Source organism: Streptomyces panacea (assembly GCF_040560175.1).
Lineage (GTDB): Bacteria > Actinomycetota > Actinomycetes > Streptomycetales > Streptomycetaceae > Streptomyces > Streptomyces panacea.
Genome location: NZ_JARJHW010000024.1, coordinates 1 through 56,946, shown reverse-complemented (window position 1 = coordinate 56,946; position 56,946 = coordinate 1). Strand labels below are relative to the sequence as shown.

The window sequence follows — 56,946 nt, the reverse complement described above, 5'->3', positions numbered from 1 at the left end:
ACGGCGGCGATGCAGATTACATCCGCAGCCTGGTGCCACTTGGAAGGTCTGGCACGACCGACGAGGTGGCGGCCCTCGTGGCCTTCCTGGCAAGCCCGGCCTCCTCATACGTGACCGGCTCAGTCATCACCATCGACGGAGGGATGAACGCCTGACAGGTCCACTACGCCGACTTGTATCTCTACGCGAGCCGCTTGATTACACTCCTGTGATGTTGACAGTGGCGCTATGTGCGGTGGCGTAGAGAGGAGGCAGGTGAGGTTGCTCAGGTGTGCCCGTACTGGTGCATCAGCTGTCTGACTTCGACGGTGATATCGCGGATGGCGTCCTTGCTGACGGTGAGCAGATCACGCGCGGCGGGGCGTGAAAAGCATGATCCAATGGTCGCTCTCGGGGTCGTGCAACACCTCGCTGTCGAACGCAAGTAGACCTCTGGTCGGATGGTTGACGCGCTTCATCGCGGACCTCCATGTTCCGATCTCTCCTCGCTCCCAGTGGCGGCTGAACTCGGGACTGCTCGTCGACAGCTCGCCAAACAGAGAACGAAGTTGCTCATCTTCCGGGTAGAGACTGAGTGCTTTGCGAAGTTCGGCTGCGGCCACTCGGGCTAGTTGCTCCGCTCCCTCGTTCCCGAGCACCTCGCGGAGTCCCGCCGACGTGAAGGCTTGGTAGACGATGTTGTGGCCGTAAGGTCCGTCGTCGAAGACGGGCCCGAACAGATCCGCCGCGGCAACGTTGAACGCCAGCATGTCGAGCCGGCCGTCGTGAATGGTGACCGGCATGGTGTCGTCCAGGCTGTCGAGCAGTCGCTGGAGCCCCGGTCGGATTTCCGCAGCTGGTGCTCGCGGCTGTGGAGGTCGCTCGTCGGCGAGTCGGAACAAGTGATCTTGTTCGGCGTTCGAGAGCCGGAAGGCCCGCGCCAGTGCGGTGAGGATCTCCCGCGAGGGGCGGGACGCGCGCCCCTGTTCGAGACGGGTGTAGTACTCGACCGAGATGCCCGCGACGTCGGCGAGCTCCTGGCGTCGCAGGCCCGGCACACGCCTATGAGACAGAGGGGACGCCCCGGGTCGATCTCGGGGTGTCATTTCCGAGCGATGGTGGCGTAGATACTCGCCCAGACCTGACCGCTCATCTCCCACCATGACTTCATTGTCCCGCATCAGTGGTAAGCGGCGGGCCGGGTGCGTGGCCCTGCGGATACCAGGCTCGACGAAGGCTCCCTGATCATCGAACACTCCGTCAGTGTCGATGGCGGCGGAGAACGCATACGTCGACGCACACCAGTACTCGCACGATCTCACGCAGGAGGCGCACATATGACCGCAGCGAACCAGACCTTGATCATGACCGGAGCCACCCGGGGGATCGGCCTGGAAGCCGCGCGAGACATCCTCAAGCGCAGCCCCGACACCCACCTTGTGGTTCTCGGGCGGCGCTCCTCCGCCGCCGAGGTGCTCCCGAGCCTGCGGGGAATCTCTCCGCACGTCTCGACTGTCGACATCGATCTGTCGAGCAAGGCGAGTGTCGCCGCTGCCGGCGCACGGCTGGAAGACCTTCTTGATTCCGGCGAGTTGCCTCCGCTGCGGGGACTTGTCTTCAACGCGGGTGTCCACCTCTCCAACGCGTTGCAGACCACGGTCGACGGATACGAGAGGACCTTCGCCGTAAACGTCATGTCCACCCACCAGCTTCTCAGGCAGCTACACCCCCACGTTCAGGCGCCGGCACGCATCGTCGTCACGGTCAGCGACGCCCACTTCGGTGATTTCCGGCACACCGGGGGGACCATGCCCGCACCCCGGTGGGCCATCCCCGAGATCTCCCGCCCCGGAGCATTCGACCGTTCCGGAAATGTCCGGGCCGGCCGTCGTGCTTACGTGACGAGCAAACTCGGCGGCGTGCACCTGGTCCACGAATGGGCCCGCCGATTGCCCGATGGCATCGACATCGTCTCTTACAACCCCAGCCTCGTGGTCGGAACCGGGCTCGCGCGCGAAACCGGTGGAGCCTTTCCCTTCCTGATGAGTAAAGTCATCCCGCTGCTCACGGTCACACCGCTCGTGGATACCCCGGTCCCCGCGGGCAAGAAACTCGCCGACGCCATCCTCGGCGTCACCCCCGCCGCGACCGGTGCCTACATCCACCGGAAGAAGGCCATGGCGTCATCCACCGAGTCCTACGACACAGACCGCGAACGCGCCCTCTGGAACTGGCTGGAACAGGTCCCGCCGACAACCAACTGAGGGCGCCATGAGCGCCTACATCCGGAACGGCCTCATCAAGGTCAACCCCGCCCGCGTCACCGGCCAGCAGAAGCTCTGCAAGCAAGCAAGCAGAAGACGAACTCCTCGACCCGCGCGCGGGTTCTCCGACTGGGAAACCCTCGTGCGCCTGGACGAGGCGCTCGTCGCCGCGCCCCACGGCCGGTACCGCGACCGGGGAGAGGCCGTCCACTTCGTGGCACGCACCGCCGCCAGGATCAGGAGGTCTCCGGCCTACACCGCCACCAGCGGCGAGGCTTGCCCGTGGTGCGCACCGCGCGCATCGGGTGCGCACCATCGCAGGCTGGTGCGCCGCGCCGCGCATCACGATGCGTGCCACCGCACCGAGTGCGCGCCGCGCGGCGGCTCACAGGAAGCCGCAGGGGGCTGAGCAGTCAGACACACGGCCGTCGGGGCCGTTCCGGCTGTACCGGCACCACCCGGATCAAGGTGCCCTCAGCCCCACTGCCGCGCTGCGACAGGGGCGTCGTCAGGTCAGGGGCGTGAGCGCGGGCCTGCCGTTCGGGGCAATACTGATGCGGTGGGCGGTCCAGGCGCCGTCCTTCGACTGTCCGACGGCGACGGCACCACCGGACGGGATCTGCGCGATCTCGGGCTCCGCGGCGGGAAGCAGGGTGTGCGACTTGCCGCCGTTGAGCGGGGTGGCCTGGAGCGGGCCGCCGGGTCCCGCGGACGTGCCGTACGGCGGCCGGTAGCTGGTGAGCAGCCACTCGCCGGCCAGGCCGACGAAGGCGGTGCCGCTCGCGTACTGCGGTACAGGGACCACGGTCTGCGCGCCTGTCGGGTCGTCGCGGCGTACGACACGGGCCTGGTTCGCGCCCTCGTGGTACACGGCGATGTGCGTCGGGGAGAGCGCCGCCTGGAGGTAGAGCGAGTCGTCGTCGGTTGCGTGCGTGCTGATGGTGGTCATCGTGCCGGTGGCGAGGTCAAGCAGGCCGATGTCGAGTGCGTGGCGGAACCGGATGAGCGCGGATCTGCCGTCACCGGCCAGCACGGGCTGGTCCCCGGGGAAGAACTGGTTCTCCGGTGGGTCGACCGGAATATCGCTCTGGATCGCCCCGTCCTCCGCCACGTGCAGGACGTGCAGGCGTGCGACCTGCCATACGTCGTTGAGTTCCTGAGTGATCAGAGTGGAGCCGAAGACGGCGGCGACGTACTGTCCGGCGGGGAGGGTGACGTCGGTGGTCGCGCCGGTGGCCATGTCCTGCGTCTGGATCTGCCCGCTGGAGTAGAGCGGAGAGGTGAGGACCGTGTCGCTTCCGGCGGCGTAGTACCCGTATTGTCCCTGCGGAGCTCCGCCGTAGGTGTCCAGTGACCGTTCGCTGCCGTCGTAACCGCGCCAGGTGTAGACGCCTTCCGACCCGTCGGCATTCGCGCGGCGGTGCAGGTAGCCGGTGTTGCCCGCGGCGAGGAGGGAGTCCTGTACGTACTGGACCTGATTGGAGCTGCCGCTTGCGGCTGCTGACGGGGCTCCGTCTCGGCCGGCGAGGGTGACACCGGACGTGCTGACGGCGCGCGCGTCGGGCGCGGCCTCGGCTGTCGCCCCGGCGGCGAGCGTGAGCGCCGCCAGTGCGGCCAGCGTCGTGGTGCCGCGGCGCAGGGCCGGGCGGTTGGGCGTGACGGGAGAGAACAGGTGCTTTCGCAAGTTCTTGAGCCTCCAAATGCATTGCGGTGAAACGACGTTGAAGCAGTCGACAGCAGGCGACTGCTTCCGTGGCGTGTGAAGCTAACACGTCAACAGTCGAACGTCTATTCGAATCTCGTTTCCCAAGAAAAGGGACTTTCCTGGACACGCTGCTGCATGGGAGACGGACAGACGGAACCCTCTCCGAGGTGGCGCCGGGGGCTGACTGCTCCTACGAGCCTTTGCCGTACACCCCGAAGCTGGACGCCGTCCGGTGCGAGCGGCCGGGTCCGGACTACGGGGCAGCCGGAAGGGGTTCGGTGAGGCGGTCCAGCCGCGTGTAGAGGGCCCGCACGAGCCGGGCGCGGTTCTGGGCGCAGCGGGCGGTGCCCTCCAGCGGTGCGGAGAGACGGCTGCGGGCTTCGCGCAGGACGACTTCGGCGAGGGCGCCGCAGCCGTCGCTCTTGGGCAGGGCGGCGGCATAGCGGCGGACGTCGGAGGCTACGGCGCGGGCGTGCCCGGTGAGTTGGAGGGCGATCTGTTCGTAGTCGCGGGGTTCGAGGTCTGGGTTCTTCCACGCAAGGACGGCGGTGACGAGTGCTCGTACAGGGCGCGGTGCGGTGACGCGGCAGGACTCGCAGCGGTGGGTGGAGGGAAGGGTGAGTCAATCGCTGGGTGCGATGGGCCAGATCTGCAGGAGCCACTCTTCGACACCCTCATAAAACAAGTCTTGTGCAGAGCGTGCGGTGGCCTCAGCACGTCCGCGGCAATGGGCCCGCAGTCGGTAGTCTCCTGTCGATCCGAGTTGCAGCAGTTCCCCCGCGGGGCTGCGGTCCCACTCGCGCAGCCTGATCCGCCCGGTTCGACTGACGATGGCGGCTTCCTCGATCACATCCCACAATTGATCTTGCGGAAGGTGGGGTTCGCTCGACCACACTTCGATGCGGACGTCGGGAAAGAAGTCATTGCCCGCGGTTCGGAACAGGACTCCTCGATCGCCCTCAACCAGGACGCGAGAAGACCCTTTCCATCCGGGGAACTCGGGAAGAGACTCGTCGTCGGCGAGTAGGAACTGGCTGTACTCGACGCGTGGTTGAGCGTCGGTACGAAGGATTGGGCTCGTGGGACCAGCCATGAGATTCGCTTCTTCTCGTGATCGTGGTGCCCCGGTCCTGTGGCCGACGGGCTGCCTGGCCACAGGACCGGGGCGGTGGTTTCGCCAGGCCCGTAGAAGACCCCCAGCATCGAGCCGGCCTTATCGAGCCGGCCTTCTGGTTGTCGAATTTGTCGAGCGCGCGGGCGGAGTAGCGGTCATCTCCGGCCGCAGCGCCCTCCAAGGTCGTTGCCAACGGATACTCGTCGCAGTCCAGCCCCAGATCTGAGTAGGTGCCCCAGTACTGCCTGCACGTGGCCACGGCCTTGGCCCGGTTCGCAGCCCGCAGGCTCGTGTCGTAGTAGACGCGCGTGAGAGGCTGCCCGCTGAAGATCGAGCCGGGCACCGTCTTGCCTGCCCACGGCGGCAGAGTGAGGTCGGGGCGCCCCTGGGCGTCGAGGATGTGCTGGGCGCTCTCATTCACCTCGGGGTTGCTGGTGCTCAGGTCGTACCAGAGCTCTTGGGCCCAGGTCGAAGGCGCAACCCCGAGGGTAGTTCAGGTAGCTCGCGGAGTCGCAGCGGAAGCCGTTGCTGCCGGTCGAGACGGTCTCGTCGGACGCGTTGACGGACCCCTCGAAGTCGTACCAGCTCAGCAGGTCGCTGCCAGTGGCGCCGACGGTGGGCGAGGTGAATTTGAAGAAGGCGCTCGGGCTGGCCGCCCATGCGGTCATGGTCTGCGTCTGGCCGGCGTTCAGCGGGTCGGCGGTACACGCGGACCCGTTGAAGACAACACACTCCATGTCGAGCGTGACCGGTTCGACCGCGGCTTCGCCGGAGACGTTGATCTGGTCCATGAAGGTCGTGAAGGAGACCTCGCGCGAACTATTGCTGCCCTGCCCGAGAGTGCTGAGGCGGAAGGTGGCCCGCCCAGTCTCACGGTAGACGCTGAAGAGGCACTCCTTGACCGTCAGCGTGTGATTCCCCACCTTGCACCAGGAGAAGTGGTCCAGGACCACTCCCGATCTCGCGCTGCGCGGAACTCAGCCCCTGACAGTCCGCAGCAGTCAAGGGGGCACGTTTGGCGGATGCGTTCTGCAGCGCATCGAGCCGTTCTTCCTGCACGGCAGGGGAGTCTTTGGGAATCCGCTTCTTACGGTCTCCGACTGATCTCGATCCCGATGCCGCATCCTCAGAGAAGGTCGCCTCCCCGGCGTCGAGCCTGCGGGGTGTGTCCGTCTCCAGCGTGACCGTCCGTACCGGCTTGTCGTCGGTGTTCTCCGCGTTTGCGGGAGCGGCGGATCCAGCCGTTATCACCAGAGCGGCAAGCGACGCCCAGCATGCCGCTCTTATTCGTCTGCGCACGTGGTTCCTTTCGGTAAGCCCAACACACAAGAGGACGATGCAGCCTGCTCGCTCAGTTCAGCCGAGGTGCACCAACTCCCGCTGAAACCAAGCTGGTTGAAATGGTCCTCGCATTGGTACGGGCAGACGGCTGACTTGATCAAGATCGGAAATTGGATCAATGCGGGCAGGCAGGAGACGTTGCCCGTGACATGACTCACCGTTGTGCGGGCCGGTGCGGGGAGCCTGTGACGTTCTGGCTGGACGGGGTCAGGGGCGCAGCCTCGGGGCCCGGCAGTCCTGTGTGGGCGCCGTGGGGCCGAAGAGGAGTGGGTCGGCCCGTGGCCAGTCGATACGGCGCGCCTCAGCCAGGCACAGAGCCGCACGGACGACCATCGCGGCGAAGCACCACCAGGGCCGGGTCTTTGCGCCGCCGCCAGGCGTTTCGGGACCACGGCCGCTGCTCCTCCTCCATCCTGGCGACTGGAGTTCGCCCAATTACCTGACTAGGGCGTTTCTTTCGGATCAGCTGATCATTCGTCTGGGTGTGTCGCTGACCGACGCGCAGTGGGCGCGGATCGAGCCGTTACTGCCGGACCGGATGCCAAAGCGGGGCGGGCGGTGGCGTGACCATCGCGAGGTGATCGACGCAATCGCGTGGAAGTTTCAGACCGGTTCGCAGTGCATCCATCTCCCCGAGAAGTACGGCTCCTGGAAGGGTGCCTACACGCGGCTGCGGAACTGGGCGATCGACGGGACGTGGGAGCGCGTGTTCACCGCGCTGCTGGCCCAGGCCGACGCCGAAGAGGACCTGGACTGGGTGGTTGCGGTGGGCTCCACCATCGTCCGCGCGCATCAGCACGCCGCCGGAGCCCGCAAAAAGGGTCCTGGCCGGCGAGCCGACGACCATGCCATCGGACGCTCCCGCGGCGGACTGACCACCAGAATCCACCTCGCTGCCGACAGCGAGTGCCGGCCGTTGGCCTTCGTGCTGCCCCCGGGACAGGCCGGGGACGCACCCGCCTTCGAGACCGTGATGAGAGCACTTCGAGTGCCCCGGCCCAAGGGGCGTCCCCGCATCCGGCCAGTGACAGTCCTCGCAGACAAGGCGTATTCCTCCCGCGCCATCCGCGACCACTTGAGACGACGAGGGATCAAGGCAGTCATCCCGAGCCCCGCCGACCAGCGAGCCCACCGCAAACGACGCGGCAGCCACGGCGGCAGACCGCCCGCCTTCGACCGCGAGGCATACAGGCAGCGCAACACAGTCGAACGGTGCATCAACCGCCTGAAACAATGGCGAGGCATCGCCACCCGCTACGAGAAAACCGCCACGGTCAACCGGCCGGACTCCACCTCGCAGCCATCTTCCTTTGGTCCGCACGCTGATCAGAGCGCCACCTCACATCATCTGCCATGAACACTCTGATCGTGACCGTCGGGCTGGCACTCCTCGGCTACTTGGCGACTTACCTCAACGGTGTGCGACTGGCACAGCGGCAAGCTCGTGACCTCAGTCCACTACCTGCACCTTGCCCGCGTGCAGCCCCTGGGGTGACCTGAGCGGCGGCGCGCCCCTCTACCGGTTGAGGATCTGCTCGACCTTGTCGGCGACCTGCTTGGCCTGGATGTCGCGGCCCTTCCCATTGGGGTGCAAGTACCACGGGAGCCCCTGCTCGCCGAACTTGATCTGGGAGGGCTCCAGCAGGCCGCCGATGCCCCGGTCGGTGCCGTCGCACGCCGTGTTGCCGCCGGTGTGGGCGTAGAGGTCGACGAAGTCGGCGCCGCCGTCAATGTCCGCGACGGCCTTCTTCATGACGTCGTCCAGCCGCTTCTGGACCTGGTTCAGGACCGGCAGCGCGTCCTTGGGGATGTCGGCGAGCGGCAGCTCCGTCTGGCCGGGCGCCGGGGTCAGGCACTTGTTCGTGTCCGCGGGCACCAGCCTGGGGTAGCCGACCAGGACGCGCTTCGCGTCGGGGGAGAAGTACGCGAGGCGTTCGAGCAGTTCCTCCAGGTCCCATCCGACCCGCTCGAACCGGTCGTCCAGCCACTCCTTTCCGTCGCCGGATCCGAAGAACTCGCTGCACTTGGCGGCTGGCACGTCCTCGTCCACCGGTGTTCCCGGCAGCAGGGCCCCCTCGTCGCTGCGGAGCTTGTCGGAGCACTGCTTCAGGATGCGGTTGAAGCCCACCGTGTTGCCGCCCATGCTGCCCACGGCCAGCTGGGTGTCGTACTTGAGCGCGTCCTGCTGCGGCGGGAGCTCACCGAGACCGAAGGGCAGCTGCTGCTTCTCCCAGAAGTGATGGGCGAGCGCGCCTCCGCAGGAGACGTCCGACTGGACGTCGAGCGTGACGCCCTTGTCGGCGAGGCGCCGGGTGGCGGCGGTGGGGTAGTTCTCCTTCGCCTGGAAGCAGAGGAACCTTTCGCTGCCTTCGTGGTTCACGGGAGCGATGCCGTAGTTGGCGGTGTAGGAGTCGCCGAAGAAGACCGTCGGTACGGGGTCGGTGGGCGCCGCGCCGGCGCTGGTCGCAGGGCCGGCGAGCGCCAGGCAGCTGCCCAGTGCGACAGCCGCGGCGGCCAGCCTCCGTGCCACCGGAGTTTTCGTCGTCTTACACATGGCCGAAGACATGGCTGTGCCCCTCATCGAGGCCCACGAGGGAAGAGGGAACACCTCAGAACGCTTCGTATTCACTCACATACGGAAAGCAACATTCCAGTCGACGTTCACCCGCCCCCGACCCATCACTCTGTCGCGCCGGGCTCCCCCCAGGGCCATGCGGCACGGCCCTCACCAAAGAGACACGCCCTAGTCCACGACGGCGACTGGCAGACGACGCAGCAATGATCATCATCGAACGGGACGCAAGCCACGGGTCTGCACAGGCCGCCTCTTGACCAAATGCGGGGCACTCCGAAGGACAACGAGAAGTCGCTGCAGCGGTTCGACGATGTGTGCGGCCCGGGGCACGATCCACCACGTCCAGACCCGCCTCTGCCGCCCGTGGCCAAGGCCAGCCGTGGCCCGGCCGCCGCTTCTCTCGATCAGGGCATCGCCGACCGGCGGGCTTCGAGAGGGACAGGAAGTAGTACTGCGGTACTAACGGGCTCCGCCGGATTCGGTTCCGCGGTACGGGATGGCTGCCCGGTACCGCTCCTAGGTTTGAGATCGCGGGTCAGTCAGGCCCAGCTCACCCAATGATCTCTTCTCCTGGTGGGAGTAATCCGTGGCCACCTTTCTCTATCGACTCGGTCGACTGACGTTCCGACGGCGGCGCCTTGTCGTAATGCTGTGGATCGCCGTCCTGGCCGCCATCGGCATCGGCGCCATGAGTGCGCCCGGCACCTCCTCGGGGAGCTTGAGCGTTCCGGGTACGCAGTCGCAGCAGGCCATCGACCTGCTGCGGAAGGAGTTCCCGCAGGCGTCCGCCGACGGCGCCACCGCGCGCGTGGTCTTCGAGGCGCCCGGCGGGCAGAAGCTCACCTCCGGCGTCAACAAGGCCGAGGTCGAGTCTCTGGTGGCGAAGCTGGAGAAGTCGCCGCAGGTCTCGGGCGTCTCCGACCCCTTCACCAGCGGCATGGCCAGCAAGTCCGGCACCATCGCCTACGCCCAGGTGTCCTACAAGGTTGCCCAAACCGACGTCAGCGGCGCGGCCCACGCCGTCCAGTCCGACGTCGTCGCGCAGGGCGAGAAGGCCGGTCTGAAGGTGAGCCTGGGCGGCAACGCCGTCGAGGGCAAGTCTGCGAGCAAGGTGGCCGAGCTGATCGGCGTGGGGGTGGCCGCCGTTGTTCTGGTGATCACCTTCGGCTCGATGATCTCGGCCGGGCTGCCCCTGCTCACCGCGATCCTCGGGGTGGCCGCAGCAGTCCTGTCGGTCACGCTCGCCACGCACTTCTTCGACCTGGCCTCGTCCTCCACGACCCTGGCACTGATGCTGGGCCTGGCCGTCGCCATTGACTACGCCCTGTTCATCGTCTCCCGCTACCGCAACGAGATCCGTGACGGACACGAACCCGAGGAAGCGTGCGGACGGGCCCTCGGCACCGCTGGCTCCGCGGTCGTCTTCGCGGGCCTGACCGTGATCGTCGCGCTGAGCGGCCTGAGCGTCATCGGCATCGCCATGCTCACCTCGATGGGCCTGGCCTCCGCCTTCGCCGTCGCCGTCGCCGTGGTCATCGCACTGACCCTGCTGCCCGCCATGCTCGGCTTCGCCGGGATGCGGATCATGAAGGGGAAGCTGCTCACCCGACGTAAGAAGGCGCTGGAGCGCGGTGAGGGCGAGTCGCTGGGCGTGCGCTGGGCTGAGTTCGTCACCCGCAACCCGGTCAAGGTGCTCGCGGTCTCGGTGGCCGGCCTGGCCCTGCTGGCCATCCCCGCAATGTCCCTGCAGATGGCCCTGAACGACGACTCCGGAAAGCCCCCTGGCAGCACTCAACGCATCGCCTACGACACGCTCAGTAAGGGTTTCGGGCCGGGCTTCAACGGCCCGCTCACCGTAGTCGTCGACGCCCGGGACAGTGACAGTCCCAATGCCGCCGCCCAGGACGCGTACGCCATGCTGGGCAAGCTGGATGACGCCGCCGCCGTTCGTCCCCCTTCCTTCAACCAGGCCGGCGACGTGGCTCTGCTCGGTGTCGTCCCCAAGAGCGCCCCCACCAGTGAAGCCACCAAGGACCTCGTCAACGAGATCCGTAACGAGAGCGCAGCCCTGCACCAGGACAGCGGCGCCGACCTGATGGTCACCGGCCTGACCGCCGTCAACATCGACGTCAGCACCAAGCTCTCCGACGCGCTCGTGCCCTACCTGGCCATTGTCGTGGGCCTGGCCCTGGTCCTGCTCCTGTTGGTCTTCCGATCGATCGTGATTCCTCTCAAGGCCGCCCTCGGCTTCCTGCTCAGCGTGTTCTCCACCCTCGGAGTCGTGGTCGCGGTCTTCCAGTGGGGCTGGCTGAAGGACCTCTTCGGTGTCGACCAGACCGGCCCCATCGTCAGCCTGCTGCCCATCGTGCTGATCGGCGTGGTGTTCGGCTTGGCCATGGACTACGAGGTCTTCCTCGTCTCCCGCATGCGTGAGGAGTACGTGCACGGTGCCGGACCCACGAAGGCCATCGTGCAGGGTTTCCGGCACAGCGGCCGGGTGGTGACCGCAGCCGCGGTCATCATGGTCTCCGTCTTCTCCGGATTCCTCCTCGACATCGAGGTGCTGATCAAGTCCATCGGCCTGGGGCTCGCCGTCGCCGTGTTCCTGGACGCCTTCGTCGTCCGGATGACCATCGTCCCGGCGGTGATGGCCCTGCTCGGCCACCGCTCCTGGACCCTGCCGCGGTGGCTGGACCGGGTCTTGCCGAACGTGGACGTCGAGGGCGAGAAACTGCGCCACGCGCTCGAAACCGAGCAGCCGGACTCCGCGCCCGTACCCGTGCTCGCCGGTGTCACCGCAGGGGGCCAGGCGGGCTCGGACAGCCACACGGACGTACCGGCGCCTGCCCAGCAGGTGCGGGGGAAGGCACGAGGACTGTCCAGGCTCAAGCAGCGCCTCGCACGGGGTGGCGACGCCACCGTCCCCGCCGACACTTCGGAGCCGAAGGCTCCGGCACGCAGAAAGTTGCTGAAGAACCCGATCCGCAGGCGTTGAAGAGAGCGAGCACTGGCTTCCGCACGGCTCCTGACATGGCGGCCGAGTCTCACCGGCTGTCTCTCCCGCCCCGCCCGCCGGCCCGATCCCCCCGGGCCGGCGGGCGGTCTCGACACCGCGAAGGGCCTACCCGTGACCGCACCGAGCGCCCCCGCCCAGCGCCCCGACGAGCACCAGTTACTTCAGGCCCTGACGAACGATCCAGAGAAGCGCGTGAACGCCTCGGTCATCTCCCGGCTCGCCTCGTGGCGGCGGGCCGACCGGGCCCGTCCCTGGGTCCGGCGGTGGGGTGTCCCGGTCTTGTGCTTCGCGGGCGGCAGCGACGCCTACCTCAACCCTTACAACGTCAGCGACCCCCAGCTGCCGATCATCCTTGCCTTCTGCGTCCCGCTGCTGTGGCGGGAACGACGCCCCATGCTCGTCTTCGCCCTCACCACGGCCGTTTCCATCGTCTCTCTCCCCCTGGGCGTGCTGACCGGCGCCGAATTCGCCCGGATGGTCGCCCTGTTCAATGTCGGCCGTCACTGCCCCCCGCGCCTGCTGGCCGCCGCCACCGGCGTCACCCTCGTCCAACTCGTCGCATGGGCCTACTTCTTCTGGCGCGGACAGCAGCTGGAGTACGTCACGCGTCCGGAGCCCGTGACGTTGATGGCGATGATCGCCGTGACGGCGATCGCGGCACTCGGCCTGCTCCTGCGGCTGGCCTACGCCTACATCGACGCACTGAAGAAACAGCGCGACCAGCAGGCCCGTCTCGCCACGGCGCAGGAACGCGCCCGCGTCTCCCGCGAGATGCATGACATCCTCGGCCACACCCTCGCCGTCATCGTCGGCCTCGCCGACGGCGCCGCCGGCCTCGTTGAGACGAAACCCCAGCGCGGCGCCCAGACCCTTCGCATCATCAGCGCCAGCGGCCGCGACGCCCTGGCCGAACTGCGCCGCCTGCTCGCCGTCATCGACGAAGACCGTGACGGCCAGGACCGCTCACACGTCGTCCCTCTCACCCCGCAGCCCGGCCTCGCCGACCTGGACGCGCTGTTCGACCGGGTCCGCGCCGCCGGCCCCACCGTCGCCCTGCACGCGCACGGCAACCTCACCGACCTGGCCCCGGGGCTCCAGCTGTCCGCCTACCGCATCGTCCAGGAGGCTCTGACCAACACCGTCAAGTACGCCGCCTCCGACACCTCGGTCCATGTCTCCCTCGCCGCCGATCCCGACACCGTGCGTCTTACGGTCGAGGACACCGGACCGCCCAGTACCTCTGGTGCGGGCCGTGGCCGGGCGGGTAGCGGGCGGGGTTTGGTCGGTATGCGTGAGCGCGCCACCCTGTACCGGGGTGAGGTCACCGCCGGACCCAACCCTCACGGCGGCTGGACCGTCCACGCCATCCTCATCCCCAACCCGCCGGCCAACTCCACGGAGCAGCACCCCGCGTGACCACCGGCCTCGTGGTCGACAACCCCTGCGCCCCGCGTCCACCCGCCCTCGGTGACCGGCCCGTCCGATCCCCCGCACCGCACCGCGCTCGTCTCCGGCACGGTTTCCCACAGAAAGAACACCGGCCGCATGCCCACCGTTCTCATCGTCGGCGACCACGAGCTGCAACGCCTCGGATGCCGCCTCCTGCTGGATTCCGAGCCGGACCTGAGCCCGGTCGGCGAGGCGGCCGGCGGTGCCGAGGCGGTTCACATGACCACCGCGCTCCGCCCGGACGTCGTCCTCATTCACATCCTCAAGCCCAACACGGACGCGATCGACACCGTCCGCCGCATCGCACGCGGCGACAGCCCGCCCCTGCCCCGCGTACTGGTGCTCGCTCCCGCCGGGCTCGACGGGTACGCGTGGGCCGTTCTGGCGGCAGGCGCTGACGCACTGCTCCCGGAAACCACCGCCCCGCACGAGCTGACCGGGGCCATCCGCGCGGTGGTGGCCGGAGGCGCCGTCATCCCGCCCGATCTCACCCGTCGGCTCATCGACACCGTCCGACGACGGGCGCCCGCCCCTGCGGCTCTCCCGACGGAACGGCTCGGCGCACTGTCCGAGCGTGAACGACAGGTGCTGGCCGCCATTGCCTCCGGCTGGAGCACGACCGAGACCGCCGACCACCTGTTCATCGCCCCGGCCACCGTCAAGTCGAACGTCAGCCGTATTCTCACCAAGATCGGCGCCCGTAGTCGCGTCCAGGCTGTCGCCCTCGCCTACGAGTCGGGCCTGACCGCGCCGCACACCACTCGCTCGCCGTTCCTTTCGCCCGGCCGTACTCACCCGGCTACACAAGGCAGTCCGTGGACCGCCCGTCGCTGCCGCGAGGAGGATGAACCCTAGTACTCCGGTACTGGTCGGCGTCGCCGCATTCCCGCCCGCAGTGCCGTAGCGCCAGTCGATACCGCTTCTAGGCTGGGTAGCATCCGACTCCGTCTCGCCTCCCGTACTCGAAGCAGCCGCGCCGCCCACTTGAGGGCTCAGCAGACCGCCCACCCCACGGCCGCCTTCTCTCCGCTTCCGGTACCCGGCTCCGACGAAACGTGCGCCGACGAAGCCAGGACTGTCGCCGACCCCGAGCCGTCGTCAGCCGTACGATCGCGGAAGAGCGGTCGCCCCCGGTCGGCGCTCTCCCCAGCCGCCGGACGTCTGTCCATTCCCCCGAGACAGGCGAACGGCTCGCCTGCACCGCGAAGGGCACAGACCTTGACCCCTCCGCCCCCGAAGGATTCCCGGCCCGAGCTGCCTGAGGCGCTGACGAACGACGCTGAGCAACGGGTGATCGTTTCGATCATCGCGCGGCTGTCCGCCTGGCGGTGGGCGGACCGGGCCCACCCTCGCGTCCGGCGGTGGGGCGTCCCGCTGTTCTGCGCCGCCGTGGGCCTGCCTTCCGTACTCAATCCCGCCGGCGATTCAGGAATCGCCGAGGTGCTGGTCCTCACCGTGGCTCTGACCGTTCCCCTGCTGTGGCGGGAGCGTCGGCCCATGCTGGTCTTCGCACTCACGACTGCCACCGCCGTGCTGACGGCCTATGCGGGGTCCCTCCACGGCGCCGACGCCAGTGCCGACGTCGCCCGCGTCGTGGCCCTGTTCAACGTGGGCCGTTTCGGCACCCCCCGCCAACTGCTCATCGCCGTCGCCGTCGCTCTGGCACAGCTGATCGCCTGGGCCGCCACGTTCCGGAGCGACGGGCAGCTGGGATACGCCGGACGCCCGGAACCGGTCTTGCTCCTGGGGATCGTGACGGTGACGGCCATCGCCGGCCTCGGCCTGGCCACCCGCCTGGTCAACGTCGTCATCGCCGCCATGCAGAAGGAGAAGGACCAGCAGGCCCGCCTCGCGGTCGCTCAGGAACGCGCCCGCGTCTCGAAGGAGATGCACGACATTCTCGGCCACACCCTCGCCGTGATCGTCGGCCTCGCCGACGGCGCCGCGGGCCTGACCGAGAAGAAGCCCCAGCGCGGTGCCGAGACCTTGCGGATCATCGCCGACAGCGGCCGCGGCGCGCTTACCGAACTGCGCCGGCTCCTCGCTGTCGTCGGCGATGACAACGACCGGCCGCACGATGCCCCGCTCGCTCCACAGCCCAGCCTGGGCGACCTCGATCCTCTGATCGACCGAGTCCGCGCCGCCGGACCGAGCGTCACCCTCAGCACCGACGGCGACCTCACCGCGCTGGCCCCCGGCCTCCAGCTCGCCGTCTACCGCATCGTCCAGGAAGCCCTCACCAACACCCTCAAATACGCCGCCCCAGACACTTCACTCACCGTGCTGGTAGCCATCGGGTCCGGCACGGTCCGTATCGATGTCGAGGACACCGGCCCCTTCCGTGCACCCCGCTCGCGACGACGGAGCGCCGGAAAGGGCCGCGGCTTGGTCGGCATGCGCGAACGCGCGGCCATCTACCAGGGCAGAGTCACCGCCGGCCCCAACCGCCAAGGCGGCTGGAGCGTCCACGCCCGTCTCCTGACCACCCCGCCCGCCACGACCACAACGGAGAACCCCCGCGCATGACGACCGTGCTCATCGTCGACGACCAGGCCCTGCAACGCCTCGGCTTCAGCATGCTTCTGGAACAGCACCCGGACCTCACCGTCATCGGTGAAGCCACCCACGGCGCCGAGGCCGTCCGCAAGGCCGCCGAACTCAAGCCCGACGTCGTCCTCATGGACGTCCGCATGCCCGGCATGGACGGTATCGAGGCCACCAGACGCATCATCGAGTCCGGCGGACGCTCCCGCATCCTGGTCCTGACCACCTTCGACCTCGACGAATACGCCTACGACGCCCTGCGCGCCGGAGCGTCCGGGTTCCTGCTGAAAGACGCCCTGCCCGACGAACTCATCGCCGGCATCCGCGCTGTGGCCGCCGGAGACTCCGTCATCGCTCCCGGCCTGACCCGCAAGCTCATCGATGCCTTCACCAGCCACCTGCCCGGCCACACGGCCGAACAGCAACGGCAGCTCGCCCGCCTCACCAACCGTGAACGCGAAGTACTCACCGCCATCGCGACAGGCTTGACCAACACCCAGATCGCCGAACAGCTCTCCCTTGCCGAGTCCACCGTCAAGTCCCACGTGAGCAGCATCCTCACCAAGATCGGAGTCCGGGACCGGGTCCAGGCCGTGATCTTCGCCTACGACACCGGCCTCGTCAGACCCGCCTGAAACGGCCGGAGGTCCGCGTCGTGCGCTCGACTGCCGGTTCCCGGGTCTCAGGAAGCTGGCGTCGCCTCCTTCGCCACAGCAGCGCGCCCCCCGCCCCCATCAGAGCGACCACGGCGACCGCGGGGCCGCCCAGCGTGAGGGCGCGCTGGAGGGAGGTCGCGGCGGCGTATCCGACACCTGCCTCGGCCGTGGCCCACACACAGGCGGCGACGGCGCTGTACGGCGCGATGCACCGGTAGGCCAGGCGAGTGGCACCCGCGGTGTGCGGGGCGAGGGTGCGTACCACCGGCAGGAAGCGGGCCAGGAAGATCGCCCGCCCGCCGTGACGGGCCATGAGCGCCTCGGCGTGCAGGCACGCGGGATCGGGGATGCGTTGTGCCAGTCGGCCCGCCCGCAACTGGTCGCCCAGGAGCCTGCCGGTCCGGTGTGCGAGGAAGTCCCCGGTGATCGCGGCCGCGGCTGCGGCCGCGATCACGAGCAGGAGATTGATGTGACCGGTCTGGGCCATGCTGCCGGCGGTGACCATCAGAGTGAGGGTGGGGATGAAAGCACCGACCAGCAGAATTGATTCAGCCAGGATGGCCAGGGCGATCACGGCGTAGGCGGCGGCCGGGGGAACGCTGCCGAGCGCGTCGGTCAGGATACTCATCGTGCGCTCTGGCCCTGCGAGGACTGGTCGTTCGGATCGTCGGCTCGGGGACGCCGCAGCTGCCAGACATGGGCGGGAGGCAGATTGGCCCACACGGCCCACCGGCCTGTCGCGTACCTGCTCTGGTAGGCGGCCATGACCTCGTCGACCGCCGCGTGGCGGCGCGCTTCTGCGCGTGAGGCGGTCAGTGACCTGGCCGCCCTGGTGCCCTGGTAGGCGAAATAGGTCAGGGTCCCGCCGGGGTGAAGCAGGTCGATGTAGCGCGCCATGATCCGCTCGACTTCGGCAGGGGGCAAATTGGTGAGGGGCAGGCCGGAGACGATCACGTCGTAGCGCTCATCGGTGTCCAGGTCCTGGACGTAGCTCCGGTGGACCTTCGCCTCTACGGACCGGTTGACGCGAGCCGTGAAGGTGAGGACACCGGCGCCGGCGCCCAGGGCAAGGACTGCCCGCAGGCCGTTCTCCGTCGGGATGTGTACGCCGCGGAAGTCGGTGGTCGTGTGGGCCAGGATCAGGCCGGCGACGGCGCTGGAGACGGTCGTGCCGATGGAGCGCATGAGCGCGTTGAGGCCGTTGGCGGCGGCGGTCTCGGACACCGGCACGGCTTCCATGATCAGCGCGGGCAGCGCGCCGTACGCGAAGCCCACTCCGGCCGCCACGACGCAGGAGGCCACGATGACCTGCCAGACCCCGGACATCATCATGGTGATGAGGTGGCCCACCGCCACGATCGCGGACCCGATCATGAGGGTCACCTTCGGCCCCTTGCTCTTGGTGATGCGCGCTCCGTACGGAGAGACCGCCATCATCACCAGGCCCTGCGGAGCCATGACCAGGCCGGTGACGATCAGGGACTTGCCCAGACCGTATAGCCGGTGGCCTCAGGTATCTGGAGCAGTTGCGGCAGCGCCATGTTCATCGAGAAATGGATCCGTGGACGGCCCTCCTGGATCTCGATCCACGTCAAGCCCGCTGATCCCGGCAAGTAGCGGCCGAAGCCCTGCATGGTGAGGTGCAGCAGCAGGCAGGCGATTCCGCCTCCATGCCCGACGAGGACCGTCGTGCGGTGCGGGCCGGAGCAAACGTCGTTCAGTAGGAGTACATAGCGGTCTGGACGTCCTCGAACGATTCGCCTCCAGGCGAGCGGAGTTGGTGGATCGGCACTCCTTGACGGGTGACTTCCACGGCCGCCAAGTCCCCTGGCTTCCCGCCGAGGTGGCCGCTGTTCTTCGCGACCAGACGCTCATCCACCCGCACGTCGTCCGGTGCGAGCGCGGCGGCCAGCAGCTCAGCGGAGCCGCGAGCGCGTGACATCGGACTGCCGAGCATCTGGTCGACTGCGATTTCGGAGGCGGCGAGGCCGTCGCCGACGGCACGTATGTCGTCGCGTCCGCGTTCGCTGAGACGACCGCCGACGGCCTGGCCTTGATGGATGCCGCGGAGGTTCTCCTCCGTTAAACCTCAGTCGCCCGCGATCGTCGAAGCGGCCCAGCAGGTCCACGTCCGGCGAAACACCCGGACGCGGGACCCTGTTCGAGACACCGTTCGACCCTGCTGGATAAAGCACAAGCTCAGGACAGCCGGACCGCCATCGAGTACACCCGAGTGATCTGCTCATCGCTGCCGTTGTCGTCCGAGATCAGATACAACGGGCGCCACCCTTTGTAGCGACCGTCGGTCCACGCGCCTCCGAGGGCCATGCCTTCGACGTTGGCGAGCAGTGGGTTGAGCATTCGCCCATCCACTCTCGCCACTCTTCCGGGGCCCCCAGCCGGGCATTTGGCAAGGTCGAAAACCGGCTCGCTTTTGGCGAAGACATCAGCTGGCAGTTTGTACAGGGACTTCTCGTCGGTCACGTCGCGAGCGTTCGTCAGTGACAGTTCGACGACCCGGATCGCGTTGCCGAGTCCCGCTGTGTACTGGCGCTCCAGCGCCAGCAGACGTCCGCTGTCGACCGCGGCCAGCTCCACGAGATACATCCCGTCTCCGGAGAGATACGCGTACTGCCTGTCCGGGACGTACGTGCCACCGTGCGTTCCCTTGTAGCGCTGTATGCGCAGGATATGGCGGCCGCGCACATCGCCGTCCTGGGCCAGCGGCGCCTCCCATCCCGCGTACAGATAGCGGCCATCGGACGAGACAGTGAGCGATTCGATACCACGCCCCAACAGGGCACCACCCACCGGCGCGTACTGGAGTTCCTTCGGCACGGGGATGGACCGGCCGATCTGCTTACCGCCGGCGATGTCGAAGCGGCGGATGGCGGGACCTGTCTCGGAACCGACCAGCATCGTCTTGCCGCCCTTCTCCACGACGAGCGCCTCCCCGTCATACCAGTCGGGGAGTGTGTCGCCGTCCGCGGGCCGCAGAGTGTTGGCCGTGGTCGCCACAGGCTTCAGGTCGAACGGGGAGCCGAGCCGCACGGGGAAGACGCGGCCCGGGCTGTTGTCAGCGAGCGCCAGCGCCGTGGAGGGATTGGCGGACTGCAGACCGAGGGCCGAAAGCCCTTCCACCGGCTCGTAGTTCACGTGCTTCTTGTTGAGATCGTCGGAATGGTCGAGCAGTACGGCGCTGGGAGAGCACGCTCCGGCGGCTTCGGCAGGGTGCGTCTCCTGCCACCGGTCCAGCGCTGGCGGCAGGAGCAGACCGAGCGCCAGGCCCGTCGTCCCCGCGAGCAGCGACCAGGCCGCTGTCCGCCGCGTACGCGCGGGCGCGTACGGGGCCCGTACCGGAAGCGACGGAAGCACCGCCACATTGCGGATGAATTCCAGACCGCCGACCCCGTTGCGGTCCTGGTCCTGGGGTTCCTGCGGCAGCTCCGGCCTCATGCCCGCGATACGCGCCTTGACTGCCTCGAAGAGCGTGTGCAGCCCGAGCATCCCCGGTCCGTCCGGGACCCCCTGGCGCATGATGTCGACCAGAGCGCCGGTGAACGCGGTGCAGCTCTTCGGATCGGGGGCGTGCGAGGGCCGGTCGTGCGGGCCGGACGTCATCACGTACGAGCCCTCGACATCCCGCAGCGTCTCCACTGCCACTTTCCCGCCGCGCGCCCCGCGATCGGCTGCGGACATTTCTGTCAGCACCTGTCCACTGAAGCAGCAGTCGAGTATGAGCACCCGGCGCAGGGCCGAGCCCTGGTCCCGGATGGCCCTGCGTACGTCGACAGCGCGGACGCAGGTGTCCGGTTGGTCCTCGGCGGAGTCGGGCAGGGTCAAGTGCAGCTGCTGCTCGTGCCGGTCGAGTAGCCCGTGCCCGGCGTAGTAGACGATCAGAGTATCTTCCGCCTGCTTGGCCGCCTCTCGTATCGGACCGACCAGTTCGGAGGGTGCCCGCGGATTCGAAACGGTGGTGATCCGGTCTTCGGGGATGCCCCAGATCTCCTTGTCGGTCAGCGCGGACCGCAGTTCGGTGAGGTTGTGCTTGACACCGCGCAGCGAGTCGAGATGGGTGTAGTCGTCGACCCCGATCAGGACGCAGGTCGAGCGGCGCGGATCGATCCGCCGGGAAGGGCCATCCGTCTGCTGCCCGTCTGACTCCTCGGCAACAGTCACGGCGCGCCCCCGGGGGTGGGACGGGAGTGGGGGCCGGGATCATCCGGCCGCGGATCGGACGTTCGCCGTTCCGGGGTCCGGGGGTCGGAGGCGGCTCCCCCGGCGGGTGGCTCCAGCCCAAATCTGCGCAGGACAGCTTCGGTCTCCGCCGCGTCCGCCCCGAGTACGTTGATGGTGACCGGCGCCTGCGATCTGCGGCCCTGGCGCCAGGCCAAGTACGAATACGGCAGCTGCACCAGCGCGGCTCCCGCGGAGATCAGCGCCAGCACCGCGTCGAGACTGGGCCCCATTCGTCCGGACTCCGCGCCGGTGACCGCCTCGATTCGGGCGTGCCCGCGCAGGGCCCGGTCGTCCGCGAGCCAGTTGTACAGAGAGCGCAGATCTCTCTCTTGATCCGGTCCTGTCGTCTCGAATCTGATTTCCATCGGCTCCCCCGTCTTGGTTCATCGCCGGACGACCTGCGTCTCGTGCGCACTGCACACGACGGTGTAACTATCGTACGTAAGAGGGGAGTTGCACCCCCGCGCTTCACCAGACACGTGCCGTCGGCGGTCCAGGTGTGGCGTCCGTCGAACGGACAGCCTGCACTCCGCAGCACTATGAGTCGAGACCTTGTCGTGCCCGGCTCCGGTGCGAGCCGGTAAGAGGCACCGGCGGTGGCCATGGTCCCGATCGCGCAGACCATGGCGGCCGTCCCTCGTCACATCCCGAGTGAACAAGCACGTGGTCCGCAGCCCCGCGGAGGCTGGGATGGTCCCTGCGGGGCGCGATGGACTGATCGACGTCCGGGCCTGCTCACCGCCGGCCAGGATGGTCATGCATGAGGTGCGCGACCGTACCGATCATGAAGCTCGATCCCTCCCAGCAGAGTTCTCGTACTCGGCGAAGAAACTCGGCTTCTTCCAGGCACGAAAGATGGGCACCTGACCAGGGCGGATGCCCGTCAGGTGCCCTGGTCCGTACCCGCCTGGGCCGCGAGTCGAAAGGTCCCTTGGTTGCTGGCCGGCCACGAGACGGTTCGTTCGACAACCCATCGGTGGCGGCCCATTCGTTGCGAGGATTCGACGCCCTTGCGGGCGATCTGGGCGGGAGGCTGCCACGGATTTGGCGCGCTGTACCCACAGGCGCACCTGTCGGCCGCGGCCCGCCGAACCCGCACCGACCGGCTCACCCGGGTCCTGATCCGGACTCCCACCAACGCCGCCTGAGGGCGTACGCGAGGGTCACCGTGTCGACTTCACCGAAGGGGGCCCTCTTCCCCCGTCATGCGGTCACCGGCACCCGCCGCGGGCTCAGGAGCGGGCTCCGGGGTGGCCACTCCCTGATCGGCCGCGGCGGCGCCGGAGTTGATGGCCCAGCGGGCGAGTAGAAACGAGGCCGGTGTGGCGAGAATGCCTGCCGCCACCGCCGCGACGTTCTTGCCCAGGCCCAGGGAGTTCACACCGAAGAAGAGCAGCACGCCACTGAGAACCAGATTGACAACACTCGACAAGGGATAGCGGACGAACGCGCGCCACGTCGGTCTTGTACGGCAGGTGATGTACGAGTTCAGCAGGAACGACCCGAGAACGCTGACTCCGTAGCCGATCGCATGGGCGACCAGATAGGGAATCCACCGGTTCAGCGAGGCGTAGACGCTGAGATACACAGCCGTGTTGACGATTCCGATTACCGCGAAGACGAGGAATTGTCCAACGGTTCGAGTTCGGGTCTTGGCGGATCCGGTCATCGCTGCCGCCTTCAATTCCGTCGTCGGAGTCGTCGCGTCCGTGACGGACGAAGGGACATTCCTGACGGCACCAGATCCCTGCGGACTTGTTTCCGTCTCGCTCACCACGTAGAGCGGACGGTGCTTCGTCTCGCAGTAGATACGGCCGACGTATTCACCGATGATCCCGAGCGTGGCCAGCTGAATTCCACCGATGGCCACCACGACCGCCAGCAAGGTGGCGAATCCGGGCACGCGCACTCCGTGCAACGCGACATCCGCGACGATCCACAGCGCGTACACGAATGCCGCGAGCGCCAACATCAGTCCGGCATAGATGGCCAGCCGCAGCGGACGGCTGTTGAAGGAGATGAGTCCGTCGATTCCGTAGTTGAGGAGGTGTTTGACGTCCCATTTCGAGCGCCCCGCGGCGCGGCCGGCGTTGTGATAGCCGAAGCTGACGGTGTCGAAGCCGATCCAGGAGAAGATCCCCTTGGAGAACCGGTTGGCCTCGGGCAGAGCGAGGACCGCGTCCACCGCAGTACGTGACAGAAGCCTGAAGTCCCCTTCACCGTCCACGACTTCGACGTCCATGCACCGGCCCATGGCCCGGTAGTACGCGGAACTGAGGGCGCTGCGCACCGCGCCCTCACCCGAACGGTCCCGGCGTGCTACGACCTGGTCGTAGCCGTGCTGCCGGAGCAGCAGCATGTGGGGAACGAGATGCGGCGGATGCTGAAGGTCCGCGTCCATGACGACCACCGCTTCTCCTCGCGACATACGAAGCCCCGCGAGCATCGCCGCCTCCTTGCCGAAATTGCGGCTGAAGGATGTGTAACGGACCCGGCGATCCGCGGTGGCGAGGTCCCGCAACTGCTCCCTGGTCGTGTCGCTGCTGCCGTCGTCCACGTAACAGATCTCGAAGGGACGCCGCGTGGTTTCGAGGACTGAAACCAGTGAGTGGTGAAAGACACCGACCACCTCTTCTTCGTTGAAGCACGGAACAACAATCGAAACCTGGCACTCTGTCATTCGCTTCCCCAACAGGTCTGTATACGGCGTCCCGGGCCAGGCCGGCGCTCTCTCCCGGACGCACCCCCGGTCGAAGATGCGTCGAGTGAATTTCGCAGACCTCCTGGACGTATGCACGCCCACTGGCCGCACGGCCCGATGCGGCGGCACCGAACGGGTGAAGCCGCCGCGGCATCTCCCCGGGCAGGCCCGCGGATCAGGATTCCGGCTGTTCGATAGCCGCAAGCTGAATGCCCGCGCCGGCGAAGGGTCCTCCCTTCCCCGGCTTCAGCAGCCCGTTCGTGCCGCCGGCGGGTGGCACCTTGATGGCGACGTGGAAGAGAGACCAGTCATGGAACGCGTACCGGAGAAGTCCGTTCAGCCGCGACGTACCGGAGACGTGCCGACCACGAGGACGGCGGGGCGGTGGACACCGCTCTGGGCGGGGCTGCTCGCCCTTCCGCCGGTCGCCCTGCTCGCGACGGCGGCGTGGGTCGGGCGTCTGGTCCGTCCCGGTGGCGACGACTGGTGCTTCCTGCCCCAAGTCGCGGACGGCGGGTTGTCAGCGATCGTGGACAAGTTCTACTCAGTGGACAACGGGCGTGTCGCGAACGCCGTGTTCGTCTGGGCCTACGCGCGGTTCGGCGTCGCCGGTCAGCAGTGGTTCGGGCTGTTCACCGGCGTGCTGGTGCTCGCTCTCCTCTGGGCGTTCCTCGCCAGGGTGCTGGGCGGGACGCGCATGCGGGTCCCGCGGGGAGCGCCGTTCCTGGTGGCGTCCATAGTGACGGTCCTGTTCCTGCTCGGGTCCCCCAACACCTACAAGACGTTCTACTGGCCGGCCGCGTCCGTCTCCCACACGCTGCCCCCCGCGCTCGCCTGCGCCGCGGTCATCCCCGTACTGCGTGCCACATCACGGCGGAGCAGAGTCCTCGTTCTGCTCTCGGTCTTCGTCATGGGACTGATGCTGGGCACGCTCTCGGAGGAGACCGGGGTCGTCGCGGTGGTCGTACTGGCGACCGCGCTGCTGATCAGCGGTCGCGTGTTCCCCGAAGCGCGACGCCACTTCCTGCGGTTGTGCTGTGCGGGCGCGATCGCGGGCATCGTGATCGGAGGCGTGATCCTCTTCACCTCGCCGGGCGCGCAGCATCGCCGTGAACGTCATTACACAGTGTCGGCACTCGCCCCCGAGACGCTCCTCGCATCCCTGCGCGGCTTCGCCCACATCGTCATCACCTGTCTCACGACGTGGCAGTACCTGGGCGCCGTCGCGGCCGGCGTCCTTCTGGGCCTGCTGGCCCGGCCCCCCCGAGGTGGTCTCGCCCCGGTGAAGAACCAACTGCTCTGCGCCGGGGCCGGAGCCGTCGCGCTCCTCGTCTCCGGCTACCTCTGCACCGTCATCACCTATCCGGCCTTCGGGCCCACCGTCGTGACATCGACACGTCTGTGGAACGACTACCTGCTGCTCTACATCCTCTTCCTCGTCTTCGTCGGCACGCTCATCGCCCGCGCGTGGCCACACCGCATGCTGTGGACCGGGTCGGCCGTGGCCGCCGGAGCGGGGATGTGCGTTCTCGTCTGCCTCTCGCTCGGGACGTCGCTCACCGGCCTCGAAACCGACATGGCCGTACGGGCCGGAAAGTGGGACCGTCAGGACACCCGTCTACGCGGCGGGGCCACGGCGGGCGCCAAGATCCTCCCGTACGAACGCATGCCTCTCAGGGAGATGACCGAACCGTTCGGCGCCGGTGGACGCATCGCCTGGCCGGCTGTCTGCGTCGCCGACTACTACGGGCTGGACAGCGTCACCCGAGCCGCCAGCCGACCCTGACAACGGGATGCCCGCCTTCGAGTACGCCCGCGCCCGACGTCGGGCGCGCCAACCGTGGATCCCGTCCGACGCGGTCAGGAAACGTTCAGGTACGTCCTGGGAGCGTCGCCTCCATGACCACCAACACGCATGCCGGCCGGTCGTACTCCCTACCCCGGCAGATGGCGAACAAGGTTCCCGAAGTCACCCTGTACTTTTGGGTGATCAAAGTGCTGTGCACGACGGTGGGCGAGACCGCCGCCGATCTCCTGAACGCGGATCTGGGCCTGGGCCTGGTCACCACGTCGTACGTCATGGCCGGTCTGCTGGCCGTCGCTCTGGTCGTCCAGTTCCGTACCCGGGCCTATGTGCCGTGGGTGTACTGGCTGGCCGTCGTGCTGATCAGCGTGGTCGGCACGCTGATCACGGACAATCTCACCGACAATCTCGGGGTCCCGCTGGAGACGACGACGGCGGTCTTCGCCGTGGCTCTCGTCCTCACCTTCGCCGCCTGGTACCTGAGCGAGCGGACGCTGTCGATCCACAGCATCCGCACGGGCCGCAGGGAAGCCTTCTACTGGCTCGCGATCCTGTTCACGTTCGCCCTGGGCACCGCGGCCGGTGATCTGACCGCCGAGCGGCTCAACGTGGGGTACTGGCTGTCCGCCCTGCTCTTCGCCGGCCTGATCGCGGTCGTGGCTGTCGCCCACTACTCGCTGGACCTCAACGCCGTGTGGTCGTTCTGGATCGCGTACGTGCTGACCCGGCCGCTCGGCGCCTCGCTGGGCGACTATCTGTCCCAGCCGGTGGCCGACGGCGGCCTCGGGCTCGGCGCGGTCGGCACGAGCGTCCTGTTCCTCGCGGTCATTCTCGGTCTGGTCGTGTTTCTGTCCCGCACCAAACGGGACGTAGCCGTGGCGGAGCCCGTCAGCCCGCGGGCAGGCTGACGGCGAACGACGCGCCGGGGCCTCCGTCCGAGAGCGTGATGTCGCCGCCGGCGGCGCGGGCGAGGCGCCTGGCGAGCGCCAGGCCCAGCCCCGCGCCGTCGTGGCCGTCGGCGGGATCCGCGCGACGGCCCGGCTCGAACAGCGAGGAACGGAACTCTTCGGGGACCCCGGGGCCGTCGTCGCCGACGTACAGGGTGATCCGTCCGGTGCCCGCCGCACATCTGACGGTCACCGTATGCCGGGCGTAGCGGCGCGCGTTGTCCAGCAGGGGCGTCAGAATGCGCTCGGCGACCTCCTCCGAGACCCCGATGTCCGCGTGGTCTCCCCGGATCGTCACTGTCGGGGAGCCGGGGTCCTGGGCGCGGTCCCGCGCGAGGAGCCGGTGGATCACATCAGGAAAGCGGCAGCGGCCGGGCGCCGGCGACTCGCGGGTGCGAACCTCGGAGAGCAGCGCGTCGCAGATCTGCCGCATCGTCGCCGCGGCGTCGGCGATGGCCTCGTGGGAGGCCCGCCGTTCGGCGGCGTCGCGAGGCCGGCTGTTCAGCCAGTCGGTCTCGGCGGTGACGCGGGCCAGCGGAGTGCGCAGTTCGTGCGACAACTCGGCCGCCTGGTGCTGTTCGTGGCGCAGGACGGCGGCCAACCGGTCCAGCAGGACGTCCAGGTTGGCGGCGAGTGCGGCGAGTTCGGCGGGCCGCCCGGCGGAGCCGAATCGTTCCGGGGCGGCGGACTCGCTCCATCGCGCGGCCTGGTCGCTCATCGCGGCGACGGGCCGCAGAGCGCGCCGGACGACCAGCCGGGTGAGCAGGTAGATGCCTCCCAGCAGCGCCACGGCCAGGGCGGTGGACGCCACGAGCGCCGTGTCGGCCGTGCTGCGGTACGGGTCCAGGCTCACCGACGCCACAACGGTGCCCGCCTGGCCCGAGCCGTCCGCCTTCGCGACGGGGAGCGCGTACAGCCGCCACGAACCGGGGCCCGAACTGTCGGCGAAGACATGGCTCTTCCCCGCCAGCAGATCCGCCTGCCGCCGCAGCGGATCGGACGCGCCGGGGGGCTTCTCGACGGCCTTTCGGCCTTGATAGATCCATACGCCGCTGTCCAGTGCCTCGTCCTGTGCGGGCTCCCGGACGACGAGTCGGCCGTCCGGGCGGGCCTCGACAGTGGCGCCGACCGCTTCGGCGCGGGTGCGCACCACGTCGTCGGCCTGTTGGCGGAGCCGGTTGTCCAGGGCGAGGTTGAACACGGTCGTGAGGACCGCGATCCACAGGGCGCCGGCGACCAGGGCCATCAGCGCGAGACGGCCTCGCAGGGTACGGGCGGTACGGAGGCGTCTCATGCGAAGCGGTATCCGATCCCCCGGACCGTATGAATACGGTGCGGGCAGTTCGCGTCGCGCAGCTTCCGCCGCAGCCTGGCCAGGTACTGGTCGAGCGTGTTGTCGCTGACCTGCGCGCCCTCCGGCCAGCCCGCCCGCAGGAGCACTCGTCGGCGGACCGCGGCGCCGGGCTCCGCCATCAGGCGGGCGAGGAGACGGAATTCGGTGGGTGTGAGGGCGACGGGGCGGTCGTGGACGCTCAGTTCGTGCCGTACCGGGTCGAGACGGAGGGCGCCCGTGCCGTCGGTGACGACCTGCGACGGGCCCGTCCGGCTCAGGACGGCGCGCAGCCGCGCGGCCAGTTCGCTGAGATGGAAGGGTTTGACCAGATAGTCGTCGCCGCCGGACGCGAAGCCGGAGAGCCGGTCCGTGAGGTTCCCGCGGGCGGTCAGGAAGATCACCGGGGCGGTGATGCCCGCACCGCGCATGGCCTGGCACACGTCCCGGCCGTCGGAGTCGGGCAGCCCGATGTCCAGCACCACCGCGTCCACCGACCGGTCGACCGTCCGCAGGGCGACGGCGCCGTCGGAGGCGGTCACGACGTCGAAGTCCTCGTCGCGCAGGCCGCGGGCGAGCACGTCGCGAAGGCCGTGATCGTCCTCCACGATCAGAATCCGGGCGAGCGTCACCATGTCAGCCTCTCTCCGGGCTCTCCGGGCTCTCCGGGAGCAGCAGGGTGAAGCGCGTCGGCGCCTGTCGGGTCAGACCGAGCCGTGCCCCCGTACTGTCGGCGAGTTCGGCGGCGAGGGAGAGCCCGATCCCCTGTCCCGGCCCGGTGGTGGTGCCGCGCTCGAACAGCGCCGCCGGGTCGGTGGTGAGACTTCCCTCGTCGCCGACGTCGACGGCCAGGGCGTCGCCGATCTCCCGCAGAGTCACCGTGACCGTTCCGCTGCCGTGCCGCCGTGCGTTGTCCAGAAGGATGTCGAGGATCTGGGCAGTGGTCCGGCCGGGGACGGTCAGCGCGGCGACCGCCCGGTCGATCACGAGGTCGAGGCGGCGGCCGTCCTGGGCGAGCGGGCCGTGCCAGCGTGTCTCGGCCTGCTCCAGCAGCGCCCCGGCCGGGCGGCCGGCGGGGCGGGAGGCGGTCGCGGCCCGTTCCCCGGCCAGCCGGAGTACCTCGTCGATCGTGTCCTGGAGGTACTGGGACTGCTCCAGCGCGTCCTCCAGCGCGGTGCGCGGGTCCGCGCCCGGGTCGCTGATGGCTGTTTCCAGCCCGAGCCGCAGACCGGTGAGCGGAGTGCGCAGCTGATGGGAGGCATTGGCGGTGAAGTGCCGTTCATGGCGAAGCAGTTCGGACAGACGCTGCACCATCTCGTTGTGCGTACGGGCGACTTGGTCGATCTCGGCGACTCGGCTGCCGGCCGCCCGCGCGGTCAGGTCGCCGTCGGCGATCGCCCGCGACGTACGGGAGAGGGCTTCCAACGGCTCGCTCAGAGACCGTGCCTGGCGCCGGGCGACGAGGACGGCCACGCCCAGCGCCACCAGCACCACGCCCGCCAGGGCGCCCCAGGCCAGCAGGACGCGATTCCACACGGTCCCGGCACCGACCGAGGCACGGACCACCCCGATGACCCGTTCGTTCTGGGACACGGGCACCGCGGCCACCAGTTCGCCGCCGGTGTGCTCCTCGATCACGCTGTCGGCCAGGGCCCGGCGGGTGACCGCGTCCGCCGTCCGTGGCCCGGTGCCCGCCCGCAGGCGCAGCTGGCCGTCGTAGACGCCGAGCCGCCCCTCACCGGGTCCGGACGGCAGTTCGAGCGGATCCCCCGCGGCGAACCGGGGACCGACATGGACCGCGGCGGCCATCGCGGCACGCTCCACCTCCCCGCGTTCGTCGGCGAAGAGCGACACCCGGATGGCCACGGCGAGCGGCACCACCAGCAGGGCGAGGGCGACGGCCGCCGCCACCAGGGCCACCCGGACCACACGCTGTCTCATGGTGTCCATCATGGGGCGCCTCACGGGCGCGGCCGGTTCACGCCGGGCGGTTTTGCCGTCGTCTAACCATGGGCGGGCCGAGCTCTTACCGGCCGCTGCCTAGCGTCACGGGAACAGCAGTCGGCCTCACTCGTGACACTCGTGAAGGGCACCACGATCATGCGACGCACCCTGGCTCTTTCCCTCGCCGCTCTGGCACTCACCGCGGGAGGTGTCGCCGGCTGCGGCGGCGGCTCCTCGTCGGGCGACGGATCATCGAACGGCACCACCGGCGCACCGGCTCCCGTCGAGACCAACCCCGCCGGTGACATCCCCGACGACCAGGCGTTCGTCGCGTACCGGCCACCGGGCGGCGGCTTCACGGTCAAGGTGCCCGAGGGCTGGTCACGCAGTACGAGCGGCGGTTCGACCGTATTCACGGACAAGCTGAACAGGATCGAGATCGCGGCCGTCGACAGGCCCGCCGCTCCCTCCCCGGCGTCGGTGACGGCGGAGACGGTGCCGGTCCTTCGTAAGACGGTGCCTTCCTTCTCGCCGGGCAAGGCTTCGACGGTCACCCGCCACGACGGGCGGGCCGTCCTGCTCACCTACCAGGGTGACAGCGCACCGGACGAGGTGACCGGCAAGACCGTCCGCGACGCCTTCGAGCGGTACACCTTCCATCACCAGGGCCGGGAGGTCGATCTGACGCTGTCCGGGCCGGTGGGCGCCGACAACGTCGACCCCTGGCGCATCGTCTCCGACTCGCTGAGGTGGCAGTGACCACCGCGGGGGCCCCGGAGGCGGACGCGCTGCGGGCCAGGGACCTGTACCGCTTCTACCGGTCGGGCGAGGAGGAGACACTGGCGCTGCGCGGGGTGGATCTGCGCGTCCGGTACGGGGAGAGTGTCGCGGTCATCGGGCCGTCCGGCTCCGGCAAGTCGACCCTGCTCGCCTGCCTGGCCGGGCTGGACGAGCCGGACGGCGGCGTCGTACACGTCGGCGGGGAACGGATCAGCCACCGGCCCGAGGCCGAGCGTGCCCGCATGCGTGCCCGCCGTATCGGGGTGCTCTCCCAGTCCGGGAATCTCATCGCCCATCTGGACGTCGCCGCCAACATCCGCCTCGCCCGGACGGCCGTCCCCGGTACGGGCGGCCCGTCCGTCTCCGCGCGCCCGTCCGTCGCCGCACTGCTCGACCAGGTCGGGCTTGGGCACAGGGCCCGCGCACTCCCCCAGGAGCTGGCCGGCGGCGAACTCGCCCGCGCGGGACTGGCCGTGGCCCTGGCCAACGACCCGGACATCCTCCTCGCCGACGAACCGACCGGGGAACTGGACGGCGCGACGGAACAGCGCATCCTCCAACTGCTGCGATCCCGCGCCCTGGCGGGCCGCGGGGTGCTGCTGGTCACTCACAGCCCCGAGGCCGTGAAAATCGCCGACCGGGTCATCACCCTGCGCGACGGGAGGGCGTCATGAGCAGCGCCGATACGCAGGCCGAGACACTGGTCGACTGCCAGGACGCCGCCCGCACCTACGGCAGCGGACCGGCCGCGGTCGTGGCGGTGCACGGAGCGACCTGCCGGGTGCGCGCCGGCGACCGGATCGCGGTGACCGGTCCTTCGGGCTCCGGCAAGTCGACCCTGCTGCATCTGCTCGCCGCCCTGGAGGCGCCCACGACCGGCACGGTCGACCGCCGGGGTGTCGGGGTGGGCGGGACCGGCGTCGTCTTCCAGGGGCCGAGCCTGATCCCCGCCCTCGACGTGGCCGAGAACACCGCACTCCCACTGGTCCTGGCCGGCGTACCCGAGGACGAGGCACGACCGCGGGCGCTGGACGCGCTGACGCTGGTGGGCGCCGCCGATCTGGCCCGCAAACTGCCCGAGGAGATCTCGGGCGGCCAGTCGCAACGCGTCGCCGTCGCACGGGTGCTGGCACTGCGCCCCCGCCTCGTTCTCGCGGACGAGCCCACCGGTCAGCTGGACCACGCGACCGGTCAGCGCATCATCGACGTGCTGATCGCCGCCGCCGACGAGATCGGCGCCGCGCTGGTGGTCACCACCCACGACCCGGCGGTGGCCGAGCGGTTCGCCGAACGGTGGGAGATGCACGAAGGCCGACTGCGACCGAGGCACGGCCGACCCGCGCGAACCGGGGAAACGGCACACAGGGAAGAAAGCTCATGACTGTCACCACCTGGGTCGGCGGCCTGTTCCGCCACCACACCGGCCGGCTGCTCGCCACCGTGTCCGGCATCGCTCTCGCCGTCGCTCTCGTGGCCTCGCTCGGCTCGTTCCTGACAGCGTCGAAGACGACCATGACCGACCGGGCCGTCAGCTCGGTCGCGGTGGACTGGCAGGTCGAGGTCCAGCCAGGCAGCGATCCGGCCACGGTGCTGAACACCGTACGGACCGCGCACGGCGTACGGGACGCGCAGAGCGTCGGCTTCGCCCGCAGCACGGGATTCCGGGCCACCGGCGGGGGCAGTACGCACGACACCGGACCGGGCGTCGTGCTCGGCCTGCCGGACACCTACCGGGGGGCCTTCCCGGGCGAGGTCCGCCAGCTCACCGGCGCGACGTCCGGGGTGCTGATCGCCCAGCAGACCGCGGCGAACCTGCATGTGGGCCCTGGGGACACCGTCACCGTCAACCTGCCGGGGGCGAAGCCCGCCCAGGTGAAGGTGGCCGGTGTGGTGGATCTGCCGCAGGCCGACTCGCTGTTCCAGAAGGTCGGCGCGCCGCCGCAGTCGCAGCCCAGCGCGCCGCCCGACAACGTGCTGATGCTGCCGTCCCGCCTGTTCGACACCCTGACCGCGCCGGTCAAGGCGGTCGACCCGGCGGCCGTCACCACCCAGATCCATCTGACCCGCGACGCGCCGCTGCCCGCCGACCCGGCAGCCGCCTACACCTCGGACGCCGCCGCCGCGCGCAACCTGGAGGCCCGTACGTCCGGTGGGGGGTTGGTCGGCGACAACGTCGGCGCGTCCCTCGACGCGGCCCGCCAGGACGCGCTGTACGCGCAGATCCTGTTCCTCTTCCTCGGCGTGCCCGGAGCGGTGCTGGCAGCGCTGCTGACCGCGGCCGTCGCGGGCGCCGGGGCCGATCGGAGGCGCCGTGATCAGGCCCTGCTGCGCACCCGCGGGCTCCGCCCGCGCCAGGTGGCCGCTCTGGCGGGTGCCGAAGCGGCCGTCATCGGAGTGACGGGCGGGCTGCTGGGTCTCGGAGTCGCGGCCGTGGCGGGCAGGCTCGCCTTCGGCACCGCCTCGTTCGGGGCGAGGGGGACCTCGGCAGGCGGCTGGTTCGCCCTCTCGCTGCTCCTCGGGCTGCTGGTCGCGGCGGGCGCCGTCCTCGTGCCCGCGCTGCGTGACCTGCGCGGCGGTACGGTCGCGGCTGCCCGCCGGGTCGTCGGCCGGGCGCGCTCCCCGTGGTGGATGCGGTACGGCGTGGATCTGATCCTGCTCGCCGTCTCGCTCCTCGTCTTCCGGGCGTCCAGTGGCAACCAGTACGCGCTGGTCCTCGCCCCGGAGGGGGTGCCGAGCATCTCGGTGTCGTACTGGGCTTTCCTCGGCCCGGCCCTGCTCTGGTTCGGCTCCGCCCTGCTGCTCTACCGGCTGGCCGTCCTCGTACTCGCCCACGGACGGCGGTTCGTGGCCCGGCTGACCCGTCCGCTGACCGGCACCCTCGCCGGGACGACGGCGGCGAGCATGTCCCGCCGACGGCGCCCGCTGGCCCGCGCCGTGGTGCTCCTCGCACTCGCCGTCGCCTTCGCGGCGTCCACCGCGACACTCAACTCCACCTACAAGCAGCAGGCCGAGGTCGACGCGCGGCTCACCAACGGCGCCGACGTCACCGTCACCGAGTCCCCCGGCGTCAGCGTCGGCCCGGACGCCGGGAGCGCCCTCAGAACGGCGGGCGTACGCCACGTGGAACCGATCCAGCACCGGTTCGCGTATGTCGGCGCCGACCTCCAGGACCTGTACGGAGTCCAGCCGGCGAGCATCGCGTCAGCGACCTCCCTACAGGACGCGTACTTCGTCGGCGGCACCGCCAAGAGCCTCATGCACAAGCTCACCACCCGCCCCGACTCGATCCTGGTCAGCCAGGAAACCGTCAAGGACTTCCAGCTCAGGCCCGGCGACACCCTGAATCTGCGGCTCCAGGACAGCCGTACGAAGTCGCTGCACACCGTCCCCTTCCACTACGCGGGCGTCGTCAAGGAGTTCCCCACCGCCCCCAAGGACAGCTTCTTCGTTACGAACGCCTCGTACGTCGCCAAGGCCACCGGCAGCGACGCGATCGGCGCCTTCCTTCTCGACACCGGAGGCACCGGCCAGAAGAGCGTCGCCGCCGAACTGCGCCACAAGCTGGGCACGAGCGCGACCGTCACCGACATCACTCACACCCGCGCCACCGTCGGCTCCAGCCTCACCTCGGTCGACCTGGCCGGGCTCACCCGTATCGAACTCGGATTCGCGGTGCTGCTGGCCGCCGCGTCCGGCGGCATCGTCCTGGCACTCGGGCTGGCGGAACGGCGCCGCACGTTCGCCCTGACCACCGTCCTCGGCGCCACCCGGCGCCAGCTGCGTGGACTGGTCGTGAGCGAGGCGGTGGTCACGACCGTCGGGGGCCTGGCGGGCGGAGCACTCATCGGCTGGGCCCTGTCCCAGATGCTGGTGAAAGTCCTGACCGGCATCTTCGACCCGCCACCCGCGGCCATCGCCGTTCCCTGGGGCTATCTCGCGCTCACCACGGGCGCCGCGGTAGCGGCGATCGGCGTCTCGGCACTGAACGCCGCCCGCCGCTCCTCCCGGCCGCCCGTGGAAGAACTCCGGGATCTATGAGGGGCCGGCACCGGTGCCGGGTCCACGCGGGCGGGCCGCGCCTATGCTTCGGGGTATGAGCCCGCCCGCACTCCAGGAGGGGCCCCGGGTCCTGGTCGTCGAGGACGACGACACGATCGGGCGCCATCTGGACGCCGGACTGCGCAGTCACGGTTACGGCACCACCTGGTGCCGGACCGGACTGGGCGCGCTCGCCGAGGTCCGGACGCACGCCTACTCCATCGTGCTGCTGGACCTGGGGCTCCCCGACACCGACGGCGTCGACGTCGCCCGCGCCCTGCGGGCGGACTTCCCCGATGTACTGATCGTCATCCTCACCGCCCGCAGCGACGAGATCGACGTGATCGCCGGCCTCGACGCCGGGGCCGACGACTACCTCGTCAAACCCTTCACACTCAGCGTCCTGCTGGCACGGCTGCGTGCGCATCTGCGCCGCAGACCGCCGTCGGCCGGCCGGGAGGAGGGACCGGTCCGGCTCGGCGACCTGACCGTGGACACCACCGCCCGGCGCTGTCTGATTGCCGGGCGGGAAGTCGCGCTGCGCCCCAAGGAGTTCGAACTCCTCGCCGTGCTCACCCGGCACGCGGGCGCCGCCGTGTCCCGCGAAGCCCTCATGGCCCAGGTCTGGGACGAGAACTGGTTCGGCCCGACGAAGACGCTCGACGTCACCCTGGCCTCCCTGCGCCGCCGCCTGCACCAAGCGGCGGCCGACGCACCAGACTCCTCGCACCTGCCGACGATCACCACCCTGCGCGGGCACGGCTACCGGCTCGACCCCGTACAGCCGTAGGCCCGCGCCCAAGCGGAGATCTCCGGTGCGCGGCTGATACATACGGGCCAACATGTCCACCGGTATCCGATACGGGCGGGCAATCTGGCCGCCATGACGAAGGAACAGGTGTGACCGTCGGACAAGCCGGGCCTCGACACTGACGGCGGCCTGCGTGATCAACGCGGAGGGCGTGAAACATCTCCTACGACGCCTCGCTGCCGAGGTGCCGGCTGTGACCGCGGGGGACGACGCATGCCTTCTTCGACGAGGTGGATCTTCCACCTGGCCTGGGTGCTCTTGTCGCCAGGACGTCTGGCTACTTCGAAGTCGGCCGGTACGAGGACGAGGTAGCCGACCATCGGCGGCCTGCCCGGCAGCGTCGGCAGGGCGTGCGCCGGGGCGGGCAGCCAGGTGGAGCCGGGCGCCAAGAAGTCCACGAGCCGGCCGGCCTCGTCGGCCGCCGCGAGGGGCACGGCCTCGTCACGGTCGACGGCTCGCAGCCGGCGCCGGCCGGAGCCCCGGCGTGGACGCGAGGCTTCTCCCACTGTCTCCCGCTGGTATCCCGGCTCTGACCAGCAGTTGCGGGGCATTTCCGGGCCGGGATGTGTGCTCGTTGGAGGCGCGGCGGGCTGTTCTCAGTGGGCTCTCGGTGTCGCGCGAGGGGTGGCGTAGACGACTACGTTGTCGCGGTAGGTCCGCGTCTTGTTGTCCCAGCCGGTGCACGTGATCAAGCGCAGGCTGGGTCCGGCGGTGGGTGTGTAGACGCGTTCGGGGAAGCGGTCCTTGGGGTGGACGGCGACGGCGTCGACGGTGAAGTGGGCTGTGGTGCCGTCGGTACGGCGGATCTCGATGCGCATCCCGGGTTCGGCGCCGCTCAGTTCGTAGAAGGCGGCGGGGCCTGTTGGTGTGTCGACGTGTCCGGCCAGGACTGCCGTCCCGTTCTCTCCGGGCGCCGCCGAGGATTCGAGCCAGCCCGCCGCCGCGGGGTCGGCGGGGATCGGCATCTCGCCGCGGTCGGTGAGACGGACCGGTCGCAGCTTTGCCGAGAGGCCGACGCCGGGGACGGTGACCGTGAGCGGTACGGACCGGGCCATTCCCGCCTCGCCGGCCGCGTGTGAGCGATCAGGCGATGAGTCGGCCGGGACGGTGCCGGCCGAGGTGACGCGTGGTGGCGGAGTCTGCCGGTCGTCGACGGCGGTACCGAGGGTCAGGGCGCTCGCGAGCGCGCACACGCAGGCCGCCGCGGTCCATGCGCCACGGCGGCCCGTTCCCTTCATCGGCTTGTCGCTCCGCCGGTCAGATCTGGCGGGAGGAGGGTGCGCGGCGGCGGCTGATGACCAGTGCGCCCACGCTGCTCAGCGCGAGTGCGGCACCGGCTCCCAGCAGCGCGGTGTCGCGCATGTCCTGGGTGCCGCCGTTGCCGGCGTCGACACCGCCCGAGGGCATGCCGGAGTTGGTTCCGGGGAGGGTCTGGAAGAAGAGGAAGGTGTTGGTGGGGATCGGCTTGGTGACGCCGGACTTGGGGTCGGCCGCGAGCTTCGTGATGGTGTCGAAGCTCTTGCCGGCCTGGATCTTGGCGAACGAGCCGGGGTCGGTCACGCCGACGACGAAGACGGGCCACCACTCGGGCCGGTCGTTGTTCCGGTCGGTGATGATGTGGTCGTGGCCCGGCAGTTCGGTGTTCTTCAGCGCGGAGGCCGGCATCTTCAGCGCCGACGCGAGACGCGAGAGGTCGATGCTGGTGGGGTGGTCCACACACGGCACATTCGCGGGGCACTGGAGCGTCTTGGGTGCGGGCTTGAACAACGGGACCGGGATGTAGAGCGGGTCGGTGAACTTGTCCGACGTGGTCCCGGGCGGCACGTTGTTGTACGTCGCGCCGGCCTCGCACTTGCTCGGCGCCCCGGAGCTGACCGACGGGTCGCAGAAGAAGTTCTGGGTGTAGAGGAACTTGATGGTGTCACCCTCGTACCAGCCGTCGGTGACTCCGATGTTGCGGCACAGATCCTGCGGCTCACCGGTGGTGCACTCGTTCTTCAGCGGCTGCACGGTGTGCTTGCCCGTGGGCGAGGGGCCGAAGCCCTCGGCGTCCGCGGCGTCGCTCGCCCCCTCGGCGACGGCGAGACCGACGGTGCCGGCCGCGGCCAGGCTGAGGCCGGACACACATGCGGCGAGACGGGCCAGGCGACGCCTTCGTGATATCGCGCTCATTCGTGGAAGATCCCTTCGGACGCCCCCACCCGGACGGCATCACCGTCACACGAGTGACCGGGGCAGCAGACCGCGCTCCGGAGGGAGACACGGGTTCATCACCCCATGATCACCTTAAGTGACGATGGATGTCTTTCTGTGATGACCCGAGAGGGTGACAGCCCGCACACCCCCAAGGCTCGCGATATGTGCGCGCGCCGGAACGGGTCGGCGGGTCGGCGGGTCATTGCGATCAGCGGGCGGTGCGTTCGGCCGGGGGTCGACTCCTGCTCCTGACGCGCTGGAGCCGGCCGCGCAGGTGCGGGCCCGGCCCGGCGAGATCCGCACCACCGCCGGTGCCGGCCGATTGGGATGGATCGACGCGCGGGATATCGGGGCACACGCAACCCACTTGGGGTGGAGTGGCAGTAGCGGCAGTAACAGATCGATTCGCGCCCACTGCGCGTCAGTCGACGGCACACGAACAACGACCGGCAGGACCCGTTGAAACGGTGCTGCTTCTCAGACGGTCCGCCAGGCGCGGAGCCGCCGTACGTCCCGCACGAGCGTGCACAAAGCGCTGAGGAAGATCACGGCTCCAGCTCCGACCCAGAGGGCCGACGCCCCGGAGCGGTACTCACGAACGGCAAGAACGAGCAGCATCATGCCGACAAGGACACCGAAGGCCGAGATCAGAGCGCTGACGCGGTGAGTCACACGGACATCATCAACGACAACCTCGACCAGCGGAAGTGATCCAAACGAACCGGCCTAGCCGTGGCGCATCAGGCGCTTCACGAGGCGCAGTCCGAGCTCGGTGAACGGCGGCTGCGCCAGGCGCAGCGTGTTCAGGGCGAGGGGCTCGCGCAGGACGGGTTCGAGGTGGGAGAAGGCGCGCCAGGAGTAGGCGCCGTGGAACCTGTGGCCGACGCGTCACCCGGACTGCAGGACACGTGCCGGGCCGTTCGACCGTGCCGGACTCGACGCGAACCTCGGACACCTCCGTACCGGAGTACGCAGCCGGCCGGGCATCGAGGGCGGGTCGGGAGCCGCCGCTACGGCTTGGTGGGCCCGGGAGCAAGGCCGTCGGCGACCAGGCCCGCGAGAACCGCCTCCCCGAGGGCGTGTACCGCGGACTGCGGGCGGACCATCACCGTGAACTCCTTGACCCGGCCGGAGTCGTCGAACTGGAGCATGTCGATGCCGTGGATCTGCTTGCCGTTCACCGTGGCCCGGAACAACAGGACTGCCGACGGGGCCTCTTCGCCGTCGGCGCTGGTCTCGGCCGTGCCGTCGAAGTGCCCGATGTAGCGGAAGTCTTCGAACGTACGCAGCAGAACGCCGAAGAGCCCCAGCACCATGGGCTTGCCTTCGAAGGGAGTGAACTTCACCGGACTGTAGAGGCGGATGTCGTCGGTGAACAGGTCGTCCAGCAGGGCGACTTCACCCTTCTCCACGGCGGCGCGAAAGCGTTCAGCCGTCTCCATGACTTCCATGACCCTCCCCAGTACTCAAAAATCTGACTAGTCACTTCCTTGAGTATGATGCAGGGACGGACAAGAAATGGAAAGGGGCCGCTCCGATGGCCTTGCGGCACGCGGTGCTGGCGGCACTGCTGGACGGCGAGTACAGCGGTTACCAGTTGGCCAAGGCGTTCGACATCGGTGTCGCGAACTTCTGGCACGCCCTGCCGCAGCAGCTGTACGCCGAGTTGGCCAAGCTGGAGAAGGAAGGGCTGGTCGCGGGCCGCGAGGTGGTCCAGGAGACCCGGCCCAACAAGCGTCTGTTCAAGGTCACCGACGCCGGTCGAGCCGAACTGGAAGCATTCGCGGCGGCCGTCGCGAGGCCCTCGTTCATCCGAGACGACCTGCTTGTCAAGGTCCAGGTCGCCGACCGTATCGGCACGGCATCGGTGATCGAACAGCTCGAAGATCGAGCACACGCCGCCGAGGCCAAGATCGACCTTCTCGGCAATCTGCTGCGCCAACTGCGCGGTGGTATGGACGAGGACGACTTCCTGCGCCGGGGCGACCGGATCGGACCGTATCTGACCTGCCTGCGCGGACTCGCGTTTGAACGAGAACACCGCGACTGGTGCCTGCGGATCGCCGCCGTCCTCAAGGACAGAGAGACGAATCACGCCGAACGGTGACCAGCCGGGCCGCCCCGACGGCCTCCCCCGCCCATCGCGGCCGCGCGGACACACCCGTGCTGTGACTGATCGACCCGTTCGACCCGTTCGACCTGAAGAGCGCGCCGTTCTCCCCCGTCCGACAGCGCCTTGCCGGGCCCCGCGACGAAGTACTGTTCACCCTCTTCACCAACGAACTGCACCACTTCCGCCGGCGTGGGGGCTTCGACAAGACGACGACCCCCTACGTGGAGGTCAGCCGGACTGCGCACGAAACGTGCCGTAGGCCCGGACGGCCGATTGGTCGGAGGTGTTGACGGTCTGTTCGGACAGGACCCAGGCGCGCCCACCGACGTGGCCTCAGGCCCGCGCGGAGGCGAGCCCGTCATTCGTATTGGCCACATGAGCTCTCGCTGAAGCTTGGCCATCACCCACTGAGCATGCCGGGCATGCCGGGCATGGCGCGGCCCTCCATGGTGGAGGTGTCGTTGCCCTGCTCGACGACGTGCGGGCCGATGCCGCGCTCGCGCAGCTCCGGCGGTCATCGGACCCGTGGCCTCGGCTCGAAGCCCCGGGAAGGGATCGGGTAGAACAGGCCGACCGGGGGGGTTCTCCCCCCGGTCGGCCTGTCGCGGTCCGAGAATGACCCGGTTCTTACTGAGCGCGTTTTCGCTTCAGGTCCGAGTCGCCCTGTAGGCACCGCCGGTGATGTACGCACCGTTGCGGCATTCCGCCTTCTGGTACTCCCACCGCTTCGGTCCGTTGATGGGCGAGCCGGAGCTGCAGGTGACCGAGACCGTCACGTAGTACCCGGGGCACTGCACGTGGTAGCGCTCAGCGCCGCCGCTGCCGGCACTGTCGAACCACTCCGTGCACGCTGCCGCGGGGGACTGAACCGCCGCGGTTGTCGTTGAGGCGGCCTGTGCGGGCACGACCATCGTGCCGATGGCCACGGCCGTTCCGAGCCCTGCACTTGCAAGTGCGTGACGCAGTCGCATCGTTCTCTCCCTATTTGTTGGAGACCGTTGGAACTGACATCACTGTGTTCGACGGGTATCGGACGATTCTTGGATGGACCTTGAAACGGCTGGTGGGGGCTTTGTCCCGGGGCTAGGGTTCCGGCCGAGGGGGTGGTCGGGATGGCGGTGGAGTTCGGCTTACTCGGCACGATCGAGGTGCGCGTCGATGGCCGCGCGGCGGATGTGGGGCACCTTCGGCAGCGGTGTGTGCTGGCCGCCTTGCTCGTGGACGCCAACCGGGTGATATCGGTCGACGAGCTCATAGACCGGGTGTGGGCAGGCCGGGCGCCGCAGCGGGTCAGGGGAACGCTGTACGGCTATCTGTCCCGTCTGCGCCAGACGCTGGAGGCCGCCGCGAAGCAGGCGCGGATCGCACGGCAGCCCGGCGGCTATGTCCTGGAGGTGGACGCGGCAGCCGTGGACCTCCATCGGTTCCGGGACCTGGTCGCGCAGGCCCGGACGGTCGGCGACGATCAGGCGGAGGCACTGATGGGACGGGCGCTGGGGCTGTGGCGGGGGGAGCCGTTCGCCACCGTGGACACCCCGTGGTTCTGCGATCTGCGCCACGCCCTGGAGCGGGAACGGCTGTCGGCCGAGCTGGACAGCGCCGACATCCGATTGCGGAGCGGGCTGCACGGCGAGTTGCTGCCCGCGCTCACCACCCGCATCGGGCAGCACCCGCTGGACGAGCGACTGACCGGTCAGTTCATGCTCGCCCTGTACCGCAGCGGACGGGCCGCCGACGCCCTAACCTGCTACCAGAGCCTGCGGCGGCGGTTGGCGGAGGAGCTGGGCACCGACCCCGGGCAGCTGTTGCGGCAGCTGCACCAGCAGATTCTCACCGCCGACGCGGTCCTGACCCTCCCGAAGCCGGAGCCCGCACCGCGCACCGGGGCACCCGCCCCGGTGCCCCGCCAGCTTCCCGGCCGACCGCGCTGGTTCACCGGCCGGGAGCACCAGCTCGCGGAGCTCACGAAGGCGTTGGACTCGGCGGGTGAGCCGGGTGAGCCAGTAGTGATCTCCGCGATCGGCGGCAGCGGTGGGATCGGAAAGACCTGGCTGGCCGTGCACTGGGCGCACCACAACATCGACCAGTTCCCGGATGGGCAGCTCTACGTCGATCTGCGCGGTTTCGATCCCTCGGGTGAGCCCGTCGCGCCTGCCGCGGCGGTACGCGGGTTCCTCGACGCGCTGGGAGTGGATTCCGGGTCCGTGCCGGTGGACGTGCAGGCTCAGATCGGGCTGTACCGGAGTCTGGTCGAGGGCAGGCGAATGCTGGTCGTACTGGACAACGCCGCCGACGCCGAGCAGGCGGCTGCGCTGCTGCCGGGCAGCACCACCTGCACGGTGCTGGTCACCAGCCGCCGGCGGCTGGCCGGGCTGACGATCGCCCATGGGGCCCGGATGCTGACGCTCGACGTGCTGACCGACACCGAAGCACGGGAACTGATACACCGCCACCTGGGGGAAGACCGGGCGGCGGCCGAGCCGGAAGCCGTCGCCGCCCTGCTGGAGCACTGCGCGGGGCTACCGCTGGCGATCAGCGTGGTGGCAGCCCGCGCGGCGGCCCACCCGGACTTCCCGCTCGCCGTGCTGGCCGAGGAGCTCCAGAACGAGTCGGCGCGCCTGGACGCGCTGGACGCGGGTGATCTGACCTCCAGCGTGCGCGCGGCCTTCACCGTGTCGTACCGAGCCCTGACCGTCGGGGCCGCGGAGGTGTTCCGGCTCGTGGGACTGGCCCCGGGGCCGGAGATCGGGCTCGCCGCGGTCGGCAGCCTCGTCGCCCGTCCTGCCACAGCGGTGCACACTGCCTTGAGGGAACTGGAGAACGCCCACCTCGTCCGGCAATTCGTACCGGGCCGCTACCGCCTGCACGATCTGGTCCGCCTGTATGCCGCCGAGCGCGCGGGCCACGACCAGCCGGAGGAATCCCGTCAGCAGGCCATGCGGCGGCTGACGGATTTCTACCTCCACACTTCCTACGCCGGCGACCGGATACTCAGCCCGCTGCACCACCAGTCGCTGGAACTCGGCCTCCCGTCCGACGGCTCAACAGTTGAGTTACTGTCCGGCCAAGAGGGGGTCCTGACCTGGTTCCGTACCGAGCACGCATGCCTGCTCGCCGCTCAGCGTCTTGCCGCCGAGCAAGGATGGGACGCTCTGGTGTGGCAGCTGGCCTGGGTACTGGACGGCTTCCTCTGGCGGCAGGGGCGCCTGCACGACCACGTGACGGTTTGGCGGACAGGACTAGCCGCTGCCGAACGACTCGGCGTGGCGAACATGCGGGCACGGGCCCACCGACGCCTGGGCCACGTCTGCGCCAGAGCCGGCGACCATGACGACGCGCTGGAACACACGCGGTTGGCGCTCGCCTTCGCGGAGGAGGCGGGTGACATCGCCGAGCAGGCACGGGTCCACGACGTCATCGCCTGGGCGTGGGCCAAACAGGGTGACGACCGGCAGGCCCTGACGCACGTCCGTCACACTCTGCGGCTGCAGCGCATGGCCGATGACCCCCTGGCGGAGGCGAACGCCCTCAACGCGGTGGGCTGGTACGAGGCCCGTCTCGACAACTATGAGCAGGCTCTCGCCCACTGCGAACAGGCCCTCGCCCTTCACCGTCACCACGCCTTCCCCGACGGCGAAGCATGCACCCTCGACAGCCTCGGCTACATCGCCCACTCCTCCCGGCGGCATCCCCAGGCACTCGCCTACTACCGCCAAGCCCACACACTGTTCCAGAAACTCGGCAACAACTACGAAGAAGCCAACACCCTGGCCCACATCGGCGACGTCCACCATGCCCTCGGCCAACACGACCAAGCCCGCGCAATCTGGCAACAGGCGGCCGACCTCTACCAAATGCAGCATCGCGAGGATGATGCCAAGCAGCTCCGGGACAAGGTGCGAACCCTGAAACCATGAACCGCCCAGGGCTACGGGGGCTGAATCCGGGCAGCCTGTTCGGACCCGGCTCAGTCATCGACCCCAGCTCATCAAGGAATACGAGACGGCAGGCGCAAGACGCTCTCCACGACCCCGACCACGACCGTCGCGGCAACACGTCCCGGTAGACGGACGCCGGCCTGACAGATCGGCTCAGGCCCGATCCGCGGCGCGCAGGGCTCGCGCCAGCCACTCCAGCTCCTCGGTCGCGTCGGGCGACGAATCCTGCCCGCGCACACGGGCGACGAGCCTGCGGTAGCACTCAGCCCCCGCCTCGATCCCAGCCTCCAGGCTGTGCAGCACGGCGGCCCGATCCGCGTCACCAAACAGCTCGGACAGCACCTCGGCCGCTGCGGGACTCTCGGGAGCGACCCCGCGTTCTCTGACCTCCGCGACAGTCTGCACGACCTGCCTGGCCCACCAGATGGACGCCCCGGGGGGACGACCCCGCCCCGGTACGGGCGTGTTGAGCTCCATCCATGTGCGCAACCGGGCACGAAACCCGGGGTCCCGCACCAGCTCGGCCAGTTCGATCCAGGCGTCGACCTGCTCGGGTGTGGGATCCTCGGGCAATTCGATGCTGAAGCTGCGCAGGCGGTCACGCAGGTGCGGGTCGACGGCGAGACCGCCGAACACCTCCTCCTTGAACTCGCCGATGATCTGCTTGCGCTCGGCGGCGGAAAGCCGTGCCAACCGGTTCATCAGTGCTGTCTCCTCAGCGGTCGAACCACGTTTCGATACGGTGGACAGAACGGCCCTGCTCACCTTGAGAGAGCGGATCTGGGCGTCGAGCGCTGCCACGTGAGCGTCGGCGACCTCGGCGACCGTGGTGCGGCCGCTCAGGACGCGGCACACGTCGTCGAGCCCGAGACTCAGCTCCCGGAGGGTGCGGACCAGCTCGACGCGGGCCACGGACTCGGCGTCATACAGCCGGTAGCCGCTTGCGGAGCGGGCCACGGGCGGCACCGCTCCCTCGTCCGACCAGAAGCGCAGGGTACGCACCGAAAGCCCGGTGCGGTGCGCGAGTTGGCCAATGGTGAGCACGTCGGGGCGTTCGTCGTCCATGGCGAGATCTTGGACCCTCCAGCGGCTGGAGACTCAAGCGGCTGGAGACTCAAGCATCTCAGTGCGACATCGCGTGCCCAGAGCAGCACTCACGTGTGATCCGGCCGGGGAGGTTCAGCCGCCTGTCGCCTGCCGGGCTTTCGTATGGGCGCGGATCTGTTCGGCCAGCCGCGCGAGTTCGGCCGCTGTCGCGGGCGAGGCGTCGCTGAGTCCGCTGTGTACAGCCGTCGGGCTTCGCAGGAAGCGCCGCAGCGTGGCCACGAGCAGCCCTTCCGGCAGGGTCCGCAGCGCGGCGAACCCGCGAGGGGTCGGCGGCGTCGGCATGGCGGCCAGGTTCTGCCGCATGAGACGGAGCATGCCGCGGACCGCGTCCGGATCGTCGGCCAGCGCTACCGGGCCGCCCGCCGCGCGTACCGCCTGCCCGAGTGGCACCTCGAACGCGGCGTGCGTCTTGAGCCAAACATCCATCTTCGGCTCGGTCTTGGCGTTGATCCCGGCGGTGCGGAACGTCCGCACGATCCGTTCGAGTCGCGGGGTGGCCCGGCCGTCGGGTTCGCCGATCGGCATCGCGACCCGGCTGGTGATGAAATTGCTCTTGCGGTAGCGGACCACGTCGCCGTCCATCGTGCCGCCAGTCGAGGGGAAGCCGAGCAGCACCCGCTCATGGCCGATCACCGTGCCCAGCGTCTCCGGGCCGGCTGCCCAGTTGAGCAGGAACAGCACGTCACCTTGGACACCGGCGAGTGATTCCAGCACCGCATCCACCTGGTGGGTGCGGACCAAGACGGCGATCAGGTCGTACCCGCCAGCCGGGTGCTCGACCACCGGTACCGGCACTCGCTTGACAACTGGGCCGTCTTCCTCGGCGAGTTGTACGCCGTGTCGGCGCAGGGCGGTCAGGCGCTTTCCCCGGGCGAGGAGCGCAACGTCGTGCCCGGCCTCATGCATGCGGGCGGCGAACAGGCTGCCGCAAACCCCTGCGCCATACACGAGCAGCTTCATGACAGCCCTCTCTCATACACTCGTTTGACTCATACGTTCGTTTCATTCAAACATATGTAGAGTCCCGCTTGTGGCGACCCCTGACACCCGCACCCAGATCCTCGACGCGGCCGAGCACCTCTTCGCCGAGCACGGATACCGCGGCACCTCGGTCCGCGCGATCACCACACTCGCCGGAGCGAACCTGGCCGCCGTCGGCTACCACTTCGGCTCGAAGGCGGAGCTGATGGCCGCAGTCGCCCGCCGCGTGATCGAGCCCATCAACGCTGCCCAGTGCGCCGGGCTCGACAGAGTGCTCGCCCGGACCCCCGACCCACCGGTCAGCGAACTGGTGGAGGCATTCGCGGGGCCGCTGTTCGACGAGATGCCGACCGGCGACGACGACGGCGCCCGGACGTCCCGGCTGATCGTGACGATCCTCAGCGACCCGGCCGAGGAGGCACGCAGCTGGACCGGCCCGGCCGAGGACACGGTTCGCGAGCGCTACCTGGCGGCCTTCGCGCGCGTACTGCCCGGCCTTTCCCCGGAGGAACTGCGGTTCCGGATGCGGGGAATCCTCGCCGTGACGGCCGTCGACCGCGTCGAGGTCTACCAGCAGCCCTCCCCGGCCTGTCTGCCCCCGGTAGCGGGCGAGGCGGCCCGGCACTGGGCGATCACGTTCCTGACGGCAGCGATGAGCGCACCACCGACGGGGACCTGACGACTCGGGACGGCCGCGCCGTCCGGATCCGGCACAACACGTACAACCGTTCGGGACCGGTATGTGTCTAGGGATTACATGTGGCCGTTCTCCTGAAAGACACCTTCCGTTCAGCGATGTCCCGACAGAGGATTCCGTCAATGCCGACCCCGCCGTACCGACGCCGCGTCTCCCTTTCCGCCGTCGCCACCCTCGGTGCCGCCGGGCTTGTCGCGCTGGGCGCCGCTCCCGCCGCCGTGGGCGACGAAGCGCCGCCCTCCCTGGCCCTCGGAGACATCAAGCCGATCACCGGAGTGAAGCCGGGGAGCCCGGTCGATCTGCCGGTCACCGTGGTGAACAACGGCACCACGACCGTCGAGAAGCTGTGGATCAAGTACACCGCCACCCGGGGTCTCGCCTTCCCGGAGGTTCCCTCCAACTGCCAGAAGCAGTACGTCGGTGCGTACGACGAGATGCCCGAGCGGTGGATCGCGGTATGCGCGTTCGACCAGGCGGTGAAGCCGGGCGTCGCCTACACACCCCAGAAGCCGTTCGCCGTCAAGGCGGAGAAGCACGCCTTCGACGACGAGATGTGGGTGACCGTCACGGATTACGAGCCGCCACCCGACGAGAACAGCACCCCGTTCCCGGGCACCGCACCGGAGATCGAACTGATCGAGTCGCCGACCGGGGGCACGGGGTCCACGGACCGGTTCAGGGTGCCCGTCACGTCGGTCAACACGGCCGACTACGAGGTGACGGGCGCGGCGTTGCGGGGGAAGCCCGGCGACACGGTGACGATGAAGGTGACCTTCACCAACACCGGCCCCGGCTGGGTCTGGTCGAAGCCGGGGACTCCCTGGACTTCCGTCCTGGTCACGCTCCCCGCCGGAACGTCGGTCGTCAAGCCCGACTTCTACTGCAAGGCCAAGGGGAAGGGGTACAACTGCGGCCTCACGACCCGCCCGCAGGAACACCTCGAGACGGCGACCTTCACCTTCAAACTGAAGATCGACAAGGAGGTGGCGGGCGCGAAGGGCTCGGTGGCGTTGAGCAACAGGAAGCTGCCGTTCGACCCCGACAAGGCCAACGACACGGCCCCCATCACGCTGGAGGTCACCGGCGGGGAGCCAGGCGCGACGGGCGGTACGACCGGCGGTACAACCGGCGGCGCGGACGGTGGCTCCGGCTCGACCGGCGGTTCCACCGGCGGCTCGACCGGCGGTTCCACCAGCTCGACCGGCTCGACGAGCGGGTTGTCGTCGGCGGGCGGTGCCGGTACGGCCACGACCGGCGGCAACCTCGCGGCGACCGGCTCCTCCGACACACTCCCGATCGCGGGCGCGGCCGCCGCAGCGGTCGTCGCGGGCGCGGGCACCATCCTCGTCGTACGCCGTCGCCGGGCGCGGCACGACAGTTGACGGACTGACGACACGCGCGGCCCTGCCCCCTGTGGCCCCCCGGCGCTCCCCGCCCGTACGGGGATGGTCCCTGTCCCGTGGGCGCGGCCTCCGGGACGACGTCGGGCTCGGGAAACGCGCACCGGCCGTGTTCGCGGCGCATCGCGGCGGTAGCCGTCCGACGGAGCGCCCGCCACGCGCACGACTGGCTGGTGGTCCGGGTCGGCGGCCGTTGCCGGCGTGGCCGTCACGTTCACGGGTCACAGCACGTCACCGGCGCCCGTCCCCGTCGTTTCCTTCTCTGGATCAGCTTTCGGCGCAGATGAAATTCTCGGCGTCGTCCGTGTTGCCGTGGCCTTTGTACCGTGCGGAAAGTGGATACACGCACAGCGGCCGTGTCACGCCGGTCTCTCCGTCCTGTCCCTCGCCGACGCCGAGAAGTGTCGTGGGCTTGCGGTTGTGCTCGACCCAGTTCACGACCGCCTCCAGGGCACTACCGGGGCTCGGAAGCGCGCCGTAGTACCCGGCGGGCATCAGACCCGGATGAGGGTGTGACCGTACGAGAGTTTCGTGTCCGCCGCCGGGAGCCAGGAAGAGACGTGCGAAATCGCCGACCTCACGGATACCGCCCATCTTCTCCGCCAACTCGCGGTAGTAATCGATGGTCCCCTGCACAGGGATGGAGGAGTCAAAGGTGCCGTGGGTGATGACCATCTTGCCGCCGGCCGCGCGAAAGGCGGAGAGATCGGGGTCCGCGGCGCCCACAGTGCTGTCCCACTTCCGGACCGACCGTTCGAAGAGGTCGGTGAACTGCTCGTAGGTGAGGGTGCGCCAGTCGAAGGCTGGATCCTGGAGCACCCAGTGCGTGACCCATGTCAAGGCATCTTGGCCCGGCCGCGGTGAGGTGGTCCCGTCGTCGTCGGTCACGGTGCCGGCGATTCGATCGAGCGGAGTACCGGGGGGCGGGCCGTACCAAAGGAACTCGCCGTCGGTGCCGCGCGGACCCTTCCAGATCTTGTTGATGATCGCGGCTTCTTGCGCGGTGAGCACATCGCCGATCAGGGTCCGGGCGTCCATGTCGCAGGCGCGCAGGTCGGAGACGATGTGGTCATTGACGCCATCCAGCCCATCACATTTGGCGATCACCCTGTCGTTCACGGCCTCGAAGGTCGATCGCGGGATGAAGTGGTCGGCGACATTCATCACGACTTGCGGCCAGAGCACGGCGGGGAGCAATCGCGGCAAGTTCACCGCCGGCCAGAACACCGCGAGACCGTCGTAGTCGTTCGGGTAGCGCCGCGCCTCCATCATCGCCTGGCGGCCTCCGGCCGAACCACCGTGGAAGTAGGAGTAGATGGGGCCCCTTCCGTAGTAGGCGGCGATCACTTTCTTGGCGCTGACAGCCGTCTGATGGATCGACAGATGGCTCCAGATGTCAATCACGGGCTTGTTGAGGGTGTTGTCGGGCTTCAGTGCGAACGCCCCGTTGTTGCCCGTCGTCGGTACTCCGGCGTCGGTGTTCGCCGTGGCGTATCCGGCCGCCAGCGCGCACGGGTCGTACCGTCCGCACGGCTCGTCCGGCCCCCCACCCGCGAACCCGCCGCCGCCGGTGCCGACGAACCGCCCGTTCCATGTCGCCGACGGAAGGAACACCCCGACCCGGAATGACTCGTCCGATGAAGGGTCGGCGACCGTGAGCCGCACGTCGCAGTAGGCCGGATGCTTTTCCGTCGCGCTGACCGATGTGGCGGATTCGACCGTCCGGCCGGGCAGGCTGAAGTCGATCATGCCCTCGCACGAACGAACCGGCACCTTGCCCGTCGGCGCGGCATCGGGCACCCGGGTACCGGCCGCTGGAGCGACCGTGGACATCGCCAGAGTCCACACGACCGCCAACGACACCACCGGCAACAGGACTTGACGACCCCTGCCTCTCCACGGCGAACCGGACGCGGAAGTCGCTCTGCTCATTGCCATTTCCTCCCTCGGGGCTGACGGAGTAACCCTCCGACCGCGAGCGCATCGTATGCCAACCTGGCACCAAGTGCCAGACTGGCATACGATGTTGCCCTGAAGGCCACTTGACGCCCTGTCAGGAACGCATCCGGACCAACCCCAAGGCAGGAACGACCATGAACACATCTGACGCGGTACTCGTGACCGGGGCGAGTTCCGGCATCGGCGCGGAGTTCGCGCGCCAGCTCGCTGGGCGCGGCCATGACACCGTGCTCGTCGCGCGCCGCGCCGAACGTCTTGAGGCGCTCGCTTCGGAGCTGTCCGCCCTCCACGGCACCCGGGCCGTAGCCCTGCCGATGGATCTGACCGAACCGGGGGCAGGGCAAGCACTGCGCGCCGAGACCGACCGGCTCGGGGTCGATGTCGCCGGAGTGGTGAACAACGCGGGTTTCGCCAACCACGGACTCTTCCGCAGCGAACAACTGGACCGGCTCAAGGCCGAGATCGCGCTCGATGTCATCGGGGTCGTGGAGATCAGTCATGCCTTCCTCCCGCGTCTTCGTGAGCGGGGAGAGGGGTTCCTGATCAACATCGCGAGCATGGCCGCCTACAACGCGAGTCCCACGATGGCTGTCTACGGCGCGTCCAAAGCGTTCGTGCTCAGCTTCACCGAAGCGCTCTGGTACGAGGAACTGGGTTCAGGGGTCAAAGTCTTCGCTGTCTCGCCAGGGGCTACGCGGACGGAGTTCTTCGACGTGGCGGGTGAGAGCGCGAGCGGCGGCAGTCGGCGGATGCCCGCGTCGGAGGTCGTCCGCACCGCGCTGGCCGCGCTCGACCGCCGAGGTTCGCAGCCGAGTGTCATCGTCGGGGGCGGTAACCGGGTCACGGCCGGCGTCTCGCGCCTCCTGGGACGCCGTCGGATGACACGAACCATCGGACGTGTGATGACCCGCGCCATGTCAAGGAGTCAATGACCATCTGAGGCACTGGTGACGCGTGACTATGCTGACCCCATGACGGAGAGGGCAGGTTCTGTGGAGCGGCTGTGGGACCGGTCCCGGCGTTCGGTCTATGCCGAGATCACCCAGGTCGCCATGGACCTGTTCCTCCGCAAGGGGTTCGACCAGACCACGATTGACGAGATCGTCGCGGCGTCGGGCGTATCCCGGCGTTCGTTCTTCCGCTACTTCGGAACGAAAGAGGACATCGTCCTCGGTGGTCTCGCCGATGAGGGCGCGCGGGTGAGCGTCGAACTCGCCAGGCATCCCGACGAAGAGGATCTCTGGACAGCGCTGCGCTCCGCGATCCTGGCCGTCGGAGACGAGGAAGCGGACGAGGAGCGCACGCTCGCGATCGCGCGGATGATGTACGGCAGCCCGTCCCTACGGGCCCGAAGCATCGAGAAGCACCTGCGCTGGCAGGCGGATCTCGTCCCCGAGGTGCGTCGGCGTCTCGGTGGGCCCGAGGACACGGCCGATCTGCGTGCCGCGGCCATCGTGGCTTGCGCGATCACGTGTCTGGACACCGCGGGCGAAGCCTGGTCCCGAGCCGGCGCCGACCAATCCCTCGCTGTCTACTTCACCCAGGCGCTCGACGCCATCCAGGGGCGATAAGCGGCTGTCGCAAGGATCTTCCAGCAGTTGCCGGTACCGGGCCATGCTTCACAACGTGAGCCCTCACCCCTGTGCTTACCAAGGCCCGGGACACGGTGGCTCTGTCCCGGACCGGTGGTGATCAGTGGAACCAGCGGTTGCGGTTGACGATCGGGAGCCGTTCCCAGAGCGCGCTCAGTCCCCAGGTCCGGCCGGCGTAGGCGGCGGCGAGAGCGATCAGGACCAGGGCGTACACAACGTGGTAGTCAAGGACGGGGTTGCTCGACATGCTGGGCGCACCGTCGGAGAGGTGTCTGGCGGGCGGCCATTCCGCGAGCCACATCAGGCCCATCATCAGCGTGCCCGCCACCGCGGCGAACCGCAGTGCGAAACCCGCGACCAGGACCACGCCGATCGAGAGCAGGCCGAGCATGAACAGCCAGTCCACCCATCCCTCGCCGGCCCATGAGTGGAAGGTGGACTCGAACGGCCCCGCGGAGACACCGCTCAGGAAGCCCTTGGTCGGCGAGCCTCCGTCGATCCAGGCCGCTCCACCGGGAGTTGCGTACCCCCAGCCGAACGCCTTGTCCCCGAACGCCCAGAGGAAGACACCGCCGACGACCAACCGCACGACGGCGAGGGTCCTCGCGAGGAAGACATTCGACTCGGTTCGGGTGACGCCCGCGGTGCTCGCGGTCCGCTGTCCCTGCCGCGAGGTCGCAGGCCGGTGTGAACCCTCGTGAACTGCCATGGTGGTGACCCCTTCGGGACGGTGGATACGGTGCGCCCTGCTGCTTGCACACTCAATATCCCGCCGGCCGAAGGCGGCGCACAGCGGCGAGCGGCCCTCACCGGAGGGCCGAACGGCCCTCTTCGGCGCCCCCGTTGGGACCTCAGGAACCGGATGTGTCCCCGGCGGCCCGGCGTCGTGGGCGGTCCTGGGAGGGCGGTGGGTGCGCTGCACCGTGCTGCTGGTGCGCGGCGTTCGCCCGGGTGGCGAGGACGGCGGCCTGGACGCGGCGTTCGACGCCCAGTTTGGCCAGCAATCGCGAGATGTTGTTCTTCACCGTCTTCTCCGCCAGGTAGAGGCGTTTGCCGATCTCACGGTTCGTCAGCCCCTCCCCCACCAGCACGAGGATTTCCCGCTCGCGCTCGGTGAGATCCGGCAGCGGTCGTCGAAAGCCACGGCGCGACCGCGCGCGCACCTCTGCGTCCGACCTGACGCCCGTACGGCCGGAGGTCCGAAATGGCGGCCCGGGATGGACCGTTCGGCCCTGGCACCGGCACGGCGCCGAGGGGACGCTGATTGTCCGACGAACGAGCGCGTGACCAGGCAGGCAAGAGTAAAGGGTGTGCATGATGGGCGAGCGGGACTCGCGGCCACCGCCGGGCACCCGGGACACGGAGGTGTCCCGGCTCATGGAGGCGCTGGACCGTGGTGACGCACTGAATCTGCTGCGCTCGGTGTCTCTCGGCCGGCTGGTGTTCACCCAACGCGCTCTGCCGGCGATTCGTCCGCTCAACCATCTGCTGGACGGGGAGGACATCATCGTCCGGCTGGGTGAAGGTTCCGCGCTCGCGTCGCTGACCGCTCCGCGCGGCGGCCCTGGAGCCGTCGTGGCGTACGAGGCGGATGTCATCGACCTTGATCTGCACGTGGGTTGGAGCGTCGTCGCCACGGGATACGCGCGCCTCGTGGAGGATCCCGCTGACCTCGACCGGTACCGGGACCTCCTTCGTCCCTGGGTGGCCCGGGCGACGACCGATGTGCTGCGTATTCGTCCCGAGCTGGTCACCGGGTTCAGACTCACCCCTGCGGCGGATCCCCCGACGGCCGGTTGAACCCGCGTCCGGTCCGGTGGTCAGTCGCCTTCCTGGTGGAGCAGGGGGGCGCGCCAGACGAATCGGCTGCCGCCAGCGGCGGGCGTCTCGACCGTGAAGGTTCCTCCCGCGCCCAGGGCTCGTTCGGACAGATTCCGCAGACCGCCGCGGCGTCCGTCGTTCCGGATGCCGCGGCCGTTGTCGGTGACGGTGAGGACGACCTCATCGGTGGTGGCCCGCAGGTCGATCTCGACCCGTGTGGCGTGTGCGTGGCGTGCGGCGTTGCTCAACAGCTCGCCCAGCGCGGCTTGGATGTGGTCGGCGACCGGCGGCGGCACGTCGGTGTCGAGGAGACCTTCCATGCTCAGACGGGGCGCGTATCCGAGGACGGATGCCGCTTCACCGGCCGTACGCGCGGCCCGAGCCCGCAGGCTGCGCCCTGTCTCCTCGTCTCTGACGCGCAGGCCGAAGATGGTACTGCGGATGATTTTGATCGTCTCGTCCAGGTCGCCGACGGCCCGGGTCAGCCGCTCGGCGGCCCCGGCGTGATCCACCAGCCGGGCGGCGCTCTGCAAGGTCATCCCCGTGGCGAACAGCCGCTGGATTGCCAGATCGTGCAGATCGCGTGCGATACGGTCGCGGTCCTCCAGCAGCGCCAACTGCTCTGTGTCGCGGCGCCGTTCGGCCAGTTCCAGGGCGACGGCGGCCTGTCCGGCGAAGACGAGCAGCGGATCGATCTCGCTGTCCGTGAAGACCGGCTCCCCCGCCGGCCTCACCAGCAGCAGCACTCCAAGACGATGCCCGGCGGTGCCCAGGGGGACGGCGACGGCGGGCCCCAACCCGGTGGGGTCGCCGGTTGTGCCGGTGAAACGGTCGTCGTCCGCCGGACAGGCCGTCGAGACAGGGCGACCTCGGCGGTAAGCGGCGCCGGGCAGGGTGCCGTCGACCGGGACGAGGTGACCGCGCCGCTCCTCCTCCCGGCCTCCGGTCGCGAGTTCCACGACGAGGCTGTCGGTACCGGGTACGGGAAGGGATATGTCGGCGAGTTCGGCACCGGTGAGGTCTCTGGCCCGGCCGGCGATGAGACCGAGCACCTCCGTCCGGGGGCTGCCGGAGAACAGGCTGTTGGTGATCTCCGTGTTCGCCCGCTGCCACCTCTGCCGGCGCCTGACCCCCTCGTAGAGGCGGGCGTTGTCGATGGCCACGCCCGCCGCCACCGACAGGGTGGAGATGACCCCTTCGTCTTCGGTGTCGAAGTCGTGCCCGCCCCGCTTGTCGGTCAGGTACAGATTGCCGAACACCTGGTCGCGCACACGAATCGGCACTCCGAGGAAGGTGCGCATCGGCGGGTGATGGGCCGGCGAACCGTAGGAGGCCCGGTGCGCGGCCAAGTCCGTGAGCCGCAGCGGCTCGGGATTGCGGATCAGCTCACCGAGCAGCCCGTGGCCCGCGGGCAGCGGACCGATCGACTCGATCGCCTCCTCGGAGAGGCCGACCGTCAGGAACTGCGACAGCCTCCGGCCGTCCGGCCCGATCACCCCGAGAGCCGCGTAGCGGGCATCGACCAGGACCGCGGCAGCCTCGACAATCCGCCGCAGAACCTGGGCGAGGTCCAGCTCACGTCCCACCGAGACGACCGCCTCCAGCAGACTGTGGACCCGGTCCCTGGTCCCGCGAGCGGCATCGATACGGGCCTGCAGCTCATCCAGGAGCTCATCGAGGCGCATCTTCGGCATCTGTGAGAACGGGTCCCGCTCGCCCACCGCTACTCCTCCACCGCCTGGACCGGAAGACAGACTAGCGGCCCGTCTCGGCCCACGGGTGACGTACAGCGCCGGACAGGAACCCGCCGGATCGCGACGCGGCGGACCGGCGAGCGGTATCACCGGCATCACCGGCATCGCCGACGCCGCCACAGACCCATCGGCCAGGTGCCCGCCGCGTCGGGCCGACCCGTCTCCGCGGGCGTTCACTGCGCGGCGGCCCCGCGCGCGACGGTGAGCCGGTGCTTACCGGCTCACCGCGGGTCCGACGGGAACCAGCAGGACCGGGCAGTGCGCGTAGTGCAGCAGCGCGTGCAGGGTGCGCAGGTGCCGCGCACCCGAACCGCCGTGCTGACGGCGGGCGATGACCAGCACATCGGCGCCGGCCGTGGCAGTGATGAGCGCACTGTCGGGCACCGGCGTGGTCCCGTCGTGATCGCGGCCCTCCGCCATGTCGGCCGGGCGTTCCACCACGGTGGCAGGAGCCGTGGAGTACGACGCGGCGGCCGTGGAGGGCCGGTAGTGCGCGGTGTGCACGAAGCGCAGACGGGCACCGCGCCGTACGGCTTCCTCGAAGGCGAAGCCGGCGGCTTCGAGGTCGGCGTCGCTTCCGACGGCGAACAGCACTTCACCCGCCTCGACATGGCTCGTGGGGCAACCGGTTCCAACCACGAGAAGGGGGCGGTGACTCCGTTCGGCGACGCGCTGGGTCACCGACGGCGACGCCAGCGAGGCCAGAGCGCCCAGGGCGCGCGTGCCGACGACCACGAGCGCCGCGCCTCTGCCGCGAGTCACGAGACCCGCTGCCGGGTCGGCGGCTACGGCCGTGAGACGGACCGGCAGTTCAGGGTGGCGCGCGGCGACCCGGTCGGCTGAGCTGATCAGGACCGGACCGGCCGCGTCCAGGTCGGGCACGGCGTACACGATCTCCAACGGAACCGCTCGGCGCATCGCCTCCTCGGCAGCCACGTCCAGCGCGCGGGTCGAGACGACCGACCCGTCGACACCCACGACCACATGATGTTCGAGCATGTGCGTTCTCCTCGCCCGCCGCTGACGGCCCCTCCGGTAAGACCCCCGCCGCCACCCACCCTGGGGGCGTACGGGTGGCGCGCCCAAGGAGCCGACCGGACCTGTCCAAGGGCCCAACAGGCCCTATCTCGGCGGCTACAGCCGGTGCGACTGTGCGCAGGACAACACGGTGAGCGGATAGGGAAGGTGGTGGGAGCGGTGGCGTTCCCCCTGGTGGTCGGCGTCGACGGATCCGAAAGGAGTCTGCAGGCGCTGGACTGGGCCGCGGACGAGGCGATACGGCACGCGCTGCGGCTGCGCGTGGTGTACGCGAGCGTCTGGGAGCCGCACGAGAGCACCCGATCGCCGCTGGGCGCAGGTGAGTCGCGGGACAGTACCTGGGCCGAGGAAGTCGTCACCGGCGCCGCCGAGCGGGCCCGGCTGCGCCGGCCGGAACTGAAGGTCTCCGGCACCGTGCTGCCCGACGCCGCCGTGCCCTCGCTGCTGCGCGAGAGTGACGAGGCGTACGCCGTCGTCGTCGGCAGCAGAGGCCACGGGACCCTCGCCGGTCTGCTCCTCGGGTCGGTCGGCCTCCAACTGGCCGCCCGCGCACCCGGTCCGGTCATCGTTGTCCGGGGCGCGCCTGCCAATCGCCAAGACGGCTTCAACCGGGTGGTGCTGGGCATACGCGACGGCGAACGCAGCTCTGCGGCAACGGAGTTCGCCTTCGTCGAGGCCCGAGCGCGCGACAGCCGGCTGCACGCGGTACACGCCTGGCGGCCCCCGGCCTACGCACTGCCCGACATCCCGGTCCCCCCGGACCTGCTCACCGAAACCCGGGAGCGGCAGGCACGAGAACTGCTCACCGCCGCGTTGGAGAAGTCCTCCCACCAACACGAATCGGTGAAGGTGATCTCGGAAGCGTTCAACGGTCCGGCCCGCGAGGGCCTGCTGGGAGCGGCGGCCTCCGCCGACCTCGTAGTGATCGGCGCCCGCCGCCGCCACGCCTCACCGGCCCTGCAACTCGGCAGCGTCAACCACGCCGTACCGCACCACGCGCCGTGCCCGGTGGCCATAGTCCCCCAGCGCAGCTTGCCATCAGGCGGTCACGCCACCGCGTAGCCGGCGCGGAAGCCCACACTCGCCGTGACGACCGATGCGCACCGAGTCGGC

At 69.3% G+C, this 56,946-nt stretch carries 48 protein-coding genes and 3 pseudogenes (1 of these 51 only partly in view); 24 read left to right on the top strand and 27 right to left on the bottom strand.

What is annotated here, in order from left to right:
- Positions 1-155, top strand: a pseudogene (locus tag P3L51_RS09065) (SDR family NAD(P)-dependent oxidoreductase) (it extends 456 nt beyond the left edge of the window).
- Positions 156-347: 192 nt separating this feature from the next.
- Here P3L51_RS09065 and P3L51_RS09060 read toward each other — a convergent pair.
- A complete protein-coding gene (locus tag P3L51_RS09060) occupies positions 348-1,142 on the bottom strand; it encodes a helix-turn-helix domain-containing protein (RefSeq protein WP_354604585.1) in 795 nt (264 codons plus the stop codon).
- 174 nt (positions 1,143-1,316) lie between these two features.
- Here P3L51_RS09060 and P3L51_RS09055 point away from each other — a divergent pair, with 174 nt between their 5' ends.
- Both P3L51_RS09055 and P3L51_RS09050 read left to right on the top strand, forming a co-directional pair.
- On the top strand, positions 1,317-2,243 hold the full coding sequence (locus tag P3L51_RS09055) for an SDR family NAD(P)-dependent oxidoreductase (protein ID WP_354604576.1): 927 nt from the start codon (positions 1,317-1,319) through the stop codon (positions 2,241-2,243).
- 7 nt (positions 2,244-2,250) lie between these two features.
- On the top strand, positions 2,251-2,652 hold the full coding sequence (locus P3L51_RS09050) for a hypothetical protein (RefSeq protein WP_354604575.1): 402 nt from the start codon (positions 2,251-2,253) through the stop codon (positions 2,650-2,652).
- A 99-nt stretch (positions 2,653-2,751) separates the two neighbouring features.
- Here the strand turns inward: P3L51_RS09050 and P3L51_RS09045 are convergent, their stop codons facing one another.
- From P3L51_RS09045 to P3L51_RS09030, 4 genes and pseudogenes are all read right to left on the bottom strand, one after another.
- Positions 2,752-3,927 (bottom strand): hypothetical protein, encoded by a 1,176-nt coding sequence (locus P3L51_RS09045; protein WP_354604574.1) that lies wholly within the window; start codon positions 3,925-3,927, stop codon positions 2,752-2,754.
- 274 nt (positions 3,928-4,201) lie between these two features.
- Positions 4,202-4,516: pseudogene (locus tag P3L51_RS09040) on the bottom strand (DUF6415 family natural product biosynthesis protein); the annotation flags it as partial.
- A 54-nt stretch (positions 4,517-4,570) separates the two neighbouring features.
- A complete protein-coding gene (locus tag P3L51_RS09035) occupies positions 4,571-5,041 on the bottom strand; it encodes a hypothetical protein (RefSeq protein ID WP_354604573.1) in 471 nt (156 codons plus the stop codon).
- A 434-nt stretch (positions 5,042-5,475) separates the two neighbouring features.
- Positions 5,476-5,985 carry a hypothetical protein gene (locus P3L51_RS09030; RefSeq protein WP_354604572.1) on the bottom strand — a complete coding sequence of 170 codons (510 nt, stop codon included), beginning with the start codon at positions 5,983-5,985 and terminating at the stop codon, positions 5,476-5,478.
- An 890-nt stretch (positions 5,986-6,875) separates the two neighbouring features.
- On the opposite strand from P3L51_RS09030, the gene P3L51_RS09025 reads away from it, so the two are divergent.
- A protein-coding gene (locus tag P3L51_RS09025; protein WP_354604584.1) for an IS5 family transposase occupies positions 6,876-7,729 on the top strand; the annotation gives its coding sequence in 2 pieces (ribosomal slippage) (positions 6,876-7,674 and positions 7,674-7,729; 855 coding nt in all).
- A 190-nt stretch (positions 7,730-7,919) separates the two neighbouring features.
- Here P3L51_RS09025 and P3L51_RS09020 read toward each other — a convergent pair.
- A complete protein-coding gene (locus P3L51_RS09020) occupies positions 7,920-8,933 on the bottom strand; it encodes an SGNH/GDSL hydrolase family protein (RefSeq protein ID WP_354604571.1) in 1,014 nt (337 codons plus the stop codon).
- Between the two features lie 631 nt (positions 8,934-9,564).
- Between P3L51_RS09020 and P3L51_RS09015 the strand changes: the two genes are divergently transcribed.
- The 5 genes from P3L51_RS09015 (at position 9,565) to P3L51_RS08995 (ending at position 16,622) form a co-directional block, all read left to right on the top strand.
- Positions 9,565-11,973, top strand: a complete 2,409-nt coding sequence (locus tag P3L51_RS09015; RefSeq protein ID WP_354604570.1) for an MMPL family transporter — start codon at positions 9,565-9,567, stop codon at positions 11,971-11,973.
- 132 nt (positions 11,974-12,105) lie between these two features.
- Positions 12,106-13,410, top strand: a complete 1,305-nt coding sequence (locus tag P3L51_RS09010; protein ID WP_354604569.1) for a sensor histidine kinase — start codon at positions 12,106-12,108, stop codon at positions 13,408-13,410.
- 129 nt (positions 13,411-13,539) lie between these two features.
- Entirely contained in the window at positions 13,540-14,298 is a 759-nt protein-coding gene (locus P3L51_RS09005) for a LuxR C-terminal-related transcriptional regulator (protein WP_354604568.1), read from the top strand.
- 435 nt (positions 14,299-14,733) lie between these two features.
- Positions 14,734-15,969: a sensor histidine kinase gene (locus P3L51_RS09000; RefSeq protein WP_354604567.1), complete on the top strand. Its 1,236-nt coding sequence runs from the start codon at positions 14,734-14,736 to the stop codon at positions 15,967-15,969.
- Positions 15,966-16,622 (top strand): response regulator, encoded by a 657-nt coding sequence (locus P3L51_RS08995; RefSeq protein WP_354604566.1) that lies wholly within the window; start codon positions 15,966-15,968, stop codon positions 16,620-16,622. Before P3L51_RS09000 ends, P3L51_RS08995 begins: the two co-directional genes overlap by 4 nt.
- On the opposite strand, the gene P3L51_RS08990 is transcribed toward P3L51_RS08995, so the two are convergent.
- From P3L51_RS08990 to P3L51_RS08955, 6 genes are all read right to left on the bottom strand, one after another.
- Positions 16,609-17,271, bottom strand: a complete 663-nt coding sequence (locus P3L51_RS08990) for a DedA family protein (protein ID WP_354604565.1) — start codon at positions 17,269-17,271, stop codon at positions 16,609-16,611. The genes P3L51_RS08995 and P3L51_RS08990 overlap by 14 nt on opposite strands.
- Entirely contained in the window at positions 17,268-18,101 is an 834-nt protein-coding gene (locus P3L51_RS08985; protein ID WP_354604564.1) for an MFS transporter, read from the bottom strand. The genes P3L51_RS08990 and P3L51_RS08985 overlap by 4 nt, the downstream gene beginning before the upstream one ends.
- Before the next feature lie 259 nt (positions 18,102-18,360).
- The gene (locus tag P3L51_RS08980) at positions 18,361-18,705 is read right to left on the bottom strand and encodes a histidine phosphatase family protein (protein ID WP_354604583.1); all 345 of its coding nucleotides are present in this window, start codon (positions 18,703-18,705) and stop codon (positions 18,361-18,363) included.
- Positions 18,706-18,842: 137 nt separating this feature from the next.
- Complete coding sequence (locus P3L51_RS08975) at positions 18,843-20,822, bottom strand: caspase, EACC1-associated type (RefSeq protein WP_354604563.1); 1,980 nt, start codon at positions 20,820-20,822, stop codon at positions 18,843-18,845.
- Complete coding sequence (locus tag P3L51_RS08970; RefSeq protein WP_354604562.1) at positions 20,819-21,247, bottom strand: effector-associated constant component EACC1; 429 nt, start codon at positions 21,245-21,247, stop codon at positions 20,819-20,821. Before P3L51_RS08970 ends, P3L51_RS08975 begins: the two co-directional genes overlap by 4 nt.
- A gap of 812 nt (positions 21,248-22,059) precedes the next feature.
- On the bottom strand, positions 22,060-23,562 hold the full coding sequence (locus P3L51_RS08955; protein ID WP_354604582.1) for a glycosyltransferase: 1,503 nt from the start codon (positions 23,560-23,562) through the stop codon (positions 22,060-22,062).
- Between the two features lie 331 nt (positions 23,563-23,893).
- Between P3L51_RS08955 and P3L51_RS08950 the strand changes: the two genes are divergently transcribed.
- Both P3L51_RS08950 and P3L51_RS08945 read left to right on the top strand, forming a co-directional pair.
- Positions 23,894-25,369 (top strand): DUF6056 family protein, encoded by a 1,476-nt coding sequence (locus P3L51_RS08950; protein ID WP_354604561.1) that lies wholly within the window; start codon positions 23,894-23,896, stop codon positions 25,367-25,369.
- 113 nt (positions 25,370-25,482) lie between these two features.
- The gene (locus tag P3L51_RS08945) at positions 25,483-26,295 is read left to right on the top strand and encodes a COG4705 family protein (RefSeq protein ID WP_354604560.1); all 813 of its coding nucleotides are present in this window, start codon (positions 25,483-25,485) and stop codon (positions 26,293-26,295) included.
- Here P3L51_RS08945 and P3L51_RS08940 read toward each other — a convergent pair.
- From P3L51_RS08940 to P3L51_RS08930, 3 genes are read right to left on the bottom strand one after another with little or no spacing between them, the layout of a single operon-like run.
- On the bottom strand, positions 26,276-27,628 hold the full coding sequence (locus P3L51_RS08940) for an ATP-binding protein (protein ID WP_354604559.1): 1,353 nt from the start codon (positions 27,626-27,628) through the stop codon (positions 26,276-26,278). The two genes, P3L51_RS08945 and P3L51_RS08940, sit on opposite strands and share 20 nt — an antisense overlap.
- On the bottom strand, positions 27,625-28,299 hold the full coding sequence (locus P3L51_RS08935; protein WP_354604558.1) for a response regulator transcription factor: 675 nt from the start codon (positions 28,297-28,299) through the stop codon (positions 27,625-27,627). The genes P3L51_RS08940 and P3L51_RS08935 overlap by 4 nt, the downstream gene beginning before the upstream one ends.
- Position 28,300: 1 nt before the next feature.
- Complete coding sequence (locus P3L51_RS08930; RefSeq protein WP_354604557.1) at positions 28,301-29,605, bottom strand: sensor histidine kinase; 1,305 nt, start codon at positions 29,603-29,605, stop codon at positions 28,301-28,303.
- Positions 29,606-29,764: 159 nt separating this feature from the next.
- Here P3L51_RS08930 and P3L51_RS08925 point away from each other — a divergent pair, with 159 nt between their 5' ends.
- The 5 genes from P3L51_RS08925 to P3L51_RS08905 are packed head-to-tail and all read left to right on the top strand — an operon-like array spanning position 29,765 to position 35,216.
- Positions 29,765-30,367, top strand: coding sequence for a hypothetical protein (locus tag P3L51_RS08925; protein WP_354604556.1), 603 nt, complete (start codon positions 29,765-29,767; stop codon positions 30,365-30,367).
- Positions 30,358-31,062, top strand: a complete 705-nt coding sequence (locus P3L51_RS08920) for an ABC transporter ATP-binding protein (RefSeq protein ID WP_354604555.1) — start codon at positions 30,358-30,360, stop codon at positions 31,060-31,062. Before P3L51_RS08925 ends, P3L51_RS08920 begins: the two co-directional genes overlap by 10 nt.
- Entirely contained in the window at positions 31,059-31,769 is a 711-nt protein-coding gene (locus P3L51_RS08915; RefSeq protein ID WP_354604554.1) for an ABC transporter ATP-binding protein, read from the top strand. Before P3L51_RS08920 ends, P3L51_RS08915 begins: the two co-directional genes overlap by 4 nt.
- Positions 31,766-34,426: an ABC transporter permease gene (locus P3L51_RS08910; protein WP_354604553.1), complete on the top strand. Its 2,661-nt coding sequence runs from the start codon at positions 31,766-31,768 to the stop codon at positions 34,424-34,426. Before P3L51_RS08915 ends, P3L51_RS08910 begins: the two co-directional genes overlap by 4 nt.
- 55 nt (positions 34,427-34,481) lie before the next feature.
- Entirely contained in the window at positions 34,482-35,216 is a 735-nt protein-coding gene (locus tag P3L51_RS08905) for a response regulator transcription factor (protein WP_354604552.1), read from the top strand.
- A gap of 158 nt (positions 35,217-35,374) precedes the next feature.
- On the opposite strand, the gene P3L51_RS35965 is transcribed toward P3L51_RS08905, so the two are convergent.
- The 5 genes from P3L51_RS35965 to P3L51_RS08880 all read right to left on the bottom strand — a co-directional run bounded on the left by P3L51_RS35965 (position 35,375) and on the right by P3L51_RS08880 (position 38,875).
- Positions 35,375-35,743 (bottom strand): hypothetical protein, encoded by a 369-nt coding sequence (locus tag P3L51_RS35965; protein WP_435594410.1) that lies wholly within the window; start codon positions 35,741-35,743, stop codon positions 35,375-35,377.
- 90 nt (positions 35,744-35,833) lie between these two features.
- Positions 35,834-36,475: a class F sortase gene (locus P3L51_RS08895; RefSeq protein WP_354604551.1), complete on the bottom strand. Its 642-nt coding sequence runs from the start codon at positions 36,473-36,475 to the stop codon at positions 35,834-35,836.
- A gap of 19 nt (positions 36,476-36,494) precedes the next feature.
- Entirely contained in the window at positions 36,495-37,409 is a 915-nt protein-coding gene (locus tag P3L51_RS08890; RefSeq protein ID WP_354604550.1) for a GVDTG sorting domain-containing protein, read from the bottom strand.
- A gap of 501 nt (positions 37,410-37,910) precedes the next feature.
- Positions 37,911-38,105, bottom strand: coding sequence for a hypothetical protein (locus tag P3L51_RS08885; protein WP_354604549.1), 195 nt, complete (start codon positions 38,103-38,105; stop codon positions 37,911-37,913).
- A 338-nt stretch (positions 38,106-38,443) separates the two neighbouring features.
- Positions 38,444-38,875, bottom strand: a complete 432-nt coding sequence (locus P3L51_RS08880; protein ID WP_354604548.1) for a nuclear transport factor 2 family protein — start codon at positions 38,873-38,875, stop codon at positions 38,444-38,446.
- Positions 38,876-38,970: 95 nt separating this feature from the next.
- Here P3L51_RS08880 and P3L51_RS08875 point away from each other — a divergent pair, with 95 nt between their 5' ends.
- Together P3L51_RS08875 and P3L51_RS08870 are read left to right on the top strand one after the other, a co-directional pair.
- Positions 38,971-39,540 (top strand): PadR family transcriptional regulator, encoded by a 570-nt coding sequence (locus P3L51_RS08875; RefSeq protein ID WP_354604547.1) that lies wholly within the window; start codon positions 38,971-38,973, stop codon positions 39,538-39,540.
- Between the two features lie 1,118 nt (positions 39,541-40,658).
- Complete coding sequence (locus P3L51_RS08870) at positions 40,659-43,463, top strand: AfsR/SARP family transcriptional regulator (RefSeq protein WP_354604546.1); 2,805 nt, start codon at positions 40,659-40,661, stop codon at positions 43,461-43,463.
- Positions 43,464-43,637: 174 nt separating this feature from the next.
- Here P3L51_RS08870 and P3L51_RS08865 read toward each other — a convergent pair whose 3' ends face one another.
- The gene (locus tag P3L51_RS08865) at positions 43,638-44,549 is read right to left on the bottom strand and encodes a helix-turn-helix domain-containing protein (protein WP_354604545.1); all 912 of its coding nucleotides are present in this window, start codon (positions 44,547-44,549) and stop codon (positions 43,638-43,640) included.
- 114 nt (positions 44,550-44,663) lie between these two features.
- Positions 44,664-45,551 carry a ketopantoate reductase family protein gene (locus tag P3L51_RS08860; protein ID WP_354604544.1) on the bottom strand — a complete coding sequence of 296 codons (888 nt, stop codon included), beginning with the start codon at positions 45,549-45,551 and terminating at the stop codon, positions 44,664-44,666.
- Positions 45,552-45,621: 70 nt separating this feature from the next.
- Here P3L51_RS08860 and P3L51_RS08855 point away from each other — a divergent pair, with 70 nt between their 5' ends.
- Positions 45,622-46,251, top strand: a complete 630-nt coding sequence (locus tag P3L51_RS08855; RefSeq protein ID WP_354604543.1) for a TetR/AcrR family transcriptional regulator — start codon at positions 45,622-45,624, stop codon at positions 46,249-46,251.
- A 140-nt stretch (positions 46,252-46,391) separates the two neighbouring features.
- The gene (locus P3L51_RS08850; protein WP_354604542.1) at positions 46,392-47,651 is read left to right on the top strand and encodes an LAETG motif-containing sortase-dependent surface protein; all 1,260 of its coding nucleotides are present in this window, start codon (positions 46,392-46,394) and stop codon (positions 47,649-47,651) included.
- 285 nt (positions 47,652-47,936) lie between these two features.
- On the opposite strand, the gene P3L51_RS08845 is transcribed toward P3L51_RS08850, so the two are convergent.
- A complete protein-coding gene (locus P3L51_RS08845; RefSeq protein WP_354604541.1) occupies positions 47,937-49,502 on the bottom strand; it encodes a tannase/feruloyl esterase family alpha/beta hydrolase in 1,566 nt (521 codons plus the stop codon).
- A 260-nt stretch (positions 49,503-49,762) separates the two neighbouring features.
- Here P3L51_RS08845 and P3L51_RS08840 point away from each other — a divergent pair, with 260 nt between their 5' ends.
- Positions 49,763-50,560 (top strand): SDR family NAD(P)-dependent oxidoreductase, encoded by a 798-nt coding sequence (locus P3L51_RS08840; RefSeq protein ID WP_354604540.1) that lies wholly within the window; start codon positions 49,763-49,765, stop codon positions 50,558-50,560.
- Positions 50,561-50,599: 39 nt separating this feature from the next.
- Positions 50,600-51,199, top strand: coding sequence for a TetR family transcriptional regulator (locus P3L51_RS08835; RefSeq protein WP_354604539.1), 600 nt, complete (start codon positions 50,600-50,602; stop codon positions 51,197-51,199).
- A gap of 121 nt (positions 51,200-51,320) precedes the next feature.
- Here the strand turns inward: P3L51_RS08835 and P3L51_RS08830 are convergent, their stop codons facing one another.
- Together P3L51_RS08830 and P3L51_RS08825 are read right to left on the bottom strand one after the other, a co-directional pair.
- Positions 51,321-51,929: a hypothetical protein gene (locus P3L51_RS08830; RefSeq protein WP_354604538.1), complete on the bottom strand. Its 609-nt coding sequence runs from the start codon at positions 51,927-51,929 to the stop codon at positions 51,321-51,323.
- 142 nt (positions 51,930-52,071) lie between these two features.
- Positions 52,072-52,389: pseudogene (locus tag P3L51_RS08825) on the bottom strand (response regulator transcription factor); the annotation flags it as partial.
- Between the two features lie 148 nt (positions 52,390-52,537).
- Here P3L51_RS08825 and P3L51_RS08820 point away from each other — a divergent pair.
- Positions 52,538-53,020, top strand: coding sequence for a pyridoxamine 5'-phosphate oxidase family protein (locus tag P3L51_RS08820; protein ID WP_435594411.1), 483 nt, complete (start codon positions 52,538-52,540; stop codon positions 53,018-53,020).
- Positions 53,021-53,040: 20 nt separating this feature from the next.
- On the opposite strand, the gene P3L51_RS08815 is transcribed toward P3L51_RS08820, so the two are convergent.
- Entirely contained in the window at positions 53,041-54,762 is a 1,722-nt protein-coding gene (locus P3L51_RS08815; RefSeq protein WP_435594409.1) for a sensor histidine kinase, read from the bottom strand.
- Between the two features lie 246 nt (positions 54,763-55,008).
- Positions 55,009-55,794 carry a universal stress protein gene (locus P3L51_RS08810; RefSeq protein ID WP_354604537.1) on the bottom strand — a complete coding sequence of 262 codons (786 nt, stop codon included), beginning with the start codon at positions 55,792-55,794 and terminating at the stop codon, positions 55,009-55,011.
- 198 nt (positions 55,795-55,992) lie between these two features.
- On the opposite strand from P3L51_RS08810, the gene P3L51_RS08805 reads away from it, so the two are divergent.
- On the top strand, positions 55,993-56,895 hold the full coding sequence (locus tag P3L51_RS08805) for a universal stress protein (RefSeq protein ID WP_354604536.1): 903 nt from the start codon (positions 55,993-55,995) through the stop codon (positions 56,893-56,895).
- Positions 56,896-56,946 lie beyond the last annotated feature (51 nt).

Excerpts from the sequence above, each read along its gene's own strand:
- P3L51_RS09060 (WP_354604585.1), bottom strand. The coding sequence starts at position 1,142 with ATGGTGGGAGATGAGCGGTCAGGTCTGGGCGAGTATCTACGCCACCAT.
- P3L51_RS09055 (WP_354604576.1), top strand. The coding sequence starts at position 1,317 with ATGACCGCAGCGAACCAGACCTTGATCATGACCGGAGCCACCCGGGGG.
- P3L51_RS09050 (WP_354604575.1), top strand. The coding sequence starts at position 2,251 with ATGAGCGCCTACATCCGGAACGGCCTCATCAAGGTCAACCCCGCCCGC.
- P3L51_RS09035 (WP_354604573.1), bottom strand. The coding sequence starts at position 5,041 with ATGGCTGGTCCCACGAGCCCAATCCTTCGTACCGACGCTCAACCACGC.
- P3L51_RS09005 (WP_354604568.1), top strand. The coding sequence starts at position 13,540 with ATGCCCACCGTTCTCATCGTCGGCGACCACGAGCTGCAACGCCTCGGA.
- P3L51_RS08995 (WP_354604566.1), top strand. The coding sequence starts at position 15,966 with ATGACGACCGTGCTCATCGTCGACGACCAGGCCCTGCAACGCCTCGGC.
- P3L51_RS08990 (WP_354604565.1), bottom strand. The coding sequence starts at position 17,271 with ATGAGTATCCTGACCGACGCGCTCGGCAGCGTTCCCCCGGCCGCCGCC.
- P3L51_RS08985 (WP_354604564.1), bottom strand. The coding sequence starts at position 18,101 with ATGGCTCCGCAGGGCCTGGTGATGATGGCGGTCTCTCCGTACGGAGCG.
- P3L51_RS08970 (WP_354604562.1), bottom strand. The coding sequence starts at position 21,247 with ATGGAAATCAGATTCGAGACGACAGGACCGGATCAAGAGAGAGATCTG.
- P3L51_RS08955 (WP_354604582.1), bottom strand. The coding sequence starts at position 23,562 with ATGACAGAGTGCCAGGTTTCGATTGTTGTTCCGTGCTTCAACGAAGAA.
- P3L51_RS08950 (WP_354604561.1), top strand. The coding sequence starts at position 23,894 with ATGGAACGCGTACCGGAGAAGTCCGTTCAGCCGCGACGTACCGGAGAC.
- P3L51_RS08945 (WP_354604560.1), top strand. The coding sequence starts at position 25,483 with ATGACCACCAACACGCATGCCGGCCGGTCGTACTCCCTACCCCGGCAG.
- P3L51_RS08940 (WP_354604559.1), bottom strand. The coding sequence starts at position 27,628 with ATGAGACGCCTCCGTACCGCCCGTACCCTGCGAGGCCGTCTCGCGCTG.
- P3L51_RS08935 (WP_354604558.1), bottom strand. The coding sequence starts at position 28,299 with ATGGTGACGCTCGCCCGGATTCTGATCGTGGAGGACGATCACGGCCTT.
- P3L51_RS08930 (WP_354604557.1), bottom strand. The coding sequence starts at position 29,605 with ATGAGACAGCGTGTGGTCCGGGTGGCCCTGGTGGCGGCGGCCGTCGCC.
- P3L51_RS08925 (WP_354604556.1), top strand. The coding sequence starts at position 29,765 with ATGCGACGCACCCTGGCTCTTTCCCTCGCCGCTCTGGCACTCACCGCG.
- P3L51_RS08915 (WP_354604554.1), top strand. The coding sequence starts at position 31,059 with ATGAGCAGCGCCGATACGCAGGCCGAGACACTGGTCGACTGCCAGGAC.
- P3L51_RS08910 (WP_354604553.1), top strand. The coding sequence starts at position 31,766 with ATGACTGTCACCACCTGGGTCGGCGGCCTGTTCCGCCACCACACCGGC.
- P3L51_RS08905 (WP_354604552.1), top strand. The coding sequence starts at position 34,482 with ATGAGCCCGCCCGCACTCCAGGAGGGGCCCCGGGTCCTGGTCGTCGAG.
- P3L51_RS08895 (WP_354604551.1), bottom strand. The coding sequence starts at position 36,475 with ATGAAGGGAACGGGCCGCCGTGGCGCATGGACCGCGGCGGCCTGCGTG.
- P3L51_RS08890 (WP_354604550.1), bottom strand. The coding sequence starts at position 37,409 with ATGAGCGCGATATCACGAAGGCGTCGCCTGGCCCGTCTCGCCGCATGT.
- P3L51_RS08880 (WP_354604548.1), bottom strand. The coding sequence starts at position 38,875 with ATGGAGACGGCTGAACGCTTTCGCGCCGCCGTGGAGAAGGGTGAAGTC.
- P3L51_RS08875 (WP_354604547.1), top strand. The coding sequence starts at position 38,971 with ATGGCCTTGCGGCACGCGGTGCTGGCGGCACTGCTGGACGGCGAGTAC.
- P3L51_RS08870 (WP_354604546.1), top strand. The coding sequence starts at position 40,659 with ATGGCGGTGGAGTTCGGCTTACTCGGCACGATCGAGGTGCGCGTCGAT.
- P3L51_RS08865 (WP_354604545.1), bottom strand. The coding sequence starts at position 44,549 with ATGGACGACGAACGCCCCGACGTGCTCACCATTGGCCAACTCGCGCAC.
- P3L51_RS08860 (WP_354604544.1), bottom strand. The coding sequence starts at position 45,551 with ATGAAGCTGCTCGTGTATGGCGCAGGGGTTTGCGGCAGCCTGTTCGCC.
- P3L51_RS08850 (WP_354604542.1), top strand. The coding sequence starts at position 46,392 with ATGCCGACCCCGCCGTACCGACGCCGCGTCTCCCTTTCCGCCGTCGCC.
- P3L51_RS08845 (WP_354604541.1), bottom strand. The coding sequence starts at position 49,502 with ATGTCCACGGTCGCTCCAGCGGCCGGTACCCGGGTGCCCGATGCCGCG.
- P3L51_RS08840 (WP_354604540.1), top strand. The coding sequence starts at position 49,763 with ATGAACACATCTGACGCGGTACTCGTGACCGGGGCGAGTTCCGGCATC.
- P3L51_RS08835 (WP_354604539.1), top strand. The coding sequence starts at position 50,600 with ATGACGGAGAGGGCAGGTTCTGTGGAGCGGCTGTGGGACCGGTCCCGG.
- P3L51_RS08830 (WP_354604538.1), bottom strand. The coding sequence starts at position 51,929 with ATGGCAGTTCACGAGGGTTCACACCGGCCTGCGACCTCGCGGCAGGGA.
- P3L51_RS08820 (WP_435594411.1), top strand. The coding sequence starts at position 52,538 with ATGGGCGAGCGGGACTCGCGGCCACCGCCGGGCACCCGGGACACGGAG.
- P3L51_RS08810 (WP_354604537.1), bottom strand. The coding sequence starts at position 55,794 with ATGCTCGAACATCATGTGGTCGTGGGTGTCGACGGGTCGGTCGTCTCG.